The organism is Microvirga guangxiensis (genome assembly GCF_900102135.1).
GTDB lineage: Bacteria > Pseudomonadota > Alphaproteobacteria > Rhizobiales > Beijerinckiaceae > Microvirga > Microvirga guangxiensis.
The window spans coordinates 56,828-104,115 of sequence record NZ_FMVJ01000016.1 but is presented as its reverse complement, the minus strand read 5'-3'; the positions used below and the strand labels follow the sequence as shown (position 1 = coordinate 104,115).

Annotated in this window: 47 protein-coding genes (1 of these 47 cut by a window edge); 26 read left to right on the top strand and 21 right to left on the bottom strand. The window is 63.4% G+C overall.

What is annotated here, in order from left to right:
* Positions 1 to 309 precede the first annotated feature (309 nt).
* Both BLP10_RS20745 and nudC read left to right on the top strand, forming a co-directional pair.
* The gene (locus BLP10_RS20745) at positions 310 to 720 is read left to right on the top strand and encodes an HIT domain-containing protein (protein ID WP_091139019.1); all 411 of its coding nucleotides are present in this window, start codon (positions 310 to 312) and stop codon (positions 718 to 720) included.
* 2 nt (positions 721 to 722) lie between these two features.
* A complete protein-coding gene (gene nudC / locus BLP10_RS20740) occupies positions 723 to 1,625 on the top strand; it encodes an NAD(+) diphosphatase (RefSeq protein ID WP_091139016.1) in 903 nt (300 codons plus the stop codon).
* Positions 1,626 to 1,730: 105 nt separating this feature from the next.
* Here the strand turns inward: nudC and BLP10_RS20735 are convergent, their stop codons facing one another.
* The gene (locus tag BLP10_RS20735; protein ID WP_091139013.1) at positions 1,731 to 2,585 is read right to left on the bottom strand and encodes a prephenate dehydratase; all 855 of its coding nucleotides are present in this window, start codon (positions 2,583 to 2,585) and stop codon (positions 1,731 to 1,733) included.
* Complete coding sequence (locus BLP10_RS20730; protein ID WP_091139011.1) at positions 2,582 to 3,325, bottom strand: 3-deoxy-manno-octulosonate cytidylyltransferase; 744 nt, start codon at positions 3,323 to 3,325, stop codon at positions 2,582 to 2,584. The genes BLP10_RS20735 and BLP10_RS20730 overlap by 4 nt, the downstream gene beginning before the upstream one ends.
* Positions 3,326 to 3,607: 282 nt before the next feature.
* Between BLP10_RS20730 and BLP10_RS20725 the strand changes: the two genes are divergently transcribed.
* The 17 genes from BLP10_RS20725 (at position 3,608) to BLP10_RS20645 (ending at position 22,539) form a co-directional block, all read left to right on the top strand.
* A complete protein-coding gene (locus BLP10_RS20725; RefSeq protein WP_091139008.1) occupies positions 3,608 to 4,147 on the top strand; it encodes a c-type cytochrome in 540 nt (179 codons plus the stop codon).
* Between the two features lie 142 nt (positions 4,148 to 4,289).
* The gene (locus BLP10_RS20720; protein WP_091139006.1) at positions 4,290 to 6,134 is read left to right on the top strand and encodes an extracellular solute-binding protein; all 1,845 of its coding nucleotides are present in this window, start codon (positions 4,290 to 4,292) and stop codon (positions 6,132 to 6,134) included.
* Positions 6,131 to 7,996, top strand: a complete 1,866-nt coding sequence (locus BLP10_RS20715; protein ID WP_091139004.1) for an extracellular solute-binding protein — start codon at positions 6,131 to 6,133, stop codon at positions 7,994 to 7,996. The genes BLP10_RS20720 and BLP10_RS20715 overlap by 4 nt, the downstream gene beginning before the upstream one ends.
* Before the next feature lie 39 nt (positions 7,997 to 8,035).
* Positions 8,036 to 8,404 carry a DUF4260 domain-containing protein gene (locus BLP10_RS20710; RefSeq protein ID WP_091139042.1) on the top strand — a complete coding sequence of 123 codons (369 nt, stop codon included), beginning with the start codon at positions 8,036 to 8,038 and terminating at the stop codon, positions 8,402 to 8,404.
* The gene (locus tag BLP10_RS20705) at positions 8,404 to 9,513 is read left to right on the top strand and encodes a microcin C ABC transporter permease YejB (protein WP_091139001.1); all 1,110 of its coding nucleotides are present in this window, start codon (positions 8,404 to 8,406) and stop codon (positions 9,511 to 9,513) included. The genes BLP10_RS20710 and BLP10_RS20705 overlap by 1 nt, the downstream gene beginning before the upstream one ends.
* 141 nt (positions 9,514 to 9,654) lie before the next feature.
* A complete protein-coding gene (locus tag BLP10_RS20700; protein ID WP_091138998.1) occupies positions 9,655 to 10,818 on the top strand; it encodes an ABC transporter permease in 1,164 nt (387 codons plus the stop codon).
* Positions 10,815 to 12,443: an ABC transporter ATP-binding protein gene (locus BLP10_RS20695; protein ID WP_091138995.1), complete on the top strand. Its 1,629-nt coding sequence runs from the start codon at positions 10,815 to 10,817 to the stop codon at positions 12,441 to 12,443. The genes BLP10_RS20700 and BLP10_RS20695 overlap by 4 nt, the downstream gene beginning before the upstream one ends.
* A 15-nt stretch (positions 12,444 to 12,458) precedes the next feature.
* Positions 12,459 to 13,463 (top strand): cation diffusion facilitator family transporter, encoded by a 1,005-nt coding sequence (locus BLP10_RS20690; RefSeq protein ID WP_091138993.1) that lies wholly within the window; start codon positions 12,459 to 12,461, stop codon positions 13,461 to 13,463.
* A 42-nt stretch (positions 13,464 to 13,505) separates the two neighbouring features.
* Complete coding sequence (locus tag BLP10_RS20685; RefSeq protein ID WP_091138991.1) at positions 13,506 to 14,726, top strand: phosphopentomutase; 1,221 nt, start codon at positions 13,506 to 13,508, stop codon at positions 14,724 to 14,726.
* A 129-nt stretch (positions 14,727 to 14,855) separates the two neighbouring features.
* Positions 14,856 to 16,118 carry a GTP cyclohydrolase II gene (locus tag BLP10_RS20680; RefSeq protein WP_091138988.1) on the top strand — a complete coding sequence of 421 codons (1,263 nt, stop codon included), beginning with the start codon at positions 14,856 to 14,858 and terminating at the stop codon, positions 16,116 to 16,118.
* An 88-nt stretch (positions 16,119 to 16,206) separates the two neighbouring features.
* Complete coding sequence (locus BLP10_RS20675; RefSeq protein WP_091138985.1) at positions 16,207 to 17,460, top strand: URC4/urg3 family protein; 1,254 nt, start codon at positions 16,207 to 16,209, stop codon at positions 17,458 to 17,460.
* A 35-nt stretch (positions 17,461 to 17,495) separates the two neighbouring features.
* Complete coding sequence (upp, locus tag BLP10_RS20670; RefSeq protein ID WP_091139039.1) at positions 17,496 to 18,125, top strand: uracil phosphoribosyltransferase; 630 nt, start codon at positions 17,496 to 17,498, stop codon at positions 18,123 to 18,125.
* 48 nt (positions 18,126 to 18,173) lie between these two features.
* The gene (locus tag BLP10_RS20665) at positions 18,174 to 19,085 is read left to right on the top strand and encodes a 2-dehydro-3-deoxygalactonokinase (protein WP_175493989.1); all 912 of its coding nucleotides are present in this window, start codon (positions 18,174 to 18,176) and stop codon (positions 19,083 to 19,085) included.
* A gap of 30 nt (positions 19,086 to 19,115) precedes the next feature.
* Positions 19,116 to 20,498 (top strand): leucyl aminopeptidase family protein, encoded by a 1,383-nt coding sequence (locus tag BLP10_RS20660; protein WP_091138981.1) that lies wholly within the window; start codon positions 19,116 to 19,118, stop codon positions 20,496 to 20,498.
* Positions 20,499 to 20,572: 74 nt separating this feature from the next.
* Positions 20,573 to 20,920: a MarR family transcriptional regulator gene (locus BLP10_RS20655; protein WP_091138979.1), complete on the top strand. Its 348-nt coding sequence runs from the start codon at positions 20,573 to 20,575 to the stop codon at positions 20,918 to 20,920.
* Positions 20,917 to 21,765: a C40 family peptidase gene (locus BLP10_RS20650; protein ID WP_091138976.1), complete on the top strand. Its 849-nt coding sequence runs from the start codon at positions 20,917 to 20,919 to the stop codon at positions 21,763 to 21,765. The genes BLP10_RS20655 and BLP10_RS20650 overlap by 4 nt, the downstream gene beginning before the upstream one ends.
* 6 nt (positions 21,766 to 21,771) lie before the next feature.
* Complete coding sequence (locus BLP10_RS20645; protein WP_091138973.1) at positions 21,772 to 22,539, top strand: sulfite exporter TauE/SafE family protein; 768 nt, start codon at positions 21,772 to 21,774, stop codon at positions 22,537 to 22,539.
* A gap of 3 nt (positions 22,540 to 22,542) precedes the next feature.
* On the opposite strand, the gene BLP10_RS20640 is transcribed toward BLP10_RS20645, so the two are convergent.
* The 10 genes from BLP10_RS20640 to BLP10_RS20595 form a co-directional block, all read right to left on the bottom strand.
* Positions 22,543 to 23,484, bottom strand: coding sequence for a 2-hydroxyacid dehydrogenase (locus tag BLP10_RS20640; RefSeq protein WP_091138972.1), 942 nt, complete (start codon positions 23,482 to 23,484; stop codon positions 22,543 to 22,545).
* Positions 23,481 to 24,803: a thymidine phosphorylase gene (gene deoA, locus BLP10_RS20635; protein ID WP_091138970.1), complete on the bottom strand. Its 1,323-nt coding sequence runs from the start codon at positions 24,801 to 24,803 to the stop codon at positions 23,481 to 23,483. Before deoA ends, BLP10_RS20640 begins: the two co-directional genes overlap by 4 nt.
* A gap of 3 nt (positions 24,804 to 24,806) precedes the next feature.
* Entirely contained in the window at positions 24,807 to 25,568 is a 762-nt protein-coding gene (gene deoC / locus BLP10_RS20630) for a deoxyribose-phosphate aldolase (protein ID WP_091138965.1), read from the bottom strand.
* 3 nt (positions 25,569 to 25,571) lie between these two features.
* Entirely contained in the window at positions 25,572 to 26,378 is an 807-nt protein-coding gene (locus BLP10_RS20625; RefSeq protein WP_091138960.1) for a purine-nucleoside phosphorylase, read from the bottom strand.
* 10 nt (positions 26,379 to 26,388) lie between these two features.
* Positions 26,389 to 26,793 carry a cytidine deaminase gene (locus tag BLP10_RS20620; protein WP_091138957.1) on the bottom strand — a complete coding sequence of 135 codons (405 nt, stop codon included), beginning with the start codon at positions 26,791 to 26,793 and terminating at the stop codon, positions 26,389 to 26,391.
* Between the two features lies 1 nt (position 26,794).
* The gene (locus tag BLP10_RS20615) at positions 26,795 to 27,700 is read right to left on the bottom strand and encodes an ABC transporter permease (protein ID WP_091139036.1); all 906 of its coding nucleotides are present in this window, start codon (positions 27,698 to 27,700) and stop codon (positions 26,795 to 26,797) included.
* Positions 27,701 to 27,702: 2 nt separating this feature from the next.
* Positions 27,703 to 28,788, bottom strand: coding sequence for an ABC transporter permease (locus tag BLP10_RS20610; protein WP_210183648.1), 1,086 nt, complete (start codon positions 28,786 to 28,788; stop codon positions 27,703 to 27,705).
* A 14-nt stretch (positions 28,789 to 28,802) separates the two neighbouring features.
* Positions 28,803 to 29,237, bottom strand: a complete 435-nt coding sequence (locus tag BLP10_RS20605; protein ID WP_091138952.1) for a VOC family protein — start codon at positions 29,235 to 29,237, stop codon at positions 28,803 to 28,805.
* On the bottom strand, positions 29,237 to 30,760 hold the full coding sequence (locus BLP10_RS20600; protein WP_091138950.1) for an ABC transporter ATP-binding protein: 1,524 nt from the start codon (positions 30,758 to 30,760) through the stop codon (positions 29,237 to 29,239). Before BLP10_RS20600 ends, BLP10_RS20605 begins: the two co-directional genes overlap by 1 nt.
* 124 nt (positions 30,761 to 30,884) lie before the next feature.
* On the bottom strand, positions 30,885 to 31,889 hold the full coding sequence (locus BLP10_RS20595) for a BMP family lipoprotein (RefSeq protein WP_091138947.1): 1,005 nt from the start codon (positions 31,887 to 31,889) through the stop codon (positions 30,885 to 30,887).
* A gap of 152 nt (positions 31,890 to 32,041) precedes the next feature.
* Here BLP10_RS20595 and BLP10_RS20590 point away from each other — a divergent pair, with 152 nt between their 5' ends.
* Positions 32,042 to 32,878: a HesA/MoeB/ThiF family protein gene (locus BLP10_RS20590; protein ID WP_091138945.1), complete on the top strand. Its 837-nt coding sequence runs from the start codon at positions 32,042 to 32,044 to the stop codon at positions 32,876 to 32,878.
* On the top strand, positions 32,871 to 33,164 hold the full coding sequence (locus tag BLP10_RS20585; protein WP_091138943.1) for a GIY-YIG nuclease family protein: 294 nt from the start codon (positions 32,871 to 32,873) through the stop codon (positions 33,162 to 33,164). Before BLP10_RS20590 ends, BLP10_RS20585 begins: the two co-directional genes overlap by 8 nt.
* Before the next feature lie 118 nt (positions 33,165 to 33,282).
* Here the strand turns inward: BLP10_RS20585 and pheT are convergent, their stop codons facing one another.
* The 6 genes from pheT to BLP10_RS20555 all read right to left on the bottom strand — a co-directional run bounded on the left by pheT (position 33,283) and on the right by BLP10_RS20555 (position 39,694).
* Complete coding sequence (pheT, locus tag BLP10_RS20580; RefSeq protein WP_091138941.1) at positions 33,283 to 35,706, bottom strand: phenylalanine--tRNA ligase subunit beta; 2,424 nt, start codon at positions 35,704 to 35,706, stop codon at positions 33,283 to 33,285.
* A 12-nt stretch (positions 35,707 to 35,718) separates the two neighbouring features.
* A complete protein-coding gene (gene pheS / locus BLP10_RS20575) occupies positions 35,719 to 36,801 on the bottom strand; it encodes a phenylalanine--tRNA ligase subunit alpha (protein WP_091138938.1) in 1,083 nt (360 codons plus the stop codon).
* A 176-nt stretch (positions 36,802 to 36,977) separates the two neighbouring features.
* Positions 36,978 to 37,346 carry a 50S ribosomal protein L20 gene (gene rplT / locus BLP10_RS20570; RefSeq protein WP_091138936.1) on the bottom strand — a complete coding sequence of 123 codons (369 nt, stop codon included), beginning with the start codon at positions 37,344 to 37,346 and terminating at the stop codon, positions 36,978 to 36,980.
* Between the two features lie 43 nt (positions 37,347 to 37,389).
* A complete protein-coding gene (rpmI, locus tag BLP10_RS20565) occupies positions 37,390 to 37,590 on the bottom strand; it encodes a 50S ribosomal protein L35 (protein ID WP_091138934.1) in 201 nt (66 codons plus the stop codon).
* 201 nt (positions 37,591 to 37,791) lie between these two features.
* Positions 37,792 to 38,313, bottom strand: coding sequence for a translation initiation factor IF-3 (gene infC / locus BLP10_RS20560; protein WP_244510733.1), 522 nt, complete (start codon positions 38,311 to 38,313; stop codon positions 37,792 to 37,794).
* A 136-nt stretch (positions 38,314 to 38,449) separates the two neighbouring features.
* On the bottom strand, positions 38,450 to 39,694 hold the full coding sequence (locus BLP10_RS20555) for a glycosyltransferase family 4 protein (protein ID WP_244510732.1): 1,245 nt from the start codon (positions 39,692 to 39,694) through the stop codon (positions 38,450 to 38,452).
* 79 nt (positions 39,695 to 39,773) lie between these two features.
* On the opposite strand from BLP10_RS20555, the gene BLP10_RS20550 reads away from it, so the two are divergent.
* Entirely contained in the window at positions 39,774 to 40,535 is a 762-nt protein-coding gene (locus BLP10_RS20550) for an alpha/beta hydrolase (protein ID WP_091138926.1), read from the top strand.
* Between the two features lie 17 nt (positions 40,536 to 40,552).
* Here the strand turns inward: BLP10_RS20550 and BLP10_RS20545 are convergent, their stop codons facing one another.
* Both BLP10_RS20545 and BLP10_RS20540 read right to left on the bottom strand, forming a co-directional pair.
* Positions 40,553 to 40,819 carry a BQ00720 family protein gene (locus BLP10_RS20545; protein WP_091139034.1) on the bottom strand — a complete coding sequence of 89 codons (267 nt, stop codon included), beginning with the start codon at positions 40,817 to 40,819 and terminating at the stop codon, positions 40,553 to 40,555.
* Between the two features lie 27 nt (positions 40,820 to 40,846).
* Complete coding sequence (locus BLP10_RS20540; protein WP_091138924.1) at positions 40,847 to 41,281, bottom strand: Hsp20 family protein; 435 nt, start codon at positions 41,279 to 41,281, stop codon at positions 40,847 to 40,849.
* Positions 41,282 to 41,526: 245 nt separating this feature from the next.
* On the opposite strand from BLP10_RS20540, the gene BLP10_RS20535 reads away from it, so the two are divergent.
* A complete protein-coding gene (locus BLP10_RS20535) occupies positions 41,527 to 42,327 on the top strand; it encodes a class I SAM-dependent methyltransferase (RefSeq protein ID WP_091139032.1) in 801 nt (266 codons plus the stop codon).
* Between the two features lie 3 nt (positions 42,328 to 42,330).
* Here the strand turns inward: BLP10_RS20535 and argH are convergent, their stop codons facing one another.
* A complete protein-coding gene (gene argH, locus BLP10_RS20530) occupies positions 42,331 to 43,731 on the bottom strand; it encodes an argininosuccinate lyase (RefSeq protein ID WP_425286970.1) in 1,401 nt (466 codons plus the stop codon).
* A 208-nt stretch (positions 43,732 to 43,939) separates the two neighbouring features.
* Here argH and BLP10_RS20525 point away from each other — a divergent pair, with 208 nt between their 5' ends.
* The 3 genes in view from BLP10_RS20525 to BLP10_RS20515 are tightly spaced (at most 7 nt apart) and all read left to right on the top strand, a layout consistent with a single transcriptional unit that may run on beyond the window.
* Positions 43,940 to 45,535: an ABC transporter substrate-binding protein gene (locus tag BLP10_RS20525; protein WP_091138921.1), complete on the top strand. Its 1,596-nt coding sequence runs from the start codon at positions 43,940 to 43,942 to the stop codon at positions 45,533 to 45,535.
* A 7-nt stretch (positions 45,536 to 45,542) separates the two neighbouring features.
* Positions 45,543 to 46,598, top strand: coding sequence for an ABC transporter permease (locus BLP10_RS20520; RefSeq protein ID WP_091138918.1), 1,056 nt, complete (start codon positions 45,543 to 45,545; stop codon positions 46,596 to 46,598).
* Positions 46,598 to 47,288 carry the 5' portion of an ABC transporter permease gene (locus BLP10_RS20515; RefSeq protein WP_091138915.1) on the top strand. The gene runs 242 nt beyond the window's last position, so the window shows 691 of its 933 coding nt (coding positions 1-691); its start codon is at positions 46,598 to 46,600; its stop codon lies off the right edge, out of view. The genes BLP10_RS20520 and BLP10_RS20515 overlap by 1 nt, the downstream gene beginning before the upstream one ends.

The following is a 47,288-nucleotide window of genomic DNA, read 5'->3' as shown; positions in this document are numbered from 1 at the left end:
GCTTTCCGCCACCGACGCCTCGGGCGCGTCCCTCGCGAGAAGCAGACCGCCACACTATGGCCGAGCTTAGGACAGAAGTCAAGAACAAAGTGAGAACATGACAGCCGCTTCAACCAGAGCCGGGAACGTCAGACAAGCCTGGCGCGTGCTCCCTCCCCCTTGCGGGGAGGGAAACACGCGCTCCACCCCTCACACGTTCCCGGGTTCATCCGCAGCCTGAAGAGATGTCCTCGTTGCGTGCTGCGACGGCATGAAAGCAATGGCGGCATGGCGGCTGACAGGCGGGCGGAACCTCGGCTAGATAGCCGCATGACATTCCAACTCGATTCCCGGCTCGAGGCCGATACGATCCCGATCGGAGACCTTGCGCTCTCCTCGGTCCTGCTCCTGAACGACGCCCGGTTTCCCTGGTTCGTACTGGTGCCGCGCATCCCGGGCGTGAGCGAAATCACCGACCTCTCCGACGAGCAATATGCCCAACTCGCCGGTGAGATCCGCATCGCCACCAAGGTGATGCTGGCCTTGTCCAAGCCCGACAAGGTGAATGTGGGCGCCCTCGGCAATATCGTGACCCAGCTCCATGTGCATGTGATCGGCCGCTTCCGCTCCGACCCGGCCTGGCCCGGCCCCGTCTGGGGCCACGGCACCCGCACGCCCTATCCGGATCACGCGGTCACCGCCCTCATCGAGCGCGCCGCCGCTCTCTTCGCGGAAGCCTGATCATGACGCGCTCCATCGGCTACATCACGAACCCGCTCGCCCGCCATACCGCGGAACACGACCCGGAGGCTCTCGCCAACGCGGTCAGGAATCCGAAAAGCGCCCTGGTGCTGCTGGCAGGCGACCTGCCGGTTCTCCAGGCGGGCGAGCCGGGAACGGGCCTTCTGCCCTTGTCCGCCCTGATCCGCCTGCCTGGACACAAGGAACAGGTCCTTCTCGGCACCCTGAACGGCCATCCGGTCGTTGCAACGCTCGCCGCCCCCGAGGCTGCCGAGCTGTTCCAGGACGATCCCGCCTACAGCGTCACGGATCTGCGGGCGATTGCGACGCGCGGCCTCGTTCCGGCGGAGGAACTCGGCATTCTCGCCATGGCGAAGACCATGCTGGACTGGCACAACCGTCATCGCTTCTGCGCCAATTGCGGCGCGGCCACGCAAGCGGCCCAAGCCGGTTTCCGCCGCGATTGCGCGGCTTGCGGCGCCCAGCATTTTCCGCGCACCGATCCGGTGGTGATCATGCTGATCACGCGCGGCGACATGTGTCTCATGGGCCGCCAGCCGCGCTTTGCCGACAAGGTCTATTCGTGCCTCGCGGGTTTCCTGGAGCCTGGCGAAACCATCGAGGACGCGGTGCGGCGTGAGGTTTTTGAGGAGGCGGGCATCCGCGTGGGTGCGGTTCGCTATCTCACATCCCAGCCATGGCCCTTCCCGTCGAACATCATGATCGGTTGCATGGGCGAAGCGATCAGCGACGAGATCAATTTCGACCGCAACGAGCTGGAGGATGCGCGCTGGTTCTCGAAAGACGATGTGCGGCGGATGCTGGACGGCACGCACGAGGAATTCGCCGCGCCCTCGCCGATCGCAATCGCCAATCACCTGCTGCGGGAATGGGTGAAGGAGTAGCACCCTGCTCGTCATCAGCGGGCTTGTGCCGGTGATGACATGGAGTTGAATTTCCGAAGCCGATCCCGGATCTTCGCTGCGCTTCGTCCGGGAAGACGTGAGCGGCTACTCAGCCGCTTCCTTGATCTTCTCGCGGAACGGGTCCGCCGGATACACGCCGAGAATGCGCAGTTCGCGCGAGAAAAACTCGAGCTCCTCCAGCGCGCGCTTGAGGTTCACATCCTCCGGATGCCCATCGACTTCCGCGTAGAACTGCGTCGCCAGGAACTCGCCCTCCAGCATGTAGCTTTCGAGCTTCGTCATGTTGATGCCGTTCGTTGCGAAACCGCCGAGCGCCTTGTAGAGCGCGGCGGGCAGGTTGCGCACGCGGAACACGAAGGAGGTCACCGTCGGGCCGCTTCCGGCGGGCGCCCATTTCGGCGTCTTCGACAGAACAACGAAACGTGTGGTGTTGTGCGCTTCGTCCTCCACATCCTCGGCGATGATCTTCAGGCCGTAGAGCTCTGCCGCCATGCGCGGCGAGAGCGAGGCCCGGGTCGGGTCCTTCCACTCGGCGACCTGGCGCGCGGAGCCTGCGGTGTCGCCGGCCACATGCGCCTTCAATCCGAGCTTGCGGATGATCTTGCGGCATTGGCCGAGCGCATGCACGTGGCTGTACACGCTCTTGATCGTGCCGAGATCGGCCTCGGGCAGCGCCATGAGCTGGAAATGGATGGGCAGGAAGCCCTCTCCGATGATGTGAAGACCGGATGTCGGCAGGAGGTGGTGGATGTCGGCCACGCGGCCCGCGATCGAATTCTCGATGGGGATCATGGCGAGGCCCGCATCACCGTCCTTCACGGCGGCGAACGCATCCTCGAAGGTGGGGCACGGCAGCACTTCCCACTCGGGATACATGTCCGAGCAGATGATGTGGGAGTTGGCTCCGGGCTCACCCTGGAACGAAATAACCTGCTTCATACTGTCCTCCGGGCCGCGACGATCTCGCGGGCTCTGTCCAGGTCGTGAGGCGTATCGACGCCGAGCGGAACGTCGTTCACCACGACCGCGTCGATGCGCATGCCGGCCTCCAGGGCGCGCAGCTGCTCCAGCTTCTCGCGCAGCTCCAGGGGGGACGGCTTCATGCCGACGAAGCGCTGCAGGGCTTTGCGGCGATAGGCGTAAAGGCCGATGTGATGATAAAGCGGCCCCTCCCCGTAGGGCGCCGTGGCGCGGGTGAAATAGAGCGCCCTGAAGCGGCCGGGCGACACTTGAGCGCCCACCATCTTCACCACGTTGGGGTTGGTCTTTTCCTCCTCGCGCTCGATCACAGCCACGAGGGTCGCCAGATCGACGGAGGGGTCGGAAAGCGGGGTGATGGAAGCGGCGATTACCGACGGGTCCACGGTCGGCAGGTCGCCCTGGACATTCACCACCACGTCGTGGCGCCCCTCCGGATCCAGCTTTTCCACAGCCTCGAAGATGCGGTCGGAGCCCGAGGCATGGTCGGCGCGGGTCATGACCGCCTGTCCGCCCACCTTGGCCACGGCTTCGGCGATTTCCGGAGCGTCGGTGGCGATCGCCACCGGGCCGATCCCGGCCTCCATGGCGCGACGCCACACATGGACGATCATGGGCTCGCCCGCGATGTCGGCCAGGGGCTTGTTGGGGAGGCGTGTCGCCGCAACGCGGGCGGGAATGAGCACGAGAGGATCGGACATGAGGACTTCGTCGCAGGAAAATCTTGCGCGTCCTTAGAGCATCGGGCCTTGTTTGTCATGGGTTCTGCGGCACTTGTTCCATGGACCTCAGGCCATGCGCCAGCGTTTGAGACCAGAAGTGCGACCATAGGAGCGGCGAAATTCTCGAAGAGATCTAAAGAACCCCATTGTCAAAACCCCTTCTCTACGGCTAAGCAACGCCCCGTATCCTGCGGGTGTCGCCCGTGGAGCCGTTCTGTTTGCGCTGGGTTCGCCGTAACCAAGGCGAGGAGAGCCTGATTTATGAATATCGAGACCAATAAGATCCTGGGCGCCGTTTTCGGCACGCTTCTCTTCGTGGTTGGCGTCAAAGTCGTTGCCGAAGGTCTTTTCTCGCCTCATGCCCCTGCCGTTCCGGGCTATGATCTTCCTGCCGCCGAAGAAGCCTCCGCAGGCGGTGGCGGCGCGCCGGCCGCTCCGGCCGAGCCCCTCCCCGTTCTTCTGGCCAGCGCCGATGTGGCCAAGGGTCAGGCATCGGCCAAGAAGTGCGCCTCCTGCCACACCTTCGAGAAGGGCGGCGCGAACAAGGTCGGCCCGAACCTCTACGGCATCGTCGGCCGCCCCGTCGCCTCGCACGAGGGCTTCAACTACTCGAACGCCATGAAGGCTCATGGCGGCGACTGGACCTACGAGGCCCTGAACGACTTCATTCACAACCCGAAGAAGGCCACTCCCGGCACGATCATGGCCTTCGCGGGCATCTCGAGCGACAAGGAGCGCGCGGACCTGCTGGCCTACCTGCAGAGTCTGGCGGACAGCCCCGTTCCGTTCCCGACTCAGTGAGTCTCGGGCGAATACACCTGAATTTGACCGAAGCCGGGCCCCAAGCCCGGCTTTTGTTTTACCGGCTCTCCCTTGCGCTCGCCGTCGGCCGCACAAAAATGTAAACCTGACGACAGACGCCTCGTCCTTCAGGAGACGCCTTGTGATCCGTACCGTTCTGCCCAGCTTCCTGGCCGCCTGCCTTGCCTTCACTCCCCTCGCAGCCCAGGAAGCCCAGTGGCGGCATGGCGCGGCCCTTCTCGGAGAGCCCAAATACCAGCCCGGCTTCAAGCGGTTCGACTACGTGAACCCGGAGGCTCCCAAGGGCGGAACGGTCCGTCTCGGGGCGCAAGGCACCTTCGACAGCTTCAACATCGTTGTGGCTGGCGTGAAGGGCTCGCCCGAACAGGGCCTTGGCCGAATCTACGAGACACTGACCACGCCCTCCCTGGATGAGGCCAGCACCGCTTACGGTCTGCTCGCCGAGGCATTCGCCTTTCCCGACGATTATTCCTCCGTCAGCTTCCGCCTGCGCCCGGAAGCCAAGTGGCACGACGGGCAGCCGGTCACGGCGGATGACGTGATCTTTTCTTTCGAGGCCCTGAAGGCCAACAGCCCGACCTATGCCTTCTACTATGCCAACGTGACCAAAGCCGAGAAGACGGGCGAGCGCGAGGTGACCTTCACCTTCAACGAGAAGGGCAACCGCGAGCTGCCGCAGATCATGGGGCAGCTGGTGGTGCTGCCCAAGCATTGGTGGGAGGGCACGGCGCCGGACGGGCGCAAGCGCGACATCACGCAGACCACCCTCGAGCCGCCGCTGGGCTCCGGTCCCTATCGTCTCAAGAGCTTCGAGGCAGGCCGCAGCGCCACTTACGAGCGCGTGAAGGATTACTGGGGCGAAAATCTCAATGTGAACGTAGGCCAGGATAATCTCGACGAGATCCGCTACGAATATTACCGCGATGCGACGGTGCTGCTCGAAGCCTTCAAGGGCGATCGCATCGACTTCCGCACCGAGAACAGCGCGCGCAACTGGGCGACGGGCTACAACTTCCCCGCCCGCCAGGAAGGCCGCATCGTGCTGGAAGAGTTTCCTTATGCCGCCACCGGCATCATGCAGGCTTTCGTGCTGAACCTCCGGCGCGACAAGTTCAAGGACGAGCGCGTGCGCCGCGCCTTCAACCTCGCCTTCCCGTTCGAGGAGCTCAACAAGACGGTTTTCTACGGGCTGTACGAGCGGCCTTCGAGCTATTTCTACGGGCTTGAGCTGGCATCGTCCGGCCTGCCCGAAGGCAAGGAGCTGGAGATCCTCGAAACGGTGCGCGACAAGGTTCCCCCCGCGGTCTTCACCACGCCCTACAAGAACCCGGTCAACGATTCACCCGAGGCGATCCGCAACAACCTGCGCGAGGCCGACCGCCTGCTGCGCGAGGCCGGATGGGAGGTGAAGAACGGACGCCGCGTGAATGCCAAGGGCGAGGTGTTGAGCGTGGAAATGCTCGGCAGCACGCCCAACGACGAGCGTATCTTTCTTCCTTACAAGTCCGTCCTCGACCGGCTCGGCATCGTCACCACCGTGCGCACGGTGGACGACGTGCAGTTCACCAACCGCACCCGCTCCTTCGACTTCGACATCATCGGCAAGGTGTGGCCGCAATCCCTCTCGCCGGGCAACGAGCAGCGCGAATATTGGGGCTCGCAGGCAGCCCAGCGCGAAGGCTCGCAGAATCTCGCGGGCATCGCGGATCCTGCCGTCGATGCGTTGATCGAGAGGGTCATCTTTGCCAAGGATCGCGAGGAGCTGGTTGCGGCAACGAAAGCCCTCGACCGTGTTCTGCTGGCGCACAACTACGTCGTGCCACAATGGACATCGTTGAAGCAGCGCACCGCGCGCTGGAACCGCTACGGTCATCCGGAGAACATGCCGCGTTACGGCGGCGCGGCTTTCCCGACGATCTGGTGGTATGACGAGGCAAAGGCCGCCAAGACGGGAGCAGCGCGATGAGAACCTTCAGTCGCCGCGCCATCCTCAAAGCGGGCGCCGCCGGTGCTGCTTTGGGCATCCTGCCGAAGTCCGGCTTCGCCCAAGCCGAGGGCGAAACCGAAACCCACGGCCTCTCCGCTTTCGGCGATCTCAAGCTTCCGCCGGACTTCAAGCATTTCGATTATGTGAATCCCGCAGCCCCCAAAGGCGGCACGCTGGCGCTCCAGATCAAGCAGAGCAGCGGCAATCAGAACTTCGACACGTTCAACACGCTCAACATCTATGTGCTGCGCGGCGACGGCGCTGCAGGCATGGGCGCGACCTTCGACTCCCTCATGGCAGGCTCGGGCGACGAACCGGATTCGCTTTATGGCCTCGTTGCCAAAAGCGTTCGCATCTCGGGCGACAAGCTGACCTATCGCTTCGCCCTGCGCCCGGAAGCACGCTTCCATGACGGCTCGAAGTTGACGGCGAAGGATGCGGCCTTCTCCCTGAACATTCTGAAAGAGAAGGGTCATCCCGTTTATCGCGCTTTGCTGACGCAGATGGCCTCCGCCGAAGCGGAATCCGACGAGGTCCTGCGCGTCCAGTTCACGCCGCAGCGCAGCCGCGATCTGCATCTCGTCGTCGCGGGGCTTCCGATCTTTTCCGAGCGCTACTGGCAAGGCAAGGACTTCGAGGCATCGACCCTTGAAGCCCCCCTCGGCTCCGGACCCTACAAGGTCGGAAAATTCGAGACGGGACGATACATCGAGTTCGAGCGCGTGCCGGATTACTGGGCGAAAGACCTGCCGGTGAATGTGGGCCAGAACAATTTCGACCGCATCCGCTGGGAATACTTCCGCGACCGCACGGTGGCCTTCGAAGCCTTCAAGAACGGCACGCTCAACTACCACGAGGAATATACCTCGCGCGTCTGGTCGACAGGCTACGATTTTCCGGCCGTGCGCGAAGGCAAGGTGAAGAAGGAAGAGATCGAAAACGACTCGCCTGCGACCATCCAGGGCTGGTATTTCAACACGCGTCGCGAAGCGTTCAAGGATCCGCGCATCCGCGAAGCCATTGGGCTCGCCTTCGATTTCGAGTGGACGAACGCCAACATCATGTTCGGGCTCTACGAGCGCACCACGTCGTATTTCGAGAACAGCGACATGAAGGCGACGGGCAAGCCCTCGCCCGAGGAGCTTGCGCTGCTGGAACCGTTCCGCGCCCAGCTTCCGGCCACCGTGTTCGGCGAGCCTCCCGTGCCTCCGGTTTCCGATGGATCGGGGCAGGACCGGAAATTGCTGCGCCGCGCGGATGAGTTGCTGCGCGAGGCCGGATGCAAGCGCGAGGGCGGCGTGCTCAAGCTGCCGAACGGCCAGCCCTTCCGGATCGAGTTTCTCGATTCCCAGGCCGCGTTGCAGCCCCACACCCAGCCCTTCCAGGCCAACCTGAAGCGGCTGGGCATCGAGGCGTTCTCCCGCATCGTCGATGCCGCGCAATATCAGCGCCGCATGGAGGAATTCGATTTCGACATGGCGAGCCGCAACCTCTTCGGCGGATCGACTCCCGGAGACAGCCTGCGCGTGGTCTATGGCTCGGACGCTGCGAAGACGCCGGGATCGCAGAACATTGCAGGCATCAGCCACCCGGCCATCGACGCGCTCATCGACAAGGTCGCCAACGCCAAGTCGCGGCAGGAGCTCAATACCGCCTGTCGTGCTCTGGACCGGGTTCTCCGTTCGGGCCATTATTGGGTTCCCATGTGGAACCGACCCAGCGAATGGATCGCCTACTGGGACCAGTTCTCGCGCCCCGAAAAGAAGCCGCGCTTCGCCTCAGGCGCTCCGGGAACCTGGTGGTATGACGCCGAGAAGGCCAAGCGGATCGGGCGAGGATAAGGTTTGAACACGATTGTGACGGCTTCAGCCGTGACGGGCATGCCCCGTCTGCTCTTGCGTCTCGAAGGCTTGGCGCTGTTTCTTCTCGGCACTTGGTTTTTCTCTCAGTCGGGGCTGTCCTGGTGGCTCTACATCCTGCTGTTCTTCAGCCCCGACCTGAGCTTTGCAGGCTACATGGCAGGGCCGAAGGCCGGCTCTGCGATCTATAACGCTGCTCACACCACCCTCGGCCCGGCGCTTCTGGCAGGGCTCGGGCTGGTTCTGAACATCCCCCTCTTCTTAGGGCTCGCCGCCATCTGGGCCGCGCATATCGGGTTCGACCGCGTGGTGGGATACGGATTGAAATACGAGACCGCTTTCAGCGACACTCATCTCGGCCGCATCGGCCGCAACAGGGCGGATGCTTGATGCTGGCCTATATCGCACGCCGCATACTTCTCATGATTCCGACGATCCTCGGGATCATGCTCATTTCCTTCGTGCTCGTGCAGTTCGCGCCCGGTGGACCCGTGGAGCGCATCATCGCGCAGCTGCAGGGGCAGGATTCCGGCGCGACCTCGCGCATTTCCGGCGGTGGCGGCGATGTGTCCGGCGGCGGACAGAGCTCGGTGGGCGCAGGCGATGCCTCCACATCGCGCTATCGCGGGGCGCAGGGGCTCGACCCGCAATTCATCAAGCAGCTCGAAGCGCAGTTCGGCTTCGACAAGCCGGCCCATGAGCGCTTCTTCAAGATGCTGTGGGATTATGCGCGCTTCGATTTCGGCAAGAGCTATTTCCGCGACATCTCCGTGCTGGAACTGATCAAGGAGAAGCTGCCGGTCTCGATCAGCTTAGGATTATGGATGACGCTTCTGTCCTACGCCATCTCGATACCGCTCGGCATCAGGAAGGCGATCAAGGACGGTTCTTCCTTCGACATCTGGACTTCGGCCATCGTCATCATCGGCTATGCGATCCCGGGCTTTCTCTTCGCGATCCTTCTCATCGTGCTTTTCGCGGGCGGATCGTTCTGGCAAATCTTTCCCCTGCGCGGCCTGACCTCCGAGAACTGGGCCCTCATGCCGTGGTACATGCAGATCGTCGATTATTTCTGGCATCTGGTGCTGCCGATCACCGCCATGGCGCTCGGCGCTTTCGCCACCTCGACACTTCTGACGAAAAACTCCTTTCTCGATGAGATCCGCAAGCAATACGTCCTCACGGCGCGCATGAAGGGGCTGTCCGAGAGACAGGTGCTTTACGGCCATGTCTTCCGCAATGCCATGCTAATCGTGATCGCCGGATTTCCCGGCGCCTTCATCAGCGCCTTCTTCGCAGGCTCGCTGCTCATCGAGACGATCTTCTCCCTCGACGGCCTCGGGCTTCTCTCCTTCGAGTCCATTGTGAACCGCGACTATCCGGTGGTGTTCGCCAACCTCTACATCTTCTCCCTGCTAGGACTAGTGGTGAACCTGCTCTCCGATCTCACCTATACTTGGATCGATCCGCGGATCGACTTCGAGACGCGGGAGGCGTGAGATGAAGTACTCATGGACCCTGCTGTCATTCCCGGCCGGAGCGCAGCGGAGGGGAAGGGAATCCATAGCGCCGCGCGTGATCGTGGATCCCCTTCCCTCGCTGACGCTCGCCGGGGATGACAAACTTGAAGGAGGCGCACGATGAACGAGAACGTTCCCGTTGTCTCGCCCGCCTCCTCGCCGGTCGCGCCGCCGCTGCCGAAGCAAGGCTTCATCAAGCTCTCGCCGCTCAACCGGCGCCGTTTCACGAACTTCAAGGCGAACCGGCGCGGCTATTGGTCTTTCTGGATCTTCATGGTCCTGTTCGTCCTGAGCCTGTTTGCCGAGCTCATCGCCAACGACAAGCCGATCCTCGCCTCCTACAAGGGTGAATTGCTCTATCCCGCTTTTGTGGATTACCCGGAGGAGAAGTTCGGCGGCTTCCTGGCGCAGACCGATTATCGCGATCCCGTCATCTCGAAGGAGATCGAGGAGAACGGCTGGCTCCTCTGGGCTCCGGTGCGCTTCTCCTACAACACGCATAATCTCGATCTTCCCGTTCCCGCGCCTGCGCCGCCCACATGGATGCTCACCGACGAGCAATGCCGCCCCATTGCGGAGCGAACAGGCGGCACCGGCTGCAACGACATTGAGTGGAACTGGCTCGGCACGGACGACCAGGGCCGCGACGTGGTGGCGCGCCTGATCTACGGCTTCCGCATCTCCGTGCTGTTCGGCCTGATCCTCGCCGGCATCTCATCCATCGTCGGCATTCTCGCGGGCGCGGTGCAGGGTTATTACGGCGGGTGGATCGATCTCATCGCGCAGCGCTTCATCGAGATCTGGACCGCCATCCCCTCGCTCTACCTGCTCATCATCATCTCGGCCATCATCACGCCGAGCTTCTTCGTGCTCCTCGGCATCCTGCTGCTATTCTCCTGGGTATCGCTGGTGGGCGTCGTGCGCGCCGAGTTCCTGCGCGCCCGAAACTTCGAATATGTGCGCGCCGCACGGGCGCTCGGCCTGTCGAACGCCACCATCATGTTCAAGCACCTCCTGCCGAACGCGATGGTCGCGACGCTCACCTTCATGCCGTTCATCATCAACGGCTCGATCACGACGCTTACGTCCCTCGACTTCCTGGGCTTCGGCCTGCCGCCCGGCTCGCCCTCGCTCGGCGAGTTGCTGGCGCAGGGCAAGGCCAACCTCCAGGCCCCATGGCTCGGCCTCGCAGGCTTCTTCGTGATCGCCCTCATGCTGAGCCTTCTCATCTTCGTCGGCGAAGCGGTGCGTGACGCCTTCGACCCGAGAAAGACGTTCCGATGACAGAGCCTCTGCTTTCCATCCAGGATCTCTCCGTCGCCTTCCGCCAGGGCGAGCGCGACACGCTGGCGGTGGATCGGATTTCTTTCGACATCATGCCGGGAGAGACGGTGGCGCTGGTGGGCGAATCCGGCTCGGGCAAGTCGGTTTCGGCCCTCTCGATCCTGAAGCTTCTGCCTTACCCGTCCGCGCATCATCCTTCTGGAAGGATCCTGTTCAAGGGCAAGGACATGATCGCGGCGAACGAGGACGAGATGCGGCGCGTGCGCGGCAACGACGTCACCATGGTGTTCCAGGAGCCCATGACCTCGCTCAACCCGCTCCACACCATCGATCGGCAGATCGGCGAGATCCTGAAGCTGCACAAGGGCCTTTCCGACAGAGACGCGCGCGCCCGCACGCTGGAGCTGCTGCACCTCGTCGGCATCCGCGATGCGGAGAGCCGCCTGAGCGCTTATCCGCATCAGCTCTCCGGCGGCCAGCGCCAGCGCGTCATGATCGCCATGGCGCTGGCCAACGAGCCCGACCTTCTCATCGCCGACGAACCGACGACCGCGCTCGACGTAACGGTGCAGGCGCAGATCCTGAAGCTCCTCGCCGAACTCAAAGCCAAGCTCGGCATGTCCATGCTCTTCATCACGCACGATCTCGGCATCGTGCGCAAAGTCGCCGACCGCGTCTGCGTGATGCTCAACGGCAAGATCGTGGAGCATGGAACGGTGGCGGAGGTTTTCGGCAATCCTCAGCACCCCTACACGCAAAGACTGCTGGCGGCCGAACCGAAAGGCCGCGCCAATCCGGTTCCTGCGGGCGCGCCGGTGATCGTCGAGGCGGGTCCGATCAAGGTCTGGTTCCCGATCAAGCGCGGCTTCTTTCAAAGGACCGTCGGCCATGTGAAAGCCGTCGACGGCGTTTCCGTGCGCGTGCGCAAGGGCGAGACGGTCGGCGTGGTGGGCGAATCCGGATCGGGCAAGACCACGCTCGGCTTGGCGATCCTGCGTCTCGTGCAGTCGGAAGGCCCCATCGTCTTTCTCGGCAACCGCATCGACGGCCTGCGCTCGCGGGAGATCCGCCCCATGCGCAAGGACCTTCAGGTGGTGTTCCAGGATCCCTACGGTTCCCTCTCGCCGCGCATGTCGGTGGCCGAGATCGTGGAGGAAGGTCTCCTCGTGCAGGACAAGGGCCTGGACTACCGGCAGCGCCGCGACGTGGTCGCAAAGGCCCTGCACGATGTAGGCCTCGACCCGGCCACCATGGACCGCTATCCGCACGAGTTCTCCGGCGGCCAGCGACAGCGCATCGCCATCGCCCGCGCCATGGCTCTGGAGCCGCAATTCATTCTGCTGGACGAGCCCACATCGGCGCTCGACATGTCCGTGCAGGCGCAGATCGTGGAACTGCTGCGCGATCTCCAGAAGCGGCGCGACCTTGCCTACATGTTCATCAGCCACGACCTGAAAGTGGTCCGCGCCCTCGCCAACCACGTGATGGTGATGCAGAACGGCAAGGTGGTCGAGGAGGGTTCGGCGGAGACCATCTTCACCGCGCCGCGCACGGATTACACGCGAGCTCTCTTCGCGGCCGCGTTCAATCTCGAAACAGCCGACGCCAGCACCGTCCGGCAGTGATTGAGAGCCAGGGTCATGCACGCGCATCACCACCATCCGACAGGGCATTCCCACTCCCACGAGGTAGGCCACGGCCGCGCGTTCATGATCGGCATCGTGCTGAACCTTGCCTTCGTCGCCGTCGAGGCCGCTTACGGTTTCATCGCGGATTCCATGGCGCTTCTGTCGGATGCGGGCCATAACCTGAGCGACGTGCTGGGACTTGCCATCGCCTGGGGCGCGGCGATCCTGGCCAGGCGAGCACCAAACGAGCGCTATACCTACGGCCTGCGCTCGAGTTCCATTCTCGCCGCGCTGCTGAATGCGCTTCTGCTGATGGTCGCCGTCGGCGGCATCGTGTGGGAATCCGTACAGCGCCTGATCGAACCCGCGCCTGTTATGGCAGGGACCATGATGATCGTGGCGGGCATCGGCATCGTCGTGAACGGCTTCACCGCCTTCCTGTTCATGGGCGGGCACAACGACCTCAACATCCGCGGCGCGTTCCTCCACATGGTGGCCGATGCCGCCGTGTCGCTCGGCGTCGTGCTCGGCGGTCTCGCCATTCTCTGGACGGGCGCCGACTGGATCGATCCGGTGCTCAGCCTCGTCATCGCCGCCGTGATCGTGTGGGGAACGTGGAGCCTGTTCAGCCAATCGCTCCGGCTCTCGCTCCACGGCGTGCCGCAGGGCATCGCCCTGTCCGAGGTCAGGCAGGCCCTGGCGACGCGCCCAGGGGTCGCCAGCGTCCATCACGTGCATGTCTGGGCCATCAGCACCACGCAGACGGCGCTGACGGCGCATCTCGTCATGCCCGAAGGCCATCCCGGTGACGGATTCCTCGCTGAAACGCTGCACGAGTTGAAGGAGCGCTTCGGGATCGATCACGTGACCCTGCAGATCGAGATCCATGCTCCGGGCCGCCGGGATTACGGCGAATGCCCCCTTGACCGGCATGAGCACCATCACGACCATTCCGGTGCCGGGCACAATCATGAAGGACACCCCCATGGAAATGGGGCATCGCATCTTTCCCCGTAATGCCGTATCACTCGCGCCTCTGACGGCTTGAAGGACCTCAACATGGCTCGTGCTCTCCTCATCGTTCTCGATTCCGTAGGCATCGGCGGGGCCGAGGATGCGGATTCCTACGGCGACGTGGGCGCCGATACCGTCGGGCACATCGCAGAGGCCTGCGCCGAGGGGCGCGGCGACCAGTCGGGCCTGCGGCAGGGTCCGCTTCACCTGCCCCATATGACAGCCCTGGGCCTGGGACTGGCCTGCGAGGCTTCCACAGGCCGCATGCCGCCCAACCTCGCCCCTGCGGGCTCCCTGAAAGGCGCGTGGGGCTACGGCGTCGAGACCTCCAAGGGCAAGGATACGCCGTCCGGCCATTGGGAGATCGCGGGTGTCCCGGTCACCTTCGATTGGGGCTATTTCCCCAACACGGTTCCGGCCTTTCCGGAAAAGCTCACGCGAGCGCTGATCGAACGCGCTCAGCTTCCCGGCATTCTCGGCGACAAGCATGCATCGGGCACAGCCATCATCGAAGAATTCGCCATCGAGCATCTGAAGACCGGCAAGCCGATCTGCTACACCTCCGTCGACAGCGTGCTGCAGATTGCAGCGCACGAACAAACGTTCGGACTGGAGCGGCTCTATGAAGTCTGCAGGATCGCGCGTGAGCTCTGCGATGAATACAAGATCGGCCGCGTGATTGCTCGCCCCTTCCAGGGAACGCCTGAAACCGGCTTCAAGCGCACAGGCAACCGCAAGGATTTCGCGACGCCTCCGCCGTCGGACACGATCCTCGATACGCTGACGAAGGCTGGCCGCGCGGTTGTGACGGTCGGCAAGATCGGCGACATCTTCGCCCACCGCAGCACCGGTAAAGAAGTGAAGCCCAACGGCAATGATGCCTGCCTGTCCGCCGCCATCGACGCCATGAAGGCGCTTCCCGATGGCGGTTTCGTGTTTGCGAACCTTGTCGATTTCGACAGCGAGTTCGGCCATCGCCGCGACATTCCCGGCTATGCGGCGGCGCTGGAGGCCTTCGACCGCCGCGTACCGGAGATCGAAGCCGCGCTGCAAGTGGGCGACATCGTCATCATCACCGCCGATCACGGCAACGATCCCTCGTGGCAAGGCACCGACCACACCCGTGAGCACGTGCCGATCCTCTGCTTCGGCCCCGGCGTGAAGCCTGGCAGTATCGGGCGGAGAGAGAGCTTTGCCGATATCGGGGCGAGCGTCCTGGTGCATTTGGGCCTGAATCCCGGCGGCAAAGGATCGTCTTGGATCTAAGGGCTAAAGCGCGACAATCTTAAGCCGTTGACGACTACGCAACTTTGGCTCAGTCTGCCAAGGATCGTAAGGAGACTTTCCTGACGATCGTTGGGGGAGTCTTCCCGTTCTCGCGTGGAAGATCGTTCAATGAGCACGCCTAACCGCTCGACCCATATCCGGCTCACCTCTCACCCCGAGCCGAATGCAGGCACCATCAAGCATCCGATCCACTGGGGCGCCGAGGACCCGCATGAGCGCGGGCCGATCATCGGCACCGTGACCAATCCCGGCGACCGTAACGTGATCGGCGCCCATGGCGGCTCCTACTCGCTCTATCGGGCGCTGGCGATTTCCGCCCGCGCGCTCAATCCCCTCGCGCGGCCCGACCTGCACAACACGCATCCCACCGCCGAGATCGGCCCGCATCCGCAATGGTTCGAGAAGGGCAGGATCGTTTCGCTCGATCCCTGGGGTCACATGGTCGGCGAAATCTTCAAGGACGAGATCGCGAGCGGCCACGACATCCGACCTTCCATCGCGGTCACGAAAGCGCGCCTCAACATGCCGGAAATCCTCTCCGCCATGGGCGCGAAGCGCCTGAAGGCGGATGGCGGCTTCCTGCATGAATCCGGCGACATCTCGGTGACGAAGATCGCGGTCGATCCCGTGTGGTATCTGCCCGGCATCGCAGAGCGTTTCGGCTGCACCGAAGGCGAGTTGCGCCGCACCTTGTTCGAGCAGACCGGCGGCATGTTCCCGGAACTCGTGACGCGTCCCGATATGAGCGTGTTCCTGCCGCCTATCGGAAACACCACCGTGTACGTAGTGGGCGATGTGGCGCGCCTGAGCGATCCCAAAACGCGCATTGCCTGCCGCGTGCACGACGAGTGCAACGGCTCCGACGTATTCGGCTCCGACATCTGCACCTGCAGGCCCTATCTCGTGCACGGCATCGAGGAATGCGTGAGGGAAGCGCAGAACGGCGGCGTCGGCGTGATCGCCTACAATCGCAAGGAAGGGCGCGCGCTCGGCGAAGTCACCAAGTTCCTCGTTTACAATGCGCGCAAGCGCCAGGAAGGCGGCGATTCAGCCGCCACCTATTTCGAGCGCACGGAATGCGTTGCGGGCGTGCAGGATGCGCGCTTCCAGCAGCTCATGCCCGATGTGCTGCACTGGCTCGGCATCCGCCGCATCGACCGTCTCATGTCCATGTCGAACATGAAGTACGACGCCATCACCGGCTCCGGCATCGAGGTGGTGGAGCGCGTGCCCATTCCCGCGGAGCTTGTGCCCCCGGATGCTCAGGTGGAGTTGGAGGCCAAGAAGGCCGCCGGGTATTACACGCCGGACGGAGCGCCCGATGCGGATGACCTCGACAAGGTGAAGGGCCGGGATCTCGAGCGCTTTTAACCTTCTCCACAACCGGCTGCGCTTGAGAGTGCTGGCCGGCTCAAGACTATGCTATCGCTCTTCCTCATGAAGAGCAGCGGAGCCCTGCGTGACGGACCAGCCGAATTCCTCTCCCGAAACTCAAGCCGCCCGCGAACTTCTGACGGCTTCAGCCGTGCGCGAGCGCTCGCACCAATTGCTGCAAGCCGGGCTTGAGGGCCGCCTGCAGCATTTCACGGTGGACCTGAGCCGTCTCGAGGCCTGCGCCGACGAGGTGGTGTCCACGATCCGCGCGGCTTATCCGTCTCTCGACATCCCCTTCCATGCCCGCTGGCGGCATTTCACGGCTGGAGGCCATGACCGCTGGAATGCGGTGATGCATGGCGCACCCTGGACGAATACCGGCGAGATGGCCCGCTCGGCCTTCGACCTCGCCATCGTCTCCGTGCTGCTCGATGCGGGAGCAGGCCCGCAATGGCGCTATCAGGAGGGCCGTACGGGCGAAACCTATACGCGCTCCGAGGGCCTGGCAGTCGCGAGCTTCGACATGTTCGTAGGCGGCGCTTTCTCCTCAAGGCCCGAAGATCCCTTCCGCGTCGATGCGGATGTGCTCATGGCGCTTACGGCCGAGGATCTGGCCGAGGGCTTCCAGGTCTCGACGGACAATCCGCTCGTGGGCTTGGAAGGCCGCGCCGCGCTTCTGAACCGTTTGGGCCGTGTGGTGGCCACCAACCCGGACATTTTCGGGCAGGTGGACGATCCCCGCCCCGGCGGTCTTGCCGATGTGATCGCAGGAACCGCCGAGGGAGACGCCATCAAGGCAACCGCGATCCTCGATGCGCTCCTCACTTATCTCGGCCCTATCTGGCCAAGCCGCATCACGCTCGGCGGCATCGATCTCGGCGATACGTGGCGCCACCCGCTGGTGGAGGCGCCCGATGTCACGAAAGGGCTCATTCCCTTCCACAAGCTCTCCCAATGGCTCTCCTATTCGCTGATCGAGCCCCTGGAATGGGCCGGCTACACTGTCACGGACATCGACGGGCTCACCGGCCTGCCGGAATACCGCAACGGCGGACTTTTCCTCGACACCAGCGTCATCGCCCTCAAGGACCCGGAGGACGCGAAAACGGCACATGCGGTGGATTCCGTTCTCGTGGTGGAGTGGCGGGCCTTGACGGTTGCTCTTTTGGACCGCATTGCCGATCCCATCCGCGCCCGGCTCGGGTTCAACGCCGAGAATTTTCCCCTCGCGAAAGCGCTCGAAGGCGGCACATGGGCGACAGGGCGCAGATTGGCCAAGGAGAAGCGCGGCGACGGCTCGCCGCCTCTCAGCGTAATCAGTGATGGAACGGTGTTTTGATGATTGAGCCTATGACGACCAAGGAAGGAAAGAGCATGCAAGGCGTAACGGTGGTCGATCATCCGCTGGTTCAGCACAAGCTGACCCTGATGCGCGACAAGGAGCGTTCCACCAAAGGCTTCCGCCAGCTCCTCAACGAGATCGGCATGCTGCTCTGCTACGAGGTCACCCGCGACCTGCCGATGGAGCGCATCGAGATCGAGACGCCGATGACCAAGATGGAAGGCGCGCAGATCGCCGGCAAGAAGCTCGTCTTCGCCCCCATCCTGCGCGCAGGCGTCGGTTTCCTCGATGGCATGCTCACCCTCGTTCCCGCAGCCCGCGTGGCCCATATCGGCCTCTATCGCGATCCGGAATCGCTGCAGGCCGTCGAATATTATTTCAAGGCCCCGTCCGACCTCGCCGACCGCATGGTGCTGGTTCTCGACCCGATGCTCGCCACCGCGAACTCGGCCGTTGCCGCCATCGAGCGCCTGAAGGAGCGCGGCGCGAAGGATCTCCGCTTCGTGTGCCTGCTGGCCGCCCCTGAGGGCATCGAGCGGCTGCGCAGCGCGCATCCCGACGTGCATATCTGGACCGCGTCGATCGACGAGAAGCTCAACGACCACGGCTATATCGTGCCGGGCCTCGGCGATGCCGGCGACCGCATGTATGGAACGCGCTAAAAGCCGTTGCCGTTAGCGCTGTGACACGCCGCAACAGGGATTGATGCCTTGCGCTTCATCGTCGCCGATTGGGGAACGACCCGCTTTCGTGGCTATCTGATCGAGAACGAGACCATTCTCGATCAGGTCTCGTCGGAGGAAGGCGTCTCCGCCTTGCAGAAGGGCGAGCATCGCGGCGTGTTCCTGAAGCATTGCGGACGCTGGCTCGAAGCCGAGCCGAATGCGCCCGTTCTGCTCGTCGGCATGGTGGGCAGCCGCGAGGGATGGGTGGAAGCGCCTTACGCCACCTGCCCTGCCGGTGTGGCGGAAATCGCAAAGGCTCTCATTCCCGTCGAGATCGGCAATGGCCGCAAGGGACACATCATCCCCGGCCTTTTCTGCGAGCCTGCTCCGGGTGCGGCCGATGTGATGCGCGGAGAGGAGACGCTGGTTCTCGGCACCGGCATCGAGAACGGCGTCGTCTGCTCGGCCGGCACGCATCCCAAATGGATTCTCGTGCGCGAGGGGCGCATCGAGCGTTTCGCCACCTATATGACCGGCGAGATGTATGCGCTCATGCTTGAGCATTCGATGATCGGGCGGCCTGCGACGGAGCCTGCCGACCAGAAGGGTTTCGACATGGGCCTCGATGCGGCCCAGCGCAACAGCGGCACAGACGGCGCTGCGCGCGTCGGCCTGCTGCATCTTCTCTTCTGCGCCCGGGCCGCGGTCGTTTCCGGTCGCATGGCGAGCAACCTGCTCGCGCCATATCTCTCCGGTCTTCTTACGGGCGACGAGATCAACGGCGCGCTCGCGCAGTTCGGACGTCCCTCCTCCGTCACCATTCTTGCCGACCACGCCCGCGCGGATCTCTATGTGCATGCCCTCGCGCGTCTCGGCATCAAGACGGAATTGAAGGTTCCCCAACAGGCTCTTCTTGCAGGCCTTACGCGTATCGTGCGCGAGCATTCCCAGAGCTGAACACTCACTCAATCTCTCAGGTCAAAACCCATGCCCCATGCACTTCTTGCCGCGTCCACCGAGCCCTCGCTGCCGATCTGGCTCGTGACGGAACGCACATGGAGCGACATCTCTTCGCAGCTGCCGAAGGCGGCGCAGGGTTTCGCCAAGGCGCAGAGCTTCGAGGGCAAGGCGGGCAGCCATTGCCTTCTGCCGGATGCGGACGGCAATCTCTTCGGTGTCGCCTTCGGCCTTGCAGGCGAGGACGCCAAGCAGCGCGATCCGTTCGCCATCGGCAAGCTGGCGACGATCCTGCCGGACGGCGTCTATCGTTTCGAGAATGACGCGCCCGATGCAACGCTTGCCACGCTCGCATGGATTCTGGGATCCTACGGCTTTACGCGCTACCGCAAGCGCAGCAAAAAATCCGTCCGCCTCGTCACGCCGAAGGGCGTGGACGCGGAGGACGTGACGCGCATCGCCAACGCGGTGTTCCGTAGCCGCGATCTCGTCAACACGCCGACGAACGATCTCGGCCCCGACGGCATCGAGGCGGCTGCGCGTGAGATTGCCGAAGCGCATGGGGCGCGCTTCACCAGCATCGTCGGCGACGATCTGCTGAAACAGAACTTCCCCATGATCCATGCGGTCGGGCGCGCATCCGCCGTCGCGCCGCGCCTCACCGACTTCAGCTGGGGCGACGAGAGCGCCCCGCGCATCACCCTCGTCGGCAAGGGCGTTGCCTTCGACACCGGCGGTCTCGACATCAAGCCGCCCTCCTCCATGCTGATGATGCGCAAGGACATGGGCGGTGCGGCGGCCACGCTCGCGCTCGCGGACATGATCATGGGCGCGAAACTGCCGGTGCGCCTGCGCGTGCTCATCCCTGCCGTCGAGAACTCGATCTCCAGCAACGCCTTCCGCCCCGGCGACATTCTGAACAGCCGAAAGGGCATCACTGTCGAGATCGGCAACACGGATGCGGAGGGCCGTCTCATTCTCGCCGATGCGCTGACGCTGGCGGACGAGGAGAAACCCGATCTCATCGTCGATTTCGCGACGCTCACGGGTGCTGCCCGCACGGCGCTGGGCCCCGAGCTTCCGCCCTTCTACACGGACGATGACGAGCTTGCCCTCGACATCGCGCGCACCGGCATGGAGGTGAACGACCCCGTGTGGCGCATGCCGCTCTGGGCTCCCTACCAGAGCCAGCTCGATTCGAAATATGCCGACATGAACAATGTCGGCGGCCCCATGGCAGGCTCGATCACGGCAGCCCTGTTCCTGCGCCGCTTCGTGTCGGAGGCCAAGGCGCATGTGCATTTCGACATCTTCGCCTGGAACCCGTCCACCCGTCCCGGCCGGCCGGAGGGCGGCGAGGTTCAGGCGGCGCGGCTGATATATGCGCTCCTGAAGAAGCGCTACACGCTTTAAGCATAGCGGAAGAGACAGGTTGCATCGTTCTCTACGACCGAGAATAATCCGGATCCGGAACGACCGGTGCGATCATGGCTGTCGAGTTGCGTGCGCTTCAATCCCTGAAACTCTGGCATGACGTGCATCTCGCCCTCGTGCATCAGGGCGGCGACCTCTCGTCACGCCAGATCGCCGTTCTGCTGACGATCTACCTTGAAGCGCCGCCGCATACGGTGCGCGGCCTTGCCAGAAAGCTCAACGTGACGAAAGCCGTCATCACCCGTGCTCTCGACACCCTCGGCAAGCTCGACCTCGTCTCCCGCCGCCGGGATGAGGCGGATCGGCGCAACGTCATCATCCAGCGCACGGTCGCTGGCGCTCTGGCCGTGGAACGGCTAGGAGACACCATTACCTCCCGAGCCAAGGAGCTGCCCCGATGAGTTTCGACCGCCGCATCACCCCCTTCCGCGCCGATCTGGCGGATGAGAGGCTTCGCGGGCAGGTCGATTCCGAGCGCTTCACGACGGGCACGCTCAAGCGCGTCATTGCCGCCTACGCGCCCCTGCACCGCCACCCTTCGCGGGAGGCGCCTGTCGACACGCAGGCGATCTTCGGCGAGGCCGTGACCGTCTATGACGAGCACGAGGGCTGGGCCTGGGTGCAGCTGCACGACGACGGCTATGTCGGCTATCTGCCGAGCGTCGTGCTAGGAGAGCCGGGGCCGCATGCAACGCACAAGGTCGCATCGCTGCGCACCTTCATCTATCCGGGTCCGAACCTGAAGCTGCCGCACACCGACCTTCTCACCATGAACTCGAAGGTCGCCGTCATCGCCACGCAGGGTGACTACGCGCAGATTGCCGATGGCGGCTGGGTCTATGCCGCGCATCTCGCCAGCCTCGATGCACGCGAGCCAGATTATGTGGGCGTCGCCGAACGCTTCCTGCACACACCCTATCTCTGGGGCGGCAAGACGAGCCTCGGCATCGACTGCTCCGGTCTTGCGCAGACCGTGCTGATTGCCGCCGGCATCGCGGCACCGCGCGACAGCGACATGCAGGAACAGCAGCTCGGAACCGCTATCGAAGTGAAGCCCGATCTCGGCGGCCTCAAGCGCGGCGATCTCGTGTTCTGGAAAGGCCATGTGGGCCTGATGATGGACGAGACGAACTTCATTCACGCCACCGGCCACAGCATGACCGTGATGATCGAGCCTCTCGCCGTTGCGGAAGAGCGCATCCGCACGAGCAGCTACGGCCCGATCAGCTCCATCAAGCGCCTGTAAGCTCCCATGCAATACCTGCCCGACCTGTCCGTTCTGCTCGTGGCAGGTTTCGGCGTCTTTCTGATTGCCTTCATGAAAGGCGCTTTCGGCGGCGGGCTCGCCATCATCGGCATTCCCGTTCTGTCGATGGTCATGGACCCGATCAGCGCCGGCGCTCTGCTCGCGCCCCTCTTCGTGCTGATGGATGCGATGGCGCTGTATTACTGGCGACCGAGCACATGGTCGAAGATCGACCTTGCTTTGCTCCTCCCCGGCCTCGCCTGCGGCACAGCCATCGGCTTTCTGCTTCTGAAGGTGATGGACAGGAACCTCGTTGCCATCGTCATCGCCACCATCACGCTGGCTTTCACAGCCTTATGGTTTCGCGGTGGCGGCAGGATCGTTCAACAACCGCGCTCGAAAGTGAAAGCAGTGGTTGCGGGAACCGCCTCGGGCATTTCATCCATGATGGCCCATTCCGGCGGCCCGCCTGTCGCCATGTATCTTCTGCCGCTCGGTCTCTCGAAAGCGATCTACGCCGGAACGAGCAGCAGCTTCTTCGCGGCTGGCAACCTGATGAAAGCGGCGCCGTGGCTCGCGCTTGCAAAGCCCGATGCGGAGCTCTGGACCCTGATGGCCCTATGCCTGCCCTTCATCCCGCTGGGTGTCTGGGTCGGTTTCAGGCTGCATCAGCGACTTGACCAGAAGCAGCTTTACCGCCTCTGCTACGCGCTGCTCACATTGACGGCGCTGAAGCTGTTGTGGGACGGGTTGCGCGGCTATGGGGTGCTGTAGCCCTCAATAGCCCCGCACCCGATCCACCACGTTCTCGAACGCCTCACCCGCCTCATAGCGAAGAATCTGCTTGGCAATGTAGCGAGCCGTCGCCTCAGGCTCGCTCACGGCCGAGTTGTGCGGCGTGACTGTCACGCGCGGGTGCGACCAGAGCGGAGAATCCTCAGGCAGCGGCTCCTTCTCGAATACGTCGAGCGTCGCGGCCTTGAGTGTGCCGTCGTCGAGACATGAAAGGATGTCGGTTTCGATCTGCAACCCACCACGTCCCGCATTGATGAGGATCGGGCCGCCGAGCCTGCCGTCATGCGCAAGCTTTTTGAACAGGCTGCGGTTGAGAATGCCGCGCGTGTCAGGCGTGAGCGGAATGAGCGCGATGAGAATATCGGTACGCGCGAGAAACGCGTCGAGCTCGCTTTCGCCCGAATACACCTTGAAGCCATCGACGCTTTTCGGCGTGCGGCTCCAGCCTGCCACGTCGAAGCCCATCATCTTGAGCTTCACTGCTGCATCCTGGCCAAGAACACCGAAGCCCATGATGCCGACGCGCACGTCCGATGCAATCGGCGGCGAACGATCCGGCTCCCAGCGCTTCTCGCGTTGAGCCTGCGCGAAGCGCGCATGATCGCGCAGATACATGAGGCAATGCATGACCATGTATTCGCTCATGCGATAGGTTAGGTCGTCCTGCGCCACGCGCACGATCGGAACGTCCGGGAGGTTGGGATAGCCCATCAGATGATCGACGCCGGCGCCAAGGGAGAACAGCGCCTCGAGATTGGGGAGATTGTCGAGGCTTCCCGGCTTCGGTCCCCAGGTGGCAGCGTAGCGGATTTTGCTTCCGTCGAAATCCTCACCGAGAACGGCAATCTCGCGCCCGGGCAGATGGCGCTTGAAGCGCTCGACCCAAGGCTGCGTTTCCCAGGTGACAGCGACGAGAAGGCTCACGATTTGACTCCAATACGGTCGAGGATCATCGGTCCGGGCTCAACCTTCGCATCGCCCAGGGTGTAGGCCGCGCGCACCATGCGCTCGGCGGCCTTGGCAGCTTCTTCGCTGCGGGCATGCACGATGGCAAGCGGGCGATCAGCATCGACGCTCTCGCCGATCTCGGCAAGATGGGTGAGGCCGACCGCATGGTCGATGGCATCCTGCGGACGGGTGCGCCCGCCGCCGAGCGCCACAACGGCAACACCCACATCGCGGGTGGCGACCTTTTGCACGATGCCGGAGCGCTCTGCATGGATCGGCCGGACAATGGGCGCTGCGTTCAGATGCGTGTGGTGGCGCTCCACAAAGTCGGAGGGACCGCCGAGCGCCGTTACCATGCGCTGAAATACCTCTGCCGCCTTGCCGGAGGAAATCGCCTCCTCGATCTTCGCACGCGCTTCGACGATGTCAGCAGCGAGTTTGCCGAGCACGAGCATCTCAGCAGACAACTCCACCGTCACTTCATGGAAGCGCGCTTCGCGCTTCCGGCCTGTCAGGTAATCCACCGCGTAGGCCATCTCCACCGCGTTGCCTGCGGCGGATGCGAGCGACTGGTCCATGTCCGTCAACAAGGCGCTCGTGGGCAAGCCCGCTCCATTGGCGACGAGCACGAGGCTCTCCGCGAGAGCACGCGCATCGTCGGCATTGTCCATGAACGCTCCGGAGCCGAACTTCACATCCATCACAAGGCCATGAAGACCGGCGGACAGCTTCTTCGAGAGAATGGACGCAGTGATGAGATCGATGGATTCCACCGTCGCCGTCACGTCGCGGATGGCATAGAGGCGCTTGTCGGCAGGCGCGAGATCCGCCGTCTGGCCGATGATGGCGCAACCGACCTCGCGCGTGACACGGCGGAAGGTGTCGATATCGGGCTGCGTCACGTAACCCGGAATGGAATCGAACTTGTCGAGGGTGCCACCCGTATGGCCAAGGCCGCGGCCGGAGATCATCGGCACGTAGCCGCCGCAGGCGGCAACTGCCGGGCCGAGCGCAAGGCTCACCGTGTCGCCGACGCCGCCCGTAGAGTGTTTGTCGAGCACGGGCCCCGGAAGATCCCACTTCAGCACCTCGCCTGAATTCATCATGGCGCGCGTCAGCGCCACACGCTCCGGCACGGAGAGGCCGCGAAAGAAGATCGCCATGGCAAAGGATGCCGCTTGGCCTTCAGACACGTGGCCGGAAGTCAGGCCTTGGATGAAGTGATGAATCTCTTCGTCTGCGAGCGTTGCGCCGTCGCGCTTGCGGCGGATGATTTCCTGCGGAAGAAGGGTCATGATTCAGTATGCTCCGGTGGCAGCCTGGCCTGCCCGTCCTTCGATGGCATCGACAAGTGTGTCATAGACGCTGCTCGCGCCAATGCGGAAGGTCTGCGGCGTTGCCCAGCCTGCACCCATGATGCGGTCGGCAAGATCGAGATAGAGTTTTGCGTCAGCCACCGTGCGGATGCCGCCCGAAGGCTTGAGGCCCACATTGCGGCCGGATGCCTTGATGGCGTTGAGCATGATCTCAGCCGCTTCAGGCGTCGCGGAAACGGGTGTCTTGCCTGTCGATGTCTTGATGAAATCGGCACCGGCATCGATGGCGAGGCGGCTTGCCGTTTCGATCAGCTGCGCATCCTTCAACTCGCCGGTTTCCAGGATGACCTTCAGAAGCCGTCCCTGATCGACGAGGTCGCGCACGGCTTCGATCATCTCTGCGGCGATCGTGATGTCGCCACGGCGCATGGCAGCGTAGGGCAGAACGAGGTCGATTTCGTTAGCGCCGTCGGAGAGCGCTTCCTTCGTGTCGTCAGCCACGCGATCCACATCCTCGCCGCCGGCGGGGAAATTCACGACTGTCGCAATGCGCACGGGTGAACCCCTGAGGTTTTCCTGAGAGCGCTTCACGAATTGCGGCCAGACGCAGACGGCGGCCACAGGACCGAGCGGATTGAGCGCCTTCTTGCAGAGCGCGTCGATGGCCTGATCGGTGCAATTATCCGTCAGGTCGGTGAGATCGAGGCAGCGCAGAGCGCGCTGGGCAATTGCTGCGTCAGACATGTCTTAAAGCTCCGCAACGAAGGAACGAATGAGGCGCTTGAACTTCTCGGAGGCTTCCGCCGCGGTGTCCTTGGTCTCCTGATGCGAAGGGGAAGCGCCCTCGATGCCGGCGGCGAGATTGGTGACGACGGAAATCGCAACAACCCGCAGGCCGTAATAGCGCGCGAGGATCACCTCCGGCACCGTGGACATGCCGACGAGATCGCCGCCAAGGATCTGCACCATCTTGATCTCTGCTGGCGTTTCGAAGCTCGGGCCGGAGAGCCACGCATAGACGCCCTCCGGCAGATCGATGCCGCTCTTCTCCGCGGCGCGCTGAAGAACCTCGCGCAAGGCGGGATCGTACGCATCGGTGAGCGAAACGAAACGGCCTTCCGTGTGATCGCGCAACAGCGGGTTCGCGCCGGAGAGATTGAGGTGGTCGTTGATGGCGACAAGACTTCCCGGGCGGATCGAGGCGCGCACGGAGCCTGCGGCATTGGTGGCCGCCAGCACGGGAATGCCGAGCTCTTTCACGAAAGCCACGGGCAGGCGCATCGCGCCTGCATCGCCGGTTTCGTAGTAATGTGCGCGGCCCTGGAACAGGAGAACGCGCTTGCCCTCAAGCGTACCGGCGACGAGCTTGCCCGCATGGCCGGACACGCCGCTTTTCGGGAAATGCGGAATGTCGGCATAAGCCAGGCTTACGGCATCGCTCAGTTCATCGACAAGAGTACCGAGGCCGGTGCCGAGCACGAAGGCCGCATCGAAACGGCCCTCGAAGCCGCGGGCACGCACGAACTGGACTGCCTCTTGAACATTCTGTTGCATGACAAGCCTCTTATCTGTCTGTCAGGTTGTCCGGCCCGAACGAAAAGGGCAGCAACTCTTCAAGGGTGAAGCTCTTGCGGATGCCTTCGGGACCCGCGATGTGAATCCTGGTATCAGGCGAGGCGAACTCCCGGATACGCTGGCGGCATCCTCCGCAAGGGGTGACGAGATGCTCGCCATCGCCGATCACGACGATCTCACCGATGCGGCTTCCGCCGCCTGCGATCATGGCTGAAATGGCTCCTGCTTCGGCGCAGGAACCCACGGGATAGGCCGCGTTCTCCACGTTGCAGCCGGTGAACACCTGTCCCTCCGGCGTCACGATGGCAGCGCCGACCTTGAAGCGGGAATAAGGCACATAGGCCCGCGCCTGAATTGTCTTGGCCGCTTCGAAGAGCGTGTCGAGGGAAGCCATGTCAGCGCTCCTTCACATAAGGCACACCGGCCGCGCGCGGGGGAATGGCCTTACCGATCACCCCGGCGAGCAGGATGACCGTCATGAGATAGGGCAGAGCTTGAATGGCCTGCACCGGTATCTCGCCGATGCCGGGCAGCGAGAAGCCTTGCAGCTGGTTGGCGATGGCATCGAGAAGGCCGAAGAGGAAGCAGGCTCCGAGCGCCGGCCATGCGCGCCACTTGGCGAAGATGAGCGCCGCGAGGGCGATGAAGCCGCGTCCCGCCGTCATGTTGGGCAGAAAGCCTGCCGCCTGCGCGACCGAGAGATAGGTGCCGCCGATGCCGCACAGGATGCCGCCGATGACGACGGCCGAGTAGCGCAGGCCCGCCACCGAAATGCCGGCCGTGTCCACCGCCGCCGGGTTCTCGCCGACGGCGCGCAGGCGAAGGCCGAAGCGCGTGCGGCCGAGAACGAACCAGGTGACCGGCACCGCCAGAAGCGTCACATAGACCAGCACCGAATGGCCGAAGACGAAATCGCCGAAACGCTGGTCGCCTTCCAGCGGCGGCGTGCGTCCGCCCTGCCCGTACCACGCATTGCCCACGATGGCTGTGAGGCCCGCTGCCAGCATGTTGATGGCGACGCCGGACACGATCTGGTTGCCGCGCTGGCTGATGGAGGCGAAGCCGTGGATGAGCGCGAAGGCGATGGATGCGAGAATGCCGAAAAGAAGTCCGACCCAGGCGGAGCCGAACGCATAGGCGGCGGCAGCAGCGGCAGCGGCAGCCACGAGCATCTTGCCCTCGAGGCCGATATCGACGACGCCCGAGCGCTCCGACCAGAGGCCCGCGAGGCATGCGGCGAGCAGCGGAATCGAAAGGCGCAGCGCCGAGTCGAGGATTGTGGCGAGAATACCGAGATCCATGATCATGCTCCCGCCAGCTTCGGACGCGACAGCAGATGCGCCACGAGACGGCGGAAGAGGCCGTCCAGAGCGCCCGCAAACAGAATGATGATGCCCCCGATCACCACCACCATGTCGCGGGTGATGGCAGGCTGCTCGAAGGCGAGTTCCGCGCCGCCCTGATAGAGAATGCCGAACAGGAGCGATGCCAGGATGATGCCGACCGGATGCGCGCGCCCCATGAGCGCGACGGCGATACCGACGAAGCCGTAGCCGGAGGTGAACTCAAGGAGCAGGCGGTGCTGATAACCCATCAGCTCGTTGACGGCCAAGCCGCCTGCGAGCGCGCCCGAGAGCACCATGGCGATGATGATGATGCGCGCCGGCGAAATGCCCGCATAGACCGCAGCCGTGGGATTGGAGCCGACGACGCGGATCGCGTAGCCGAGACGCGAGCGGTAGATCAGCAGCCAGATCAGATAGGCCGAGATCAACGCCAGCACGAGAGTGAGGTTGAGCTGCGAGGCCGGAATGGTCACGCCGAACCAGGCGAACACATCATGCATGAAGGGAATCTGCGAAGCCTCGGGGAAGGCGCGCGTTTCCGGGCTCATGGATTGCGGCTCGCGCAGCACGTTCACGAGGAGATAGACGATCAGCACGCTTGCGAGCCAGTTGAACATGATCGTGGTGATCACGATGTGGCTGCCGCGCTTGGCCTGCAGGTAACCGGGGATCGCAGCCCAGGCCGCGCCGAAGGCGGCGGCCGCGAGAATGCCGATGGGGATCAGCAGGAAGCCCGGCAGGAACGGGAGGTTGTTGAGCGCGAGCGCGATGCCTAATCCCGCCAGCGTCGCCTGGCCTTCGCCGCCGATGTTGAAGAGGCCCGCGTGATAGGCCACCGCCACCGCCAATCCGACGAAGATGAAGTCCGTCGCGTAGAACAGGGTGAAACCAAGCCCCTCGCCCGTGCCCAGACTGCCCTGAAGCAGATAGCGTGTCGCCGTCAGCGGATTCTCGCCGATGCTGAGCACCACGAGGCCTGCGATCAAAAACGCTGTGACGACGGAAACAGCGGGGACGAGAATCGTGTCGGCCCATTTGGGCATTTCGATGGGAGCACTCACGTCGAACTATCCGGCAGAAACAGGTGGCCCTGTTCGTCGATGGGGAATGAGGGATTCCAGGCAACCTCCCAGAGGTGCCCGTCAGGATCGGCGAAATAACCCGAGTAGCCACCCCAGAACACATCCTGCAACGGCTTCACGGGACGCGCGCCCGCGGCGATGGCGCGGGCATACACGTCGTCCGCCTCACTTTTGGAACGCGTATTGTAGGCAAGTGTGATGGCGGCAAAGCCGGTGGGCTTGTCCTCGACACCGGCATCCTTGGCGAGATCGGCACGTCCGAAGAGCGCGAGGGCGAGCCCGTTCGCCTGATAGAACGCGACGCTCGGCTGGCTGGCGGACGATGCCTTCCAGCCCCAGGATTCGTAGAAGGTGCGTGACTTTGCCAGATCCGCAACACCCAGCGTGACGAGCGACAATCGCGGCTGCATCAGGCGGCCTCGTCCGTCACGCCGGCCATGAGCAGGCCGAGATCCTGCTCATTCGTCTCGGACGCCTTGCGCTCGCCGGTGATCTTGCCGCCGCACATGGTGAGAATACGATCCGACAGATGCATGATTTCATCGAGCTCCACCGACACCAGCAGAATGCCCACGCCCGCATCGCGCAGCGCAATGAGACGGCGATGGATGAACTCGATGGCGCCGATATCCACGCCGCGCGTCGGCTGGCCGACGAGGAGCACCTTCGGATTCCGTTCGATCTCTCGCGCCAGCACGATCTTCTGCTGATTGCCGCCGGAGAAGTTCGATGTCTTCAGGCGCGGCGCAGGCGGGCGCACATCGTATTGCTCCATCTTCCTGGCGAGATCGGCGACGAGACGATCGTGATCCAGGATGGGGCCGCACCCGAGCTGCGGTTCTTCGCTGAAGCCGAGGATCGCGCTCTCGAAAGCGGGGAACGCCGGGACGAGCCCCATGCGCAGCCGGTCTTCCGGTACATGCAGCAGCCCGAGCTTGCGCATCTGATGCGGATTATGGTCGGCAGCGCCGATATTCTGCCCCTCGAAGCGGACGGAGCCGAGCACAGGGCGGCGCATGCCCGCAATGGCTTCGAGAAGCTCGCTCTGCCCGTTGCCGGCAACGCCCGCAATGCCGACGATCTCGCCCGCATGAACGGTGAGCGAGGCATCGGCGACGCGCAGCACGCCGCGCGCATCGACGACGGACAGGTTCTGAACCTCGAGCATGGGAGCGCCCGGCGCCTTCTCGGTCTTCTCGACGCGCAGCAGCACGCGGCGTCCCACCATCAGCTCGGCGAGTTCGGGAGGCGACGTGTTCGCGGTCTCGACGGTCGCCACCATCTCGCCGCGTCGCATGACCGATACGCGATCGGTGATCGCCATGATCTCGCGCAGCTTGTGGGTGATGAGAATGACGGTCTTGCCCTGCTGCTTCAGCGAACGCAGCAATTCGAACAGCGCATCGGCCTCAGGCGGGGTGAGCACGGCGGTGGGCTCGTCGAGGATGAGAGTGTCCGCACCGCGATAAAGGGCTTTGAGAATTTCAACGCGCTGCTGGAGGCCGACGGAGAGTTCGGCGACGGTGGCATCCACGTCGATCTCGAGGCCGTAATCCTTGGCCAGCCGCGCAAGCTCCTTGCGGACCTTGGCCTCGCCTGCGCGCAGCATGGCGCCGCCTTCGGCGCCGAGCATTACGTTCTCGACCACGGTGAGCGGCTCGACCAGCATGAAGTGCTGGTGAACCATGCCGATGCCCGCATTGATCGCATCGTTGGAGGAGCGGATCCGGGTCGGCTTCCCGCTCACGCGGATCTCGCCGGAATCCGCCTCGTAGAAGCCGTAGAGGATCGACATGAGTGTCGATTTGCCTGCACCGTTCTCGCCGACGATGCCGTGGATCGTACCGCGCTCGACACTCAGGTTCACATCCTTGTTGGCGTGAACAGCACCGAAGCTCTTGTTGATGGCGATGAGTTCAATGGCGGGAGACATCGGCCTCTAGGGGTTGTCCGGCACGGAAGAGAAGGCGGATCTTATCGGAAAACGCATAAACCTTAAAACGGAAACGGCCGCAGGCCCTTATCCTGGGAGCCTGCGGCCGGATCGAAGCCTCAGCTTACATCGGGCACTTGGAGTCCGACATGTAGTCGTGGACCTTGATGGCGCCGGACTTGATGTCGGCGGCGGCCTTGTCGGCGGCGGCCTTCATGTCGGCGGTGATCAGCGACTTGTTGTTGTCGTCGAGAGCCCAGGCCACGCCATCCTCGGCTAGGCCGAGAACCGAGACGCCGGCCTTGAAGGTGTTCTTCTTGGCCTGGTCGAAGGCGTTGTAGGTGGCCACGTCCACGCGCTTGACCATGGAGGTCAGCATCTTGCCCGGATGCAGGCCGTTCTGGTTGGAGTCGACGCCAATGCCGAGCTTGCCTGCGTCAACGGTGGCGCGCATCACGCCGATGCCCGTGCCGCCGGCCGCATGATAGACCACGTCCGCACCGCGGGAGATCTGGCCCTTGGCGAGTTCGCCGCCCTTCACAGGGTCGTTCCAGGCAGCACCCGTGGTGCCGGTCATGTTCTGGAACACCTCGGCGTCCTTGTTGGCGTACTTGACGCCCTGGACGTAGCCGCAGGCGAACTTGCGGATGAGCGGGATGTCCATGCCGCCCACGAAGCCCACCTTGCCGGACTTGGAGGCCTTGGCGGCCAGAAGGCCGACCAGGAACGAGCCCTCGTGCTCCTTGAACACGACGGACTGCACGTTCGGCTTCTCGACCACGGCATCGATGATGGCGAACTTGGTGTTCGGAAACTCCTCGGCCACCTTCTTCAGCGCGGTTTCCTGAGAGAAGCCAACGGCCACGATCGGCGAGAAGCCGTCGCGGGCGAAGCGGCGCAGGGCCTGCTCGCGCTGGGCGTCGTTCTGGGGTTCGAAGTCGCGGTATTCGGTGCCCGTATCCTTCTTGAACTTCTCGGCGCCCGTATAGACGCCCTCGTTGAAGGATTTGTCGAATTTGCCGCCCAGATCATAGACGATGGCGGGCTTGAAGGCCGCCTGCTGCGCGAAGGCAGCCGTGGCGGAGAAGGCGAGGCCCGCGAGCGCGAGGCCGAACTTGGTGATTGTCATCGGCATTGTTCCCTGTCTGACGCCGGATTGGTTCCGGTTGCCCCTTGACGATGGCATGGGAAGGGTCATGACGCCAAGGTCCCTGTCAAGCGGGATGTTATTTTCATTCAGGGGATAGTTGATACCTAAACCCTTGGCCTTAAGGTCGCACCATGGCTCTGAATCCGGATGAAATCGACCGCTACGCCCGCCACCTGGTCCTGAGAGACGTTGGGGGACCGGGACAATCGAGGCTCAAGGCCGCTCGCGTGCTCGTGATCGGCGCCGGGGGTCTGGGCGCGCCCCTGATCCAATACCTGACGGCTGCGGGCGTGGGCACCATCGGCCTCGTCGACAACGACGTGGTGTCCCTGTCCAACCTGCAGCGTCAGGTGATTCATGGAACCCCCGACATCGGGCTGCTGAAGGTGGAAAGCGCAGCCAGGGCCATGCTGCGCCTCAACCCTCACGTTAGGGCAGAAGCCCATGACCTGCGCGTGACCCCGGACAATGCCCGGGAACTGATCGCCCGCTACGACATCGTCGCCGACGGGTCGGACAATTTCGACACCCGTTATGCGGTCTCGGATGCCTGCTTTTACGAAAAAAAGCCCCTGGTGACGGCCGCCCTGGGCCAGTTCGATGGATACCTGACCACGATTCGCGCCCATGAAACCGGACCGGATGGCAGGCCGAACCCCACCTATCGCTGCCTGTTCCCCTCCCCACCTCCGCCGGGCGCGGTCCCTACCTGTGCTGAGGCCGGGATCATCGGGGCTTTGGCCGGGGTGATGGGGAGCCTGATGGCGATGGAAGTGACCCGCGAGATCGTGGGCTTCGGGGAGAGCCTCGTCGGGAGGCTCCTGATGGTCGATGCGCGGGGGATGCGCTTCGACACGGTCCGCTACGGATGGGATGAAGGGAACCCGCTGAATGGCCGCTCTGCGGCGTCGTCCCGGACGGAGCGCAGCGAAGATCCGGGATCGCCTGGAAAGTTCGCGGATGGCTGAGGCCTTTTACGTCTACATTCTGGCGACGCGAAAGGACGGCCCGCTTTATGTCGGAGTCACAAGCGACCTGCATAAACGGGTGTTCGAGCACAAGACCCATGCCATTCCGGGCTTTACGGCTCGATACAATGTGGATCGGCTAGTTTACTTTGAGGTTTTTGAGAACCCAGAGGCCGCGATTGCCCGCGAGAAACAACTCAAGAAATGGTGGCGGGCGTGGAAGGTCGAGCTGATCGAGCGCGAGAATCCGGAATGGCGAGATTTGGCGGAAGAGTTTGTGCCTTAATCCCAAGCAGTCATCCCGGACGCGGCAAGGCCGCGATCCGGGATCGTAAGACGAGTATAGCGCCTTATTCTGAGGACGATCCCGGGTTCCGCTTTGCGGCCCCGGGATGACGAGTTGGTTACGACCGCAGCACCGCCCCGGTCTTCTTCGACACTTCCGCGACGATCTTGGCTGACACAGCCTCGATCTCCACGTCGGTGAGCGTCTTTTCCGTCGGCTGGAGGGTGACGGCGATCGCGACGGACTTCTTGTCCGGGTCGATGCCCGTGCCCTCGTAGATGTCGAACACGTCGACGCCCACGATCAGCTGACGCTCGGCGCCCTGAGCGGCTTTTACGATGTCGCCTGCCGCCACATCGCGACCGACCACGAAGGCGAAATCGCGGGTGAGCGGCTGGAAATCGGGCAGCGAGAGCTTCGGCTTCATCTTGGTGGGCTTCGCCTTGGGCGGCGGGAGCGCATCGAGATTGAGCTCGAAGGCGACCAGCGGACCCTTCAGGTCGAGCGCCTTCAGGATCTTCGGGTGCACCTCGCCGAACGCGCCGACGATGTTCTTGGGGCCGAATTGCAGCGTGCCCGAACGGCCGGGATGGAACCAGGCCGGGCCACCGGCGACGATCTGCAGACCACCAGCCGGAATGCCGAGGGCCGCCAGAAGCGCCAGCACATCCGCCTTGGCATCGAACGCATCGACGCTCTCGGCGCCGCCATTCCAGTGACGCCCCACGCCCTCGGCACGCGCCGTTCCGCGACGCACGGCGGCAGCCTTGATCGACTGGCCCTCCGGCTCATCGGAGGCGAAGGTCTGGCCGACCTCGAAGAGTGCCACATCGCCGAGCCCGCGATCCGCATTGCGCTGGGCCGCCTTCAGGAGGCCCGGCAACAGGGACGGACGCATGTCGGAGAGTTCCGCCGCAATCGGGTTGGCGAGCGCAAGGCGCGCATCGCCTCCGCCGAAGAGTTCGGCCTCGTCCTTCGAGATGAACGACCACGTGACGGCCTCCACCAATCCACGCACGGCCAGCGAACGGCGCGAGAGGCGCGTGCGCTTCTGGATGAGCGTGAGGATCGGCTTTGCGACAATCGCCTCGAGACGCGGCAGCGGTTGCGGCTCGATGCGGTCGACACCAGCGATGCGGATCACCTCTTCGACGAGATCCGCCTTGCCCTCGATGTCGGGACGCCAGGACGGCGGCGTGACCTTCACGCGCTCGCCCGAGCCCTGAACCTCGAAGCCGAGCTTCTTGAGGATCTCTTCCGATTCAGCAGGCTTCACGTCGAGGCCCGTCAGGCGCGGCACTTCCGAATACGGGAAGTCGATGACGCGCGTGGTGTCAGGAACCTGACCGGCCACAACGGCTTCGCTCGCCTCGCCGCCACAGAGGTCGATCACCATCTTGGTCGCGAGATCGAGTCCCGGCACCGTGAAGGCCGGATCGATGCCGCGCTCGAAGCGGTAGCGTGCATCGGTGATGATGCCGTGCTTGCGGCCGGTCTGCGCTATGTTCAGCGGATCCCAGAGCGCGGATTCGATGAGCACATCGGTGGTGCTCTCATCCGAACCCGAATGCTCGCCGCCCATGATGCCGGCGATGGATTCGACGCCGTTCTCATCGGCGATCACCACCGCGCCTGCATCGAGCTTGTAGGTGCGTCCGTCGAGCGCCAGCACCTCCTCGCCATCCTTCGCGCGGCGAACGGTGAGATTGCCCTTCACCTTCTTGGCGTCGAACACGTGCAGCGGACGGCCACGGTCGAAGGTGATGTAGTTGGTGATGTCGACGAGCGCGTTGATCGGGCGCAGGCCGATGGACAGCAGACGACGCTGCATCCATTCCGGCGACGGGCCGTTCTTCACGCCGCGCACGAGGCGAAGCGCGAAGGTCGGGCAGAGCTTCGCATCCTCGCCCGAGAAATCGAGCGTCACGGAAACCGGGCACGCGCCCTTGCCCTGAATGGCGGGAACGTCGCCGCCCTTCAGCGTGCCCAGACCCGCTGCCGCGAGATCGCGAGCGATGCCGAAGATCGAGGTGCAATCAGGACGGTTCGGCGTGAGGTTGATCTCGATCACCGGATCGTCGAGGCCTGCATACGCCGCATAAGCCACGCCTACCGGAGCATCTTCGGGAAGCTCGATGATACCGTCGTGATCGTCGGAGATTTCAAGTTCTGCCGCCGAGCACAGCATGCCCGCGCTCTCGACGCCGCGAATATTGCCGACGCCAAGCGTGATGTTCTTGCCCGGGACATAGGTGCCGGGAGGCGCGAACACGCTCTTCATGCCGGTGCGCGCATTGGGGGCGCCGCAGACGACCTGAATGGGCTTGCCGTCGCCGGTGTCGACCATGCACACGCGAAGCCGATCCGCATTGGGGTGCTGCTCGGCGGAGATCACATAGGCGTTGATGTAGGCGCCAAGCGTCTTCGCCTTGTCCTCGACGCCTTCGACCTCGAGGCCGATGCGCGTGAGCGTCTCCACGATCTCGTCGAGAGACGCGGTGGTCTCAAGATGATCCTTGAGCCAGGAGAGGGTGAATTTCATGATTGCTCTCCTTTACGCAGTCAGGCCGCCGACGAGGGACGGAATGTCGAGCGGGCGGAAGCCGTAATGGTTCAGCCAGCGGACATCGGCCTCGAAGAACGGACGCAGGTCCGGCATGCCGTATTTCAGCATCGCGATGCGGTCGATGCCCATGCCCCAGGCGAAGCCCTGGTACTCGTCCGGGTCGATGCCGCAATTGCGCAGCACGTTCGGATGCACCATGCCGCAGCCGAGAATTTCGAGCCAGTCGGTGCCCTCGCCGAAGCGGATCTCGCCGCCCTTGCGCGAGCACTGGATGTCGACTTCGGCCGACGGCTCCGTGAAGGGGAAGAACGACGGGCGGAAGCGCATCTTCACCTGATCGACCTCGAAGAACGCCTTGCAGAACTCTTCGAGAATCCACTTCAGGTGCGCGATGTTGGCCTGCTTGTCGATGACGAGGCCTTCCACTTGATGGAACATCGGCGTGTGCGTCTGGTCCGAGTCGTGGCGATAGGTGCGGCCCGGAATGATGACGCGGATCGGCGGCGCCTTGGAGGTCATGGTACGGACCTGCACCGGCGAGGTGTGCGTGCGCAGCAGCTTGCGCTCGCCCTTCTCGTCAGGGGCGAGGAAGAAGGTGTCGTGCATCTCGCGGGCCGGGTGGCCGACGGGGAAGTTCAGTGCCGTGAAGTTGAGATAATCCGTCTCGATATCCGGCCCCTCGGCCACGGAGAAGCCCATGTCGGCGAAGATCGCCGTGAGTTCCTCGATCACCTGGCTGATGGGGTGGATGCGGCCGCGCGACTCCGGCGCTTCCTGCACGGGCAGCGTCACGTCGATGCGCTCGGCGGAAAGGCGCGCGCTCAGAGCGGCCTCGGCGAGCGTCTCCTTCTTGGCGGCAATCGCGCCCTGCACCTTGTCGCGCAGGCCGTTGATGAGGGGGCCGCGCTCCTTCCGCTCCTCCGGCGTCATGGCGCCGAGGGTTTTCAGCAGTTCGGAGACGGAGCCCTTCTTGCCGAGCGCGGAAACGCGCACGGATTCGAGAGCCGCTTCATCGCCGGCGGCATCGACCTGGGAAAGCAGGTCACGTTCGAGTTGATTGAGATCGGTCATCGGTCCCTTGCCAGATGCAAGCGCTTGAGTGTGGCGCGGCGCGGGAACCGTGAAGTCGTCCGAGCCGCGTGGTCGCAACCGACAGCGATCAGCCGTCAGCGCGGATGGTCTCGGAGAAGGGGGAGTAAGGCGGTGCGGCTGAACGAGCCAGCCGCACCGAAGCTAGTCTATCCGGCTTAGGCGGCCTGCTGAGACAGGGCAGCCTTGGCGCGCTCCACATAGGCAGCGAAAGCTGCCGGCTCGTGGATGGCCAGCTCGGACAGGACCTTGCGATCGACCTCGATCCCAGCCTTGCCGAGACCGTCGATAAATCGGGAATAGGTCATATCATGCATGCGCACGGCAGCGTTGAGACGCTGGATCCAGAGAGCGCGGAAAGTGCGCTTCTTGTTGCGACGATCGCGAGTAGCATACTGCATGCTCTTCTCGACCGCCTGCTTGGCGATGCGGATTGTGTTCTTGCGGCGGCCGTAGAAACCTTTGGCGGCCTTAAAAACCTTCTTGTGCTTGGCGTGGGCGGTAACGCCCCGTTTGACGCGGGCCATGGAAAAACTCCTTCAAAATCCGGGATGTGTTGGGAAGACCGCCTTAGCCGTTCGGCAGGAAGTACTTCTTCACGTTGTAGGCGTCGCCCTCGAACATCGTCGTGGTGCCGCGCAGGTTGCGGATCTGCTTGTTGGTCCGCTTGATCATCCCGTGGCGCTTGCCGGCCTGGGCGTAAACGACCTTGCCGGTGCCAGTGATCTTGAAGCGCTTCTTCGCGCCCGATTTCGTCTTCAGCTTGGGCATTTGGCTCTCCTTTGGTCAGGCCTCCGGAGCAGCTTTCACCGCTCCTCGGCCCATTCATTGCTACTGTGAGCAAAACGAACCGCCACGGCAGCCCTAACAGCCGGGCGGTTCGATGAAGGGGGGCTTATGGCAGAAGGTCCTTCAAAAAGCAATGGCCGCCGGAACCCCGACGGCCATGAATCTTGCTTGAGGCGGAGTCCTTTAGCGGGGCGCCAGCACCATGACGACCTGACGGCCCTCGAAGTTCGGCTCCATCTCGACCTTGGCGATATCGCCCACATCGGCCTTCACCCGGTCGAGAACCTTCAGACCGAGGGACTGGTGCGCCATTTCGCGTCCGCGGAAGCGCAGGGTGATCTTCACCTTGTTGCCTTCCTCGAAGAAGCCCTTCATGGCCTTCATCTTCACGTCGTAATCGTGATCGTCGATGCCCGGGCGCAGCTTGATTTCCTTGACCTCGACGGTCTTCTGCTTCTTGCGCGCCTCGGCGGCCTTCTTCTGTTCCAGGAAGCGGAATTTGCCGTAATCGAGGATCTTGCAGACCGGAGGTGTCGCGTTCGGCGAGATTTCTACCAGGTCGAGGCCTGCATCTTCCGCGATGCGCAGGGCATCGAAGAAGGCCATGACGCCCCGGTTCTGTCCGGTATCATCGATCAGCTGAACTTCGCGGACGCCGCGAATGTCTCGGTTTGCGCGCGGTCCGTCTTTCTGCGGCACCGGCATAGGTCTCATTGGTCGGCGAATGGCTCGTATCTCCTGTTTAAGGGCTCAGTTGAAGCGGGAGACTTTTCATGAAGCCTCTGCAGCATGCTCAACATTGCCGAGAATGATCTGACATTTCGCGCAAAAGCGCGGGAAGTCAACTTGTTCTGTGGGCTGACCAGCTATCCAGAAGGGCGGAATACACATTGAGCGTGCTCGAAACCATACGTTCGAGGGAAAAGTGGCGCTCCACATGGGCCCTCGCCCGGGTGCTCAAGGCGATTCTGGCGCTGGCGCCCAGGTTCAGGGCCTCCCCGACAGCCTCGGCGAGAGCCTCCGCGTCGCCCGCGGGCACCCGCCAGCCCGTCCGCTCCTGCGGCGGAACGGCGGGAGGGGCCAGAACCGTCTCCGGTACGGCTCCGAGATCGGACACCACCACGGGCGTTCCCATGGCCTGAGCCTCCACGGCCGAGCGGCCGAAGGCCTCCGGCTCCGTCGAGGGCACCGTGACCACCGCCGCCGCCAGGAAGGCCGCAGGCATGTCCGTGCAGTGACCGACCCGGCGCACGATGCCTTTCAGCTTCTTGGCTTCGATCAGACTTTCGATTTCCTTCACGTAGGAATCCCGTCCCTGCGGATCGCCCGCCAGGATGTAAGCCACATCGCTCATCCCGGCATCGCGCAGGCGGGCTGCCGCTTCGATGAGAACCTTCTGCCCCTTCCAACCCGTAAGCCGGGCCGCGAGGAGCACGACGCGCTCATGGGGCGCCACGCCCCAGGATTTGCGCAAGGCCTCGATTCGCTCCGGCGCCACGGCGGCGGGGGCGAATTTCAGGAAATCCGTGCCCCTGTAGATCACCCCGATCCGGTCGGCGGATTGAGGGTAATGGGAGCGGATCAGGTTGCTCGTATATTGCGAATTGGCGATGACCACGTCGCCCCGGGCCATGACCGAGTTATAAAGAACCTTCACCGAAGAGCGGCCGGCATAGCTGCCGTGATAGGTGGTCACGAAGGGGATGCCGAGGCTGCGCGCGGCACCCAAGCCCACCCAGGCAGGCGCACGGGAGCGGGCATGGATCAGCGACACCTGCTCCTTGTGGCAGATTCGGGCGAGCCTGCGCACATTGAGAACCATGGAGAAGGGGTTCTTCGTCGCCGCCGGGAAGGGAACCCAGATTCCGCCCTTGGCCTGGAGCTCACCCACGAGCCTCCCGCCTTCGGTGGCAACCAGAGCCCGGGCGCCCGCATTCACCAGCCCCTCGGCGATATCCACGGTGGTACGCTCCGCCCCACCCGCTTCAAGCTCGGGAACGATCTGCAGGATCGTCCGCCCTGCGAGCGGATGAGTGTGGGATGACGGGAAAGATGCTCCTCCGCCGGGTCGCGCTGAAAAACTCACCGATGTAAGAGCCTTCTCAAATGGAAATGACAGAATCGCTATAAACCCTTGCTTCAAAGCGGTTGAGGACAGGTTAACCATGCAGCAAAGCGTCACAGTCGGAACAGGTTTCGACGAGCGCCACATCGCGGTGATCAACCGGGAGGGCAAAGGCCCGCCGGTGGTGTGGATCGGCGGCTTCAAGTCCGACATGCGGGCCACGAAGGCGACAGCCATCGATTCCTGGGCAGAGACCCGGGGCCGCGCCTGCCTGCGTTTCGATTACAGCGGCCACGGCGAATCGGGCGGCGACTTCGAGCAGGGCACCATCTCTCGCTGGCTGGAAGAGGCGCTTGCCGTCATGGAGCGTTGTCTCACGGAGCGGCCCATTCTCGTGGGATCCTCCATGGGAGGCTGGATCTCCCTTCTGGCCGCGCGCCACCTGATGGAAAAGCGCCCTGCCCTTGCGCCTGCCGGCATCGTCCTGATCGCACCCGCCACAGACATGACGGAAAGGCTGATGTGGGACCGTTTCCCGGAGGATCTCCGGCGGTTGGTGGAGGAGACGGGCGTGTATTACCGCCCGTCCGCCTATTCGGAGGATCCCTACCCGATCACCAGGAAGCTGATCGAGGACGGGCGCCGGCATCTTCTGCTCGGCAAGCCGATCCGGACCGGCTGCCCCGTTCATATCCTGCAGGGCATGGAAGACCCGGACGTGCCGTGGAACCACGCGCTCGAACTGGTGGAGCACCTGCCGGGCGACAGCGTTTCGCTGACCCTCATCAAGGATGGCGATCACCGCCTCTCCCGAGACGAGGACCTGCAACGGCTGATCGCGGTTATCGAGGCGATTGCGTGAAAGCAGAGGGGTGAGCCTTAATGCAGGCTCACCGTCGTCAGGTCATGCGCCCAGGCATTGGCAACCGCAGCATCGCGGCTGTCGGTGAGCACGATGGGTTCGCCACTGGCGGAGAGAAGGGCATAAAGATCCATTCCGGGCTGCAGCTTGGGAGCCTGCGGGAAGAGCCGCGCCACATCGTCGGAGCGCAGGGGCTTCACATAGGCCATTTCGCCGAGGCCCAGATTGGCCAGTTCAGCCACACCCAGAGGCCGACCGGCAGGATGATTGGTGTTGTGGTTCATGGCCATCTCCTTATGCGGATGCTCCCGTCAAACCTTGTCCGAAGCGCTGATGTTGATCTTGCGGATGACCCGTTCCGGCTCGGGCCGGACGAGGTCGATCGACAACAGGCCATTGGACAGGTCCGCGCCCATCACCTCCATGCCGTCGACGAGGAGGAAGGTGCGCTGAAACTGACGGGCGGCAATGCCGCGATGAAGGAAGTGCCTGGTCTTGTCGTCGGACTGACGCCCCCGGATGACGAGCTGACTCTCTTCCAGGGTCACCTCGAGCTGATCCTGGGTAAAACCAGCGACAGCCAGGGTGATGCGCAGACGCTCGGGAGCGTGCTCGGTGCGAGGCAGACGCTCGATGTTGTAGGGAGGATAACCGTCCCCTGCTGCTTTTGCGACTCGGTCGAGCGCCTGCTCGATCTCATCGAAGCCTAACAGAAACGGATGCCCAAACGGCGACTGACGCGACATGTTCGAAGCCCAAGGTTAGAGGCACTTCGGTTAAATGTGAGCCCGCTCATGCGGCACCCACGCAGCCTTGTTTCAAAGCCGCTATCAGCAATATGGATATGGTTCCCGAGGGGATCAAGACCCTGGCCGAAGCCTTACCGAGGAGAGCGCCGGAAGGGTAAATGGTCGGCGCTACCCCGCAAGATCAAGTCGTTCACAGCCCATTCCGTCTTATGATCGGGCCGCAGCCCGACAGGAGCGACGCAATGGCCTGGATTGTGCAGCCCCGCTGGAGCAGCGGCGAAATCTACGAATCCTATGTCGGGCGCTGGAGCCGGCTGGTCGCCCGGGAGTTCATCCCCTGGCTCGGCGCTCCCCCGGGCCTCGACTGGCTCGACGTAGGCTGCGGCACCGGCATGCTCACCCAGGCGATTGCCGAGCAATGCATCCCTGAGAGGCTTGCCGGGATCGACGCGTCGGGGGGCTTTCTCGAGGTGGCGCGCCAACGGTTGAGCGGCACCGCCGCCGAACTTCAGGAGGCCGATGCGCAGGATCTGCCCTTCACGGCCGACGAGTTCGATCGGGTGGTCTCCGGCCTCATGCTGAACTTCGTGCCCGACAAGGAGAAGGCAGCGGCCGAGATGGCGCGCGTGGCTCGCTCCGGTGGCGAGGTGGCGCTCTATGTCTGGGACTATACCGGCAAGATGGAGATGATGCGCCGGTTCTGGGACGCAGCAGCCGAGCTGAACCCCTATGCCCGGGAGTTGCAGGACAGCTGGCATGCCTCGTTCTGCCAGCCGGAACCGCTTCAAACGCTTCTGGAGAAAGTGGGCTTGAGGAATACCGATGTCCGCGCCATCGACGTGCCCACCGTTTTCCGCGATTTCGACGATTACTGGACGCCGTTCCTCGCAGGCCAGTCGCCGGCGCCGGCCTATTGCATGTCCCTGAGCGAGGAGGAGCGCGCCCATCTCAGGGAGAGGCTGCGCGAGACGCTTCCCACGCAACCGGATGGCAGCATTCCTCTGACAGCCCGCGCCTGGGCCGTCAGAGGCAGCAAGCCTTGAGCGTCAGGCCTGCGTCTTCCACCAGGCAACCTGCTCGGCCACACGCACCGGTGAAGTTCCGCCGAAGCTCGTACGGGAGCGGACGGAGTTCTCGACGCTCAGCACATCGAAGATGCCCTTGTGAATGCGGGGCTCCACGCCCTGCATGATTTCCAGCGGCAGCTCTTCCAGAGTGCAGCCGCGCTGCTCGGCCTCGGAAACGATGCGGCCCGTCACATGATGCGCATCGCGGAACGGGATCCCGAGATCGCGCACGAGCCAGTCGGCGAGGTCGGTGGCCGTGGAGAAACCGGCTCCGGCCACCGCCGCCATGCGCTCCGGCACGGGCTCGAGATCCTCGATCATGCCGGTCATGGCGGCGAGCACGATCTCGATGCTGTCGGCTGCATCGAAGACCTGCTCCTTGTCCTCCTGCATGTCCTTCGAATAGGTCAGCGGGAGCCCCTTCATCATGGTCAGCACGGCCATCAGCGAGCCGAATATGCGGCCGGACTTGCCGCGCACCAGCTCCGCCGCGTCGGGGTTGCGCTTCTGCGGCATCATGCTGGAGCCGGTGGTCCAGCGGTCGGGAAGCTTCACGAAGCCGAAGGGCGCCGACATCCAGATGATGATCTCTTCGGCGAGCCGCGACAGGTGCACGGCGCAGATCGACGCTGCCGACATGAATTCCAGCAGGCTGTCGCGATCCGAGACTGAATCGAGGGAGTTGCGCGTGGGGCCGTCGAAGCCCAGCGCCTTCGCCGTCATGTGCCTGTCGATGGGGAAGGACGTGCCGGCAAGGGCGCCCGCGCCGAGCGGGCATTCATTGAGGCGCTTGCGGGAATCGCGGATGCGGCTGCGGTCGCGGCCGAACATCTCCACATAGGCCATAAGGTGATGGCCGAAGGTCACCGGCTGGGCGCTCTGCAGATGGGTGAAGCCGGGCATGACGGTCGCCACGTTCTTCTCGGCTTTTGCAAGCAGCGCCTTGATGAGACGGGTGAGCTGCTCGTCCGTCCGGTCATGGGCATCGCGCATCCACAGGCGGATGTCGACGGCGACCTGATCGTTGCGGCTGCGGGCCGTATGCAGGCGCGCCGCGGGATCGCCCACGATCTCCCGAAGGCGACTCTCCACATTCATGTGAATGTCTTCCAGAGCCTTGGAATAGGTGAAGCCCCCGGATTCGATCTCGCCCAGCACCCGCTGCAATCCCTGATGGATCGCATCGCGGTCGCTCTCGGCGATGATGCCCTGCTTGGCGAGCATGGCGCTGTGGGCGATGGAGCCCTGGATGTCCTGGGCGTAGAGGCGCTGGTCGAAATCGATGGAAGCGTTGATCGCCTCCATGAGCGCGCTCGGCGAGGACGAGAAACGCCCTCCCCACATGGTGTTGGCACCGGACTTCTTGGCTTCTTCGGACACTGTGTTTCACCCGGGTTTCAAGATCTGCAAGCCTTTGCCACAGGTCACCCACCAAGGCAAAGGCGTAACAAGGCTGCGCGAGGATTAAGCACATTGCGCAATGTTTGCCAGTTTAAAACCAGTTGCTAGACTCGACAGAGCCAATGTGATTTGCATTCATACGCTTGGCTTAAAAAGGGCGCAGCCGGCGCCACAAGGGAACTGGCCTATGAAACGACTTCCGAAATTCCTCCTATCCGCCGCGATGGTCGCCACCATGGCAACCTCGTTTTCTGCCGTTAAGGCAGCAACGCCTCCGGACACCCTGGTCCAGGCCTGGCAGATGGACGACATCATCACGCTCGATCCTGCCGAGGTCTTCGAGTTCACGGCTTCCGAGCTTCTGGGCAACACCTATGAGCGCTTGATCGCCTACGATTACAAGGACGTGTCCAAGCTCTATGGCGAGGTCGCCGAATCCTGGACGGTCTCTCCCGACGGCAAGACTTTCACGTTCAAGATCCGCCAGGGCAAGAAATTCGCCTCCGGCAACCCGCTGACGGCCGAGGACGCCGTGTACTCGCTCCAGCGCGCCGTGATCCTCGACAAGTCGCCGGCCTTCATCCTCGGCCAGTTCGGCTTCACGAAGGACAACGTGAAGGACAAGATCAAGCAGACCGGCCCTTACGAGTTCACCATGGAGCTCGACAAGGCCTATGCGCCGACCTTCGTCCTGTACTGCATGACCTCCAGCGTCGCGTCGGTCGTCGACAAGAAGCTCGTCATGCAGAACGAGAAAGACGGCGACATGGGCTACAACTGGCTGAAGACCAAGTATGCCGGTTCCGGTCCCTTCTCGATCCGCGACTGGAAGGCGAACGAAGTCGTCGTGCTGGAGCGCAATCCGAACTACGACAAGAAGGCGCCGCTTGCCCGCGTCATCTATCGCCACATCAAGGAAACGGCTACGCAGCGCCTGATGCTTGAGAAGGGCGATGTGGACATCGCACGCAACCTGAACCCGGAAGAGATCGAAGCCCTTTCGAAGAACCCGGACATCAAGGTCGATTCCGGCCCGAAGGGCGGCCTCTGGTATCTCGGCCTGAACCAGAAGAACCCGAACCTGGCGAAGCCCGAAGTTCGCAAGGCGCTCAAGTATCTCGTGGATTACGCGGCCATCGCCGACACGATCATGAAGCACAAGGGCACCGTCCATCAGGCCTTCCTGCCGAACGGCTTCCTGGGTGCGGTGAACGACAATCCCTACAAGCTCGATGTCGCCAAGGCGAAGGAACTGCTCGCGCAGGCCGGCCTGAAGGACGGCTTCACCGTAACCATGGACACGCGTTCCACCGCTGACGTCACCGGCACGGCGCAGGCCATCCAGAACACCTTTGCTCAGGCAGGCGTGAAGCTCGAGATCATTCCGGGCGACGGCAAGCAGACCCTGACCAAGTACCGCGCCCGCCAGCACGATATCTATATCGGCCGCTGGGGTGCAGACTATCAGGACCCGAACACCAACGCCGACACGTTCGCTGCGAACGACGACAACTCGGACAACGCGAAGGCAAAGCCTCTTGCCTGGCGTAACGCATGGGATCCGGGCCCGCTCACGGCCAAGACCCGCGCTGCGGTTCTCGAGAAGGATGCCGAGAAGCGCGCCGCCATGTACAAGGAACTGCAGCAGGCTGTTATGGACGATGGCCCGTTCATCATCTACCTGCAGGAAATCGAAGTCGCAGCTCAGCGCAAGAACGTCGATGGCTTCATCATCGGCCCGTCCTTCGACACCAACAGTGTGGCACAAGCCAAGAAGAACTAATTTCTAAATGGCATCATCAATCGCGAACGGAAGCGGAGGGCACGAAGCCCTCCGCTTCTATCTTACAAAGATCGTTCAATTTGCTCTCGTGCTGGCGACGACCCTTCTCGGGCTTGTTGCCGTCACCTTCCTGATCGGCCGTGTGGTTCCCATCGATCCTGTCATCGCCATCGTCGGCGACAGGGCGCCCGCGCATGTCTACGAGCGTGCCCGCCAGGAACTCGGCCTCGATTTGCCTCTCATCCAGCAATTCTGGATCTACCTGAAGAAAGCCGTCAGCGGCGATTTCGGCAATTCGGTTCTCACCACCAATCCGGTGCTGACGGATATCGCCAATGCCTTTCCGGCGACCTTCGAGCTGGCGACGCTGGGAACCCTCATCGGCGTGATCATCGGCATTCCGCTCGGCGTGCTCGCGGCTGTGAAGCGCGGCAGCCTTCTCGATCAGTTCGTCCGCTTCATCGGCCTTGCCGGCTATTCCATTCCGATTTTCTGGCTCGGCCTCATGGGCCTGCTGCTCTTCTATGCCAAGCTCGGCTGGGTTGCAGGACCGGGGCGCATCGACGTCACCTATTCCTATCTTTATACGCCTGTCACAGGCATCGTTCTGCTCGATACCGCAATGCAGGGCCAGTGGGACGCGTTCTGGGACGCAGTCTCGCACATCATCCTGCCCGCTTCCCTGCTCGGCTATTTCTCGCTCGCCTATATCAGCCGCATGACACGTTCGTTCATGCTCAATGAACTCGCGCAGGAATATGTGATCGCAGCGCGGGTGAAGGGCTTGTCGGAGATGCGCGTGATCTGGAAGCACGCCCTGCGCAATGCAGCCGTGCCGCTGATAACGGTGATCGCATTGTCCTATGCGAACCTGCTCGAAGGCTCCGTGCTCACCGAGACGGTGTTCGCATGGCCGGGCCTTGGGCAATACATCACCAACTCCCTGCAGAACGCCGACATGAACGCCGTGCTGGGCGGAACGCTGGCGATCGGCACCGTATTCGTGCTGCTCAATCTCGTGTCCGACCTGCTTTATCGTCTGCTCGATCCGAGGACCCGCTGATGGCTGGCTCCCCCACTGTCTCCCAATCCGCCGGCCTTCGGGCATGGCTTCTGTCGTCGGAGCCCGGCTCGCGCTGGCAGGCGCGGCTCGGCCGCGCCTATCTCGGCTGGCGCTCATTCAGCAGGAACCCCCTGGCCGTCCTCGGCCTCGGCATCGTGATCCTGCTGATCTTCGTCGCCCTCTTCGCCGACTTCATCGCACCCTACTCCCCCATCGTCGGCGGCGACCTGCGCACGCAGCGCCTCCTGCCGCCGAGCGAAACCTATTGGCTCGGCACGGACGATCAGGCGCGCGACATCCTCTCGCGCATCATCTACGGCTCGCGCATCACGCTGTTCGTGATCGTGCTGGTGTCGATCATCGCCACGCCCATCGGGCTTCTGGTCGGAACCCTCTCAGGCTATCTCGGCGGCTGGGTTGATACGGTGCTCATGCGCATCACCGACATCTTCCTCGCCTTCCCGCGCCTCGTGCTGGCCCTGGCCTTCGTGGCCGCCCTCGGCCCAGGCATCGAGAACGCCGTCATCGCCATCGCGATCACTTCCTGGCCTCCCTATGCGCGTATCGCCCGCGCAGAGACGCTGATGATCCGCAACAGCGATTTCATCGCGGCCGTGAAGCTGCAGGGCGCGTCCACGCCGCGCATCATCTTCGGCCACGTAGTGCCGCTCTGCCTCTCGTCCGTCATCG

Coding starts and splice junctions, on each gene's coding strand:
- BLP10_RS20695 (WP_091138995.1), top strand. CDS start 10,815: ATGACAGAGCCTCTGCTTTCCATCCAGGATCTCTCCGTCGCCTTCCGC.
- BLP10_RS20725 (WP_091139008.1), top strand. CDS start 3,608: ATGAATATCGAGACCAATAAGATCCTGGGCGCCGTTTTCGGCACGCTT.
- BLP10_RS20655 (WP_091138979.1), top strand. CDS start 20,573: ATGGCTGTCGAGTTGCGTGCGCTTCAATCCCTGAAACTCTGGCATGAC.
- BLP10_RS20685 (WP_091138991.1), top strand. CDS start 13,506: ATGGCTCGTGCTCTCCTCATCGTTCTCGATTCCGTAGGCATCGGCGGG.
- BLP10_RS20610 (WP_210183648.1), bottom strand. CDS start 28,788: ATGCCCAAATGGGCCGACACGATTCTCGTCCCCGCTGTTTCCGTCGTC.
- rplT (WP_091138936.1), bottom strand. CDS start 37,346: ATGGCCCGCGTCAAACGGGGCGTTACCGCCCACGCCAAGCACAAGAAG.
- BLP10_RS20745 (WP_091139019.1), top strand. CDS start 310: ATGACATTCCAACTCGATTCCCGGCTCGAGGCCGATACGATCCCGATC.
- BLP10_RS20650 (WP_091138976.1), top strand. CDS start 20,917: ATGAGTTTCGACCGCCGCATCACCCCCTTCCGCGCCGATCTGGCGGAT.
- BLP10_RS20615 (WP_091139036.1), bottom strand. CDS start 27,700: ATGGATCTCGGTATTCTCGCCACAATCCTCGACTCGGCGCTGCGCCTT.
- deoC (WP_091138965.1), bottom strand. CDS start 25,568: ATGTCTGACGCAGCAATTGCCCAGCGCGCTCTGCGCTGCCTCGATCTC.
- BLP10_RS20550 (WP_091138926.1), top strand. CDS start 39,774: ATGCAGCAAAGCGTCACAGTCGGAACAGGTTTCGACGAGCGCCACATC.
- pheT (WP_091138941.1), bottom strand. CDS start 35,706: ATGAAATTCACCCTCTCCTGGCTCAAGGATCATCTTGAGACCACCGCG.
- BLP10_RS20600 (WP_091138950.1), bottom strand. CDS start 30,760: ATGTCTCCCGCCATTGAACTCATCGCCATCAACAAGAGCTTCGGTGCT.
- BLP10_RS20540 (WP_091138924.1), bottom strand. CDS start 41,281: ATGTCGCGTCAGTCGCCGTTTGGGCATCCGTTTCTGTTAGGCTTCGAT.
- pheS (WP_091138938.1), bottom strand. CDS start 36,801: ATGACCGATCTCAATCAACTCGAACGTGACCTGCTTTCCCAGGTCGAT.
- rpmI (WP_091138934.1), bottom strand. CDS start 37,590: ATGCCCAAGCTGAAGACGAAATCGGGCGCGAAGAAGCGCTTCAAGATC.
- infC (WP_244510733.1), bottom strand. CDS start 38,313: ATGCCGGTGCCGCAGAAAGACGGACCGCGCGCAAACCGAGACATTCGC.
- BLP10_RS20625 (WP_091138960.1), bottom strand. CDS start 26,378: ATGCAACAGAATGTTCAAGAGGCAGTCCAGTTCGTGCGTGCCCGCGGC.
- BLP10_RS20680 (WP_091138988.1), top strand. CDS start 14,856: ATGAGCACGCCTAACCGCTCGACCCATATCCGGCTCACCTCTCACCCC.
- BLP10_RS20660 (WP_091138981.1), top strand. CDS start 19,116: ATGCCCCATGCACTTCTTGCCGCGTCCACCGAGCCCTCGCTGCCGATC.
- BLP10_RS20710 (WP_091139042.1), top strand. CDS start 8,036: ATGCCCCGTCTGCTCTTGCGTCTCGAAGGCTTGGCGCTGTTTCTTCTC.
- BLP10_RS20735 (WP_091139013.1), bottom strand. CDS start 2,585: ATGAAGCAGGTTATTTCGTTCCAGGGTGAGCCCGGAGCCAACTCCCAC.
- BLP10_RS20545 (WP_091139034.1), bottom strand. CDS start 40,819: ATGAACCACAACACCAATCATCCTGCCGGTCGGCCTCTGGGTGTGGCT.
- BLP10_RS20525 (WP_091138921.1), top strand. CDS start 43,940: ATGAAACGACTTCCGAAATTCCTCCTATCCGCCGCGATGGTCGCCACC.
- BLP10_RS20605 (WP_091138952.1), bottom strand. CDS start 29,237: ATGCAGCCGCGATTGTCGCTCGTCACGCTGGGTGTTGCGGATCTGGCA.
- deoA (WP_091138970.1), bottom strand. CDS start 24,803: ATGACCCTTCTTCCGCAGGAAATCATCCGCCGCAAGCGCGACGGCGCA.
- BLP10_RS20705 (WP_091139001.1), top strand. CDS start 8,404: ATGCTGGCCTATATCGCACGCCGCATACTTCTCATGATTCCGACGATC.
- BLP10_RS20690 (WP_091138993.1), top strand. CDS start 12,459: ATGCACGCGCATCACCACCATCCGACAGGGCATTCCCACTCCCACGAG.
- BLP10_RS20730 (WP_091139011.1), bottom strand. CDS start 3,325: ATGTCCGATCCTCTCGTGCTCATTCCCGCCCGCGTTGCGGCGACACGC.
- BLP10_RS20700 (WP_091138998.1), top strand. CDS start 9,655: ATGAACGAGAACGTTCCCGTTGTCTCGCCCGCCTCCTCGCCGGTCGCG.
- BLP10_RS20645 (WP_091138973.1), top strand. CDS start 21,772: ATGCAATACCTGCCCGACCTGTCCGTTCTGCTCGTGGCAGGTTTCGGC.
- BLP10_RS20585 (WP_091138943.1), top strand. CDS start 32,871: ATGGCTGAGGCCTTTTACGTCTACATTCTGGCGACGCGAAAGGACGGC.
- BLP10_RS20535 (WP_091139032.1), top strand. CDS start 41,527: ATGGCCTGGATTGTGCAGCCCCGCTGGAGCAGCGGCGAAATCTACGAA.
- BLP10_RS20520 (WP_091138918.1), top strand. CDS start 45,543: ATGGCATCATCAATCGCGAACGGAAGCGGAGGGCACGAAGCCCTCCGC.
- BLP10_RS20715 (WP_091139004.1), top strand. CDS start 6,131: ATGAGAACCTTCAGTCGCCGCGCCATCCTCAAAGCGGGCGCCGCCGGT.
- BLP10_RS20620 (WP_091138957.1), bottom strand. CDS start 26,793: ATGGCTTCCCTCGACACGCTCTTCGAAGCGGCCAAGACAATTCAGGCG.
- BLP10_RS20595 (WP_091138947.1), bottom strand. CDS start 31,889: ATGACAATCACCAAGTTCGGCCTCGCGCTCGCGGGCCTCGCCTTCTCC.
- upp (WP_091139039.1), top strand. CDS start 17,496: ATGCAAGGCGTAACGGTGGTCGATCATCCGCTGGTTCAGCACAAGCTG.
- BLP10_RS20590 (WP_091138945.1), top strand. CDS start 32,042: ATGGCTCTGAATCCGGATGAAATCGACCGCTACGCCCGCCACCTGGTC.
- nudC (WP_091139016.1), top strand. CDS start 723: ATGACGCGCTCCATCGGCTACATCACGAACCCGCTCGCCCGCCATACC.